Here is a 54,572-nt window from a genome sequence, read left to right as displayed (position 1 = left end):
AACGCGTTCAATTCGTGGATCGACCGCTGGCTGGCGGAACGTGATCTGGTGACGCGCGAGGAATTCGACGCCGTGCGCGATATGGCGATCAAGGCGCGCACCGAGAATGCCGAATTGAAGGCACGCCTTGATGCGCTTGAGGCGGCACAGCGTGGCGGCAGTCAGGGCTGATCCAGTCTGATCTGCTTTTCCAGCGCGCCGTCCCTGCCATATATCAGCAATTCGTCCTTGTCGGTGACGACGATCAGGCGTTCTTCGCTGAAGGTAACAGCGCGCGCAGCACTGCCACTGGGAAGCGCGACCGTATCCGGCAGCTCTGGCAGGACGGGCGAGTTCAGCCTGATCCACAGGATCGCGACAATGGCTGCCAGACCCAGCACCATCGCCACGGCAAGCCCGCCAACCATCAGCTTCAGGAAACGCAGATGCGGAACCGGCTCGCCCTGAACGTCAACATGATCTATCTGGCGCTTCATGAGTGAACTGATCCTGACCATCCCGGAAGGCGTGAACGAGCGCCTTGATAAAGCGCTTGCCGATCTTGCGCCACAAGAAGCCGCATTGTCACGCTCTCGCCTGTCGCGTCTGATCGCCGACGGCGCCGTTTCAGATGAGAATAATGGCCCGGTCACCACCCCGAAGACCCGCGTCAGCCCCGGTCAGGTCTTCAGGATCGTTCTGCCAGCCGCCGCCCCGGTCGATACGCTGCCGCAGAATATCCCTTTGAACGTGGTTTTTGAGGACGATGACCTGATTGTCATCGACAAGCCCGCCGGCATGGTCGTCCATCCCGCGCCGGGCAGCCCCGACGGCACGTTGGTCAACGCGCTTCTGCATCATTGCGCGGGCGATCTTTCCGGCATCGGGGGCGAGGCGCGTCCCGGCATCGTCCACCGCATCGACAAGGACACATCGGGCCTGCTGGTCGCTGCGAAGTCCGATCGCGCACATCACGGCCTTGCTGCGCAGTTCGAGGCGCACAGCGCCGACCGCGCCTATCTTGCGCTTGCCCATGGTGTGATCGACCCGTCCGATCCGCGCCTTCGCGGCACGCGCGGAGTCAGTTTCGAACCGGGGGGTGTGCTGAGAATCAGCTCTCGCCTCGACCGTCATCCTGGCGACAGACAGAAGCAGGCGGTATTCTTCGACGGCGAGCGTGGCCGGCACGCCGTGACCCGCGCCCGGTTGCTGGAGGAATTCGGCGCCCCGCCAAGCGCGATGCTGGTCGAATGCCGGCTGGAAACCGGACGCACGCATCAAATCCGCGTTCACATGGCCCATGCCGGCCTTGGCCTGATTGGCGATCCCGTCTATGGTGGTGCCAGAAAGGCATCGGCCCGCGCCCTTGGCGATGCCGCCCAATCGGTTCAGAACTTCCCGCGCCAGGCCCTTCATGCAGCCCGTCTGGGCTTTGCACATCCCGTCAGCGGTGCCGAACTGGAATTCACGTCCCCATTGCCTGCAGACATGCAGGACCTGCTTGCCAGCCTGCGCGGAACTGGCACATCACAATCGCGTTGATCCGTCGAGAGGACAGCACATGGCAAATTACACGAACCTTCCCGCGCCCAGCCCCGAACAGGGCATGAATCGCTATCTTCAGGAAATCCGCAAGTTCCCGCTGCTGGAACCCGAAGAAGAATACATGCTGGCAAAGGCATGGACCGACCACGAAGACAGCGAGGCTGCGCACAAGCTGGTGACCTCGCACCTGCGTCTGGCCGCCAAGATCGCCATGGGCTATCGCGGCTATGGCCTGCCCCAGGCCGAGGTTATTTCCGAAGCCAATGTCGGGCTCATGCAGGCTGTGAAGCGCTTCGACCCGGAAAAGGGCTTCCGGCTGGCGACCTATGCGATGTGGTGGATCCGCGCCTCGATCCAGGAATATATCCTGCGATCATGGTCGCTTGTGAAGATGGGCACGACCTCGGGCCAGAAGAAGCTGTTCTTCAATCTGCGCAAGGCGAAGAACCGCATCGGCGCGCTGGAGGAAGGCGATCTGCGCCCCGAAAACGTCGCCCGTATCGCCAACGACCTGAATGTGACCGAACAGGAGGTCATCGACATGAACCGCCGCATGGCCGGTTCCGATGCCTCGCTTAACGCGACTGTCGGGTCGGGCGACGGCGAATCGACCGCGCAATGGCAGGACTGGCTGGAGGACGAGGACGCCAATCAGGCCGATGCCTATGCCGAAAGCGAAGAACTCGACACCCGCCGCGAAATGCTGATTAGCGCAATGGATGTGCTGAACGACCGTGAAAAGGACATTCTGATGGAGCGCCGGCTTCGTGACGATCCGCTGACGCTTGAAGACCTTTCGGAGCGTTACGAGGTTTCGCGCGAGCGTATCCGTCAGATCGAGGTGCGCGCCTTCGAAAAGCTGCAAAGCCGTATGCGCGACCTCGCACGCGACAAGGGCATGGCAATCGGCGCCAGTGATTGACGCCGATGCCTGCGCGGCCCATTCTGACGCGACTTTAACGGGCAGATCAGGATGCGTTCCACCGCGCTGAAGCAGTTTCAACGGCTCGAAGCGCCGGGCAGCTGGCGCGCATCGCCAGACGCGCAACTGCGCGAAGTCGTTGTTTCTGTGGGCGAGGCAACGCTTATCATCTCAGATCCGAAATCCGATGCACCGCTCGCGCATTGGTCCTTGCCGGCGGTCAAGCGCGTCAATCCCGGCGTGATGCCCGCCATTTTCGTGCCAGTCGCCGCGCAGGACGACGATTCGCGCGAAGCGCTGGAGATCGACGATCAGTGGATGATCGACGCGATCAGCCGGGTTCAGTCCGCCATTGCCGCACGTCGTGCGCATCCGGGACGGCTGCGCGGTGGCGTGACCCTTGCCGCCGCCGCAGCCATGCTGCTTGCCGCAGTGATCTGGCTGCCCGACGCGCTGCGCGGCCATGCGGCGCGCATCACCCCCGCTGCCGAGCGGGAGGAGATCGGGCTTGGCATCCTCAGCGATATGAGCCGCTCGACCGGGGCGCCATGCAACGATCCGGCAGCGGCCCCTGCCCTGCGCCATCTCGCACAGCGCGTGGGTCTTGCCCCGGATGCCCGCATCGCGGTGCTTCGTGATGGCCTGGAAGGCGCACTGATGCTGCCGGGCAACCTGATGCTGGTCGACAATGCCCTTATCGCGCGCCAGGAAACACCTGACGCGCTTGCCGGTCACATGCTGTCGGCAAGGCTTGGGGCGGAGGCCGCGGATCCCTTGCAGGTCGCGATGGATCATGTCTCGTTTCCGGCGATCCTGATGCTGCTGACGCGCGGAAAGCTTTCCAGCGACGCGCTGCATGGCTTCGGCGAGGAACTGCTGTCTCAGCCTGTAACCCGCCCTTCCGATCAGGTTCTGCTGAGGGGCTTTGCTGCCGCCAAGGTTCCGACAACGCCTTACGCGGAAAGCTTGCCGGGCGGCGTCGCAGCGCCGGTTGCGCTGACCGAATCCGACCCGTTCCGCACCCAGCCCTACCCCCCGACATTGAGCGAACGCGACTGGATTTCGCTTCAGCAGGTCTGCGTGGACCGGGGCTGACAGATTTGTCGCCGGATACGCTGGCGATGCGCATGGATGGTGTGCAGGCTTGCCCTTTTTCGGGTCCGCGTTCACATTTCAAGCGACGGGAAAAACGGGGATAGACGCATGAGACTGGCCGACAAGACCGCGATTGTGACAGGTGCGGGATCTGGCTTCGGGTCCGGCATTGCACGGAAATTCGCGTCCGAGGGGGCACGCGTGATCGTCGCCGACATCAATGCCGAGGCGGCCGCCGCAATTGCCGATGAAATCGACGGAATCGCAGTCTCCGCCAATGTCGCCAGCGAAGACGGCGTGCGCGCGATGGCAGAGGCGGCCCTTGCGGCGCGCGGGCGTATCGACATTCTCGTTAACAATGCCGGTGTGACGCATCTTCCCGCCGCGATGGAAGAGGTATCCGAGGCAGATTTCGACCGCGTCATGGCTGTCAACTGCAAGTCGATCTACCTTGCAGCGCGAATTATCGTGCCGCAGATGAAGGCACAGAAATCAGGCTCCATCGTTAACATCGCCTCGACAGCAGGTGTCTCTCCCCGGCCGCGGCTTAACTGGTATAATGCTTCAAAAGGCTGGGTCATCACGGCAACGCGCGCCATGGCGGTCGAATTGGCACCTTTCGGCGTGCGGGTGAACGCGCTGAACCCCGTCGCTGGCGAGACGCCGCTTCTGAGCAGCTTCATGGGCGAGGATACGCCCGAAATGCGAGCAAAATTTCTGTCCACTATTCCGATGGGGCGCTTTTCCACGCCCGAGGATATGGGCAATGCGGCCTGTTTTCTTGCCTCGGACGAGGCGTCGATGATTACGGGCGTCGCGATGGAGGTCGATGGTGGTCGCTGTATCTGACAGGTTATGGCAATGAAGGCGGGACGAAGGAACCTGATTACCGATGTCGCGGGACTGCGCGTCGGGCATGCCGATGACGCGGCGCTCAGATCCGGGACCACAGTGCTGACGGCCGATTCGCCGTTCGAGGCATCCGTGCATGTGATGGGGGGCGCGCCCGGCACGCGTGATACCGAGTTGCTGGCACCCGACAAGCTGGTGCGGGAAATCGACGCGATCTTCTTGTCCGGCGGCTCGGCATTCGGGCTGGCGGCGGGGGACGGCGTGATGGCGGGGCTGCGCGCCGAAGGGCGGGGGTTTGCGGTCGGCGATGTTCGTGTGCCCATCGTGCCGGGCGCAATTATTTTCGATCTGATGAACGGCGGGCGCAAGGACTGGGATCAGAACCCCTATCCGGGCCTTGGCCGTGCAGCGCTGGAAAGCGCCGCCGCAGATTTCCCGATAGGCACGGCAGGGGCCGGCACGGGCGCGATGACAGGCAAGCTTAAAGGCGGGATCGGCTCTGCCTCGGCGGTGCTTGACTGCGGGGTGACGGTTGGCGCGCTTGTCGTCGTCAATGCGCTCGGCTCTGCGACAGTGGCTGAGGGCCGTCATTTCTGGGCCGCCCCGTGGGAGCTGAATGGCGAATTCGGCGGGCTTGGCCCTGCCCCGCACCACGATCCGGGGCAAGAACCCTTGCCCGCGAAACAACTGGGCGAGGCGACGACCATCGCCATCGTCGCGACGGATGCGTCGCTGACAAAGTCTGGACTGCAAAGACTGGCCACGGCGGCCCATGACGGGATGTCGCGCGCGTTGGTTCCCAGTCATACGCCATACGACGGCGATCTTGTCTTCGCCGTCTCGACCGGAGCAACGGCGCTGCCCGATCCGGCAGTGACGCCCTTTCAGCTTGGGCATGCGGCCGCGGCGACGCTGGCACGCGCGATCGCGCGCGCTGTCTATGCGGCCAGTCCGCGCGAAGGCGATCTGCAGCGCTGCTGGTCTGACTTGGAAAAATGAAAAGGCGGGGCCGAAGCCCCGCCCTCCCTATCGCCAAGAGGGAACTTAGCGGTAGATGTAAACGATCTTGCGGTCGGTTGGGTTCACAAGAACTTCCTGACCGTTGATCGTCACATACTTGTAATCGGGCTGATCGGGGATGTCATACAGGGTGACATTATCCGGCACACCAGCGCCAACCACCACTTCGCCGTCCAGCACGATGGGGTCCTGCGGGTTGGCTTCGACATAGGTGGTCACGGCCTCGGTCGGCTCGGTCGAGGCAGAGCCTGCAACGGTGCCTGCGGTGGCACCGACGATGGCACCCAACGGCCCGCCGATCAGCGCGCCCATCGCAGCACCCGTCCCGGCGCCAACGGCAGCGTTCTGGCCTTCCTCGGCCTCATCCACAACGGGGGTCTTGACCACCGTCACACCGATTTCCTGACGGTTCGGATAGATCGGCATGAACTCCTCGCCGACCTTGGCAGCCAGATAGTCGCCATAGGCCCAGCCGTGCTGATCGCCGTAATTCACCTCGCACCAGTTGGCTTCCTCGATGCAGCCGACGACATTGACTTCGTCGCCGCCCTTGATGGTGCCCGTCACCTCGTGCTGCACGCCGGGGCCGGAACGCAGGTTAAGGTCCGTACCGGCAGTCGCCGCAGTGTCGGCAAAGGCCGACGCGGCAAAGGCCAGAGAGGTCGCGGTGGTAATAGCAAACAGCTTGTACATGTTAATCTCCGTTTTAATGGTGCCGGTTCCTCTGCCCGGCGATCGCTGACAAACGGTGCGGCGTGGCTGTTGGTTGCATCACGATCTGCCCCCGAACGCGTGATAGACCACAGAATCTGCCATTTGTGACGCAGCGTCTTTGACAAGCGCAGCCGCGCGTGGTGAAGCTTTCGCAAAGCCTGTGGAGGACGCCATGCCCAAGGACACAACCGGACTGAAATCGCTTCTGAACGACGAAAGCCTTTTTGAAACCCGCGCCTATGTCGCGGGCGAATGGATAGACGCCGACGACGGCAAGACTTTCGAGGTGACAAACCCGGCGCGCGGTGACGTAATCGCAAAGGTCGCCGACCTGTCCCGCGCCGAGGTCGGGCGCGCGATTGACGCAGCAGCCGCCGCCATGAAGGACTGGGCCGCCCGCCCGGCCAAGGAACGCGCCCAGATCATGCGCCGCTGGTTCGATCTGATGATGGAAAATCAGGACGATCTTGGCACCATCCTGACGGCCGAGATGGGAAAACCGCTGGCCGAGGCCAAGGGCGAGATCGCCTATGGCGCCAGCTTCATCGAATGGTTCGGCGAAGAAGCCAAGCGAATCTATGGCGAAACCATACCGGGCCATCAGGCCGATAAGCGACTTACCGTCATCCGCCAGCCTATCGGGGTCGTTGGCTCGATCACGCCGTGGAATTTCCCGAACGCGATGATTACCCGCAAATGCGGCCCGGCCATTGCGGCGGGTTGCGGCTTCGTGGGCCGTCCTGCCGCCGAAACACCGCTTTCAGCGCTGGCTCTCGCGGTGCTGGCCGAACGCGCCGGCGTGCCGAAGGGGCTGTTCAGTATCGTCACCTCGTCCCGGTCGTCCGATATCGGCAAGGAGTTCTGCGAGAACCCGCTGATCCGCAAGCTGACCTTCACCGGATCGACCGAGGTCGGGCGCATCCTGCTGCGACAGGCCGCCGATCAGGTGCTGAAATGCAGTATGGAACTGGGCGGCAACGCACCGTTTATCGTGTTTGACGACGCCGATCTGGACGCGGCGGTCGAAGGCGCAATGGCATCCAAGTTCCGCAATAACGGCCAGACCTGCGTTTGCGCAAACCGCATCTATGTCCAGTCCGGCGTCTATGATGCATTCGCGGAAAAGCTGGCGGCGGCGGTCGAAAAGCTGCGCGTTGGGGACGGGCTTGACGATGGCATCACGACCGGACCGCTGATAAACGCCGACGCGCTCGATAAGGTCGAGGAGCATATCCAAGACGTGCTGGATGGCGGCGGCAAGGTCGTGACCGGCGGGAAACGCGGTGACGGGCTGTTCTTTCAGCCGACGGTCGTGACAGGCGTGACTGACGACATGAAGGTCGCGACCGAGGAAACCTTCGGCCCGCTGGCACCGCTGTTTCGTTTCGAAACCGAAGCAGAGGCGATCGAAAAGGCAAACGCAACGATCTTCGGTCTGGCGAGCTATTTTTACGCGCGCGACATCGGCCGGATCACCCGTGTTCAGGAAGGTCTGGAATACGGGATCGTCGGCGTGAATACCGGCATCATTTCGACCGAGGTCGCGCCCTTTGGCGGGGTGAAACAGTCGGGGCTCGGTCGTGAAGGATCGCGCCACGGGATCGAGGACTATCTTGAAATGAAGTATATCTGCCTGTCGATCTGAGCAGGCTCGCGCCAAATAACAGTTCCGCGACGAGCGGCCGATTGCCCCTGCGCTTTCGGCCGCATCTGCGTCATAATGACGGCAAGCCGCGTTACAGCGGCAATCGCGAACAAGAACAAGGAAAGAGGCAGATGATGTTCGGCAAGTTGCTTTGCAGTGCCGCTATTGTGGCGGCGCTCTCGTCTCCGGTCTGGGCGGAAAGCACCACGACCCCGATAACCTTCGCCGCAGGCACCACCGGGACCGCCGTGACCGGACAGGTCACCGGCCGGGATACGGCGGATTTTACGGTCGAGGCAAAGGAAGGGCAACGGCTGCGGGTCGAGATGATTTCGAACCACCCGTCGAGCTATTTCAACGTCTATGCGCCCGGCGCGACGCCCGGCAGCTCGCAAGCGCTGTTCATCGGCTCCACTTCGGGGATGACGGCGGATCTGACCCTGCCAGCAGGCGGCACCTATCTGATCCGCACCTATCTGATGCCAAGCGCCGGGCGGCGTGACGAAAGCGCGCGCTTCTCATTGACTGTCGATGTGGCGGGGAATGGTCAGGCGACAAGCCCTGCGGCACCGTCTGCCGCGCCCGTCGCGGCACCAGAGACCGCGAATGCAAGCCCGAAGCCGCAAGGCAATACTGCGGACGGATTAAGCGGGGGCCCGGATTTCTGGCGCGTCACCGGCATTTCAGGCAAGCTGAATATCCGCTCTGACGCATCGACCGATGCATCCGTCGTGGCGACTGCCGCCAACGGAGACTCGTTGCGCAATCAGGGCTGCAAGGTCGTGGGCGTGCGCACCTGGTGCCAGGTCGAAACGACAGGTGCGACAAAGACTGCGGGATGGGCGGTAAACGACTATCTTCACGAGGGAAGCGCGGCACCGGCTACGCCGGAACCTGCATCTCCGCCTGCGCCGGCAAAGCCTGCGACGGCTCCCGGCACCGCGCCGGCGGCGACCTCGGCCGCGGCTGCGCAACTGGCGGGAGAGGCTGGACCGGCGCCCCGCGTCAACGGCACCCGCCCGCCTGCGGCACCGGAATCGAAGATCGGGCTTGGTGGCGTCAGGAAAGCGCCGCCTGACAGCCCTGAAAACGTCTCGACCCCGAAACCCCCGCAGAAGCCGGCAACCAATGATACCGCCAGCGGCACCATTCCCTGCTCGACCGGGCTTGGGGTGCCGACGCGCGATTGCAACTTCTCGGTCACGCGCGAGGGAGAAGGCACGGCTACGCTGCGTGTGGAATGGCAGGGTGGCAGCCGCGATATCCGTTTCGTGAAGGGCGCGCCTGCGCCACAAGACGGCCTGCGCACCGAACGCCGCGGCGATCTGACAGTCGTGAATATCGGAAATGAGCGCTACGAGATCCCCGACGCGGTCGTTTTCGGGGGCTGATCAGCGCGATCCGCACCCGCCGCGCCAGACGAAGCGGTTTTGTCTGGCGCGGCAAGCAGGGGCCGATTAATCTTCGTCCTCGTCGTCGTCATCCGACTCTGGCAGGTTGAAGAAACTGTCGGCGTTCAGATCCTGCTCGGGCTTTTCATCTTCGTCGCGGCTGAGGCTGAAATTCTCCAGCCCGGCAATTGCTGTGGGCAGGCGCGGTTCTTCGCCCATGGACAGCGACGTCTCTGTCGACACCAGCTTGCGGCGCTCGTCATCGCTCATCACGCCGCCATCGGCTGCGCGCTTCTTCGCGGCTTTCTGCACAGCCGAATCCAGCTCGGACTGCTTGGCAAGCCCAAGTGCGACCGGGTCGATCGGCTGGATATTGGCGATGTTCCAGTGGGTCCGCTCGCGGATCGCCTGAATCGTGGGCTTCGTGGTGCCGACCAGTTTCGCGATCTGCGCGTCCGCCAGTTCCGGGTGGAATTTCACCAGCCACAGGATCGCGGCCGGGCGGTCCTGACGTTTCGACAGCGGCGTATAGCGCGGGCCACGGCGCTTTTCCTCGCCTTCGGCGGCGGGGTTGTGCTTCAGCTTCAGCTTGTAGGCGGGATCTTTCTCGCCCTTCTCGATTTCGCCTGCGTCGAGCTGGTGCGAGCCGATCGGATCGAAACCCTTCACGCCGGTCGCCACATCGCCGTCGGCGATGCCCTGAATCTCCAGCTCGTGCATGCCGACGAAATCGGCGATCTGCTTGAAGCTGAGCGTGGTGTTGTCGATCAGCCAGACGGCGGTGGCCTTGGCCATCAATGGTTTGTTCATCGGATCTACTCCTTCGCGCATATCTTTCCCGGCCGGGAAAACGGCGTTTTGGCGAAGCCATCCACGTTTTCGGGAAAATTCGCGCCTTATATACGCTGTCAGAGCCAGAAGGGGAAGGCCAAATCGTGCCGCGCGGGGATGCATCGTCCGGCGAACTGTCCTATGCAGGTGCCGAAACAGCCGCGGAAAATTCCATGCGTCATCTTGTCCTTGCCGCCATTGCCGCGTTCAGTGCGCTGCCGTCTTCGGCCCAGACCCATCGCGCGGGAACGTTCGACTATTACGTCCTCGCACTCAGCTGGTCGCCCAACTGGTGCGCCTCGGCGGGCGACAAACGGGGGACGACGCAATGCGACGCGGGCCGCAAGGTCGATTTCAACCTTCATGGTTTGTGGCCGCAATACGAAGCCGGATGGCCGTCGAATTGCCGCACGGCAGAGCGTGATCCGTCGCGCCGCGAAAGCGAGGGGATGGCCGATATCATGGGTTCGGGCGGGCTGGCCTGGTATCAGTGGCAAAAGCATGGCCGCTGCACGGGCCTTTCGGCTGCGGGCTACTATCAGGCATCGCGCGATGCGTGGAACGCCGTGACCCTGCCCGATTACTTTGTCGATCTGGACAAGGATATTTCGATCCCGCCGGCAGTGATCGAGCAGGCGTTCATGGAATACAATCCCGGCATGTCGCCCGACGGTATCACCGTCACCTGCCGGGGCGAGGATCTGCAGGAAATCCGCATCTGCCTGACCAAGGACCATGAGCCCCGCGACTGCGCGCCCGATGTGCGCGCCGATTGCAGCCGCGAGGCGGTCATCATGGAAAGGGTGCGCTGAGCCGCGGGCTAAAGCCCGCTACCGCCGACCGAGCCGAAATATTCGCCGGTGATATAGCTCGCCTCATCCGAAGCCAGCAGAACATAGATGGGCGCGATCTCGACCGGCTGACCGGGACGTGCCAGCGGTTCCTTCTTGCCATGAACCTCGACCTTTTCGGTGGGCTGACCGCCTGAAACCTGCAGCGCCGTCCAGTACGGCCCCGGGCAGACCGCATTCACGCGGATGCCGCGCGGGGCAAGCTGCTTGGCCAGTGACTGGGCAAACGCCACATTCGCAGCCTTGCTTTGGGCATAGTCGAACAGGATCGCCGAGGGAGAGAAGGCCTGCACCGACGATGTGATGATGATCGACGCACCGTTTTCCAGATGCGGCAGCGCGGCCCTTGTGATCCAGAACGGCGCATAGACATTTGTCTTCATCGTCGCATCAAAGGATTCCGTGGTCAGATCCGTCAGGTCCTCGCAGAACTGTTGGCGACCCGCATTGTTGACCAGCACGTCCAGCCCGCCCAGAGCTGACACCGCCTGCTCGACCAGCGATGCACAGAAGCCTTCGTCGGTAATGTCGCCGGGAATGGCGATTGCCTTGCGACCCTCTGCTTCGATTGCCGCGATGACGCTGTCGGCGTCCTGCTGTTCGTCCGGCAGATAGTTGATCGCCACATCCGCGCCTTCGCGGGCAAAGGCGATCGCAGCCGCGGCACCGATGCCGCTGTCGCCGCCGGTAATAAGTGCACGCTTGCCATTCAGCCTGCCGGTGCCGCGATAGCTTGCCTCGCCATGATCGGGGCGCGGTTCCATCTTCGAGGCGAGGCCGGGAAAAGGCTGCGTCTGCGCAGGAAAGCCAGGGCGCGGCAGTTTGGGATCTTTCAGCGCGCCGCTGCGGAATACCTGATCGGGTGCTTGCTTATCAGCCATGATCGTCTCCTTTAGCAGGGGTAACGATCAGGCAGAAGCAAGGTTGCGAGATTTGCGAAACGTCAGTCGCCCGCCACGTTCAGCACGATCTTTCCGATATGATTGCTGCTTTCCATGCGACGATGCGCCTCGGCGGCCGCGTCGAGCGCGTATTCGCTGTCAATCAGAACCCCGACCTTGCCGGCGCCGATCAGTGGCCACAGCCTGTCGCGCAACGCCTGCGCGATGTGCGCCTTGGCGGCGTCGGATTGCGGGCGCAGGGTCGAGCCGGTGATGGTCAGCCGGCGGGTCATGACCTGAGCGAAATTGATCTCTGCTTTCGGGCCGCCAAGAAAGGCGATCATGACCAGACGCCCGTCCATATCCAGCGATTTCAGATTTTTTGCGATATAATCACCGCCGACCATGTCGAGGATCAGGTCCGCGCCCCCCGCCTCTTGCATGATCTTGACGAAATCCTCGCGTCGATAGTTGATTGGCGTCGCGCCAAGGTCCGCAATCGCCGCGCATTTCTCGTCTGACCCGGCGGTCGCCCAAACCCGCGCACCAAGGGCGCGCGCGACCTGAATCGCCATGGTCCCGATACCCGAGCTGCCGCCATGAACCAGAAATCGCTCTCCGGCCTGCAAGCGCCCACGCATAACGACGTTCGACCAGACGGTGAAGGCCGTTTCCGGCAGCGCCGCCGCCTCTCGCAGGGGCAAGCCATCGGGAACCGGCAACGCATGCGCGGCATTGCAGGCGACATATTCGGCATAGCCGCCGCCCGGCAAAAGCGCGCACACGCGATCACCCGCTTTCCACTGGCTGACGCCTTCGCCCACGGCAACGACTTCGCCAGCCCCTTCAAGACCCGGAAGATCCGATGCGCCGGGCGGTGGTGCGTAGGTTCCCTGCCGCTGCGCCACGTCGGGGCGGTTCACGCCGGCATATGCAAGGCGGATGACGATCTGGTCATGGCCGGGCATCGGCACGGGACGAGAGGTCTCGACCAATGTTTCCGGTGCGCCGGGTTCGGAAATCTCGATGGCGCGCATCGCGTCAGGCAGGGTCATGCGGTATCCTCGGTCGTGGTTGCGGATTTTGGGGCGCGTATCCAGCCGGTCGTCAGATCGCCCAGCATGGCGACCCCCGGAAAGGTGCGCGCCTTCGCCTTGAACTTTTCAAAGCGCATCACGTCTTCGATCCGGCGGTCGATAAAGTCGCGGGTATCGGTATGCGCTTCGGACGTGTCCCCAAGCCAGTAAAGCACCGTAGCGGCATAGACCGCGGACAGGGTTGCGCGCTTGGAATACCAGTTCACATCTTGCGACATATCGCCGATGCCGGACCATATCCTGTCCGCGGTTTCCCACAAAAGGCGCGCGGCCAGCGGCTGATTCTGCGGCAGCGCCAGCACTGACGACGCCGCGCGCACCAGTTCGGCATCCGCGAATTCAAGCCGCTTCGCCAGCGCGGCGGCGATCCGGTCGCGGATCTTGCCGTCTGTTTCATGCGCCATCCACGCTGCCAGCCGCGCATCGCCCTGCCGGTGAACCCATGCCGCCAGATCTGCCCCGCCATTGGGAAAGAATGCGTCTGCGACATCGCTTGCCAGCCCGATGTCACGCGCCCCTGCACGCAGGGCCGCGGCATTCATGCCGTCGAATGGCACATGGGTCAGTGCGGCCTCTGCCAGCCGGTCGCGCGTGTCGGTCATGATTCTCTGGCTCCTGTCAGGGCTGGACAAAGCAGCGTTTGCCACTTATATGGCGGCTTCCTGCAATTTCGATCAACTTTAACCTAGGAAGGTGGTGACAACCACATGCAGGTGAACGTTCGCGACAATAACGTCGAACAAGCGATGCGCGCACTGAAGAAAAAACTTCAGCGCGAGGGCGTGTTCCGTGAGATGAAGCTGAAGCAGCATTTCGAGAAGCCGTCCGTCAAGAAGGCCCGTGAAAAGGCCGAGGCCGTGCGCCGCGCCCGCAAGCTGGCCCGTAAAAAGGCACAGCGCGAAGGCGCTCTGTAAGACGAGCGAACCATGAGGTTCAAAACCCCCGTTGGCCCTGCCTGCGGGGGTTTTCGCTTTTGTGGCAGCGCGTCTTTTGGAACCCTGCCCTTTCGCAAAGGTTTTGCGTCGTCACGAAATGGAAACATGCCCATGAAGCTGCAACCTGCGATCCTCGCACTTCTGCTGCTTGGCGCCTGCGGGTCGCCAGATATCCCCGACAGGCAACGCCTTGACGGGGTCGACTGGAAGCTGATGGAGGTTAATGGCCTGCCCTGGCTGCATGACGTCTCACTTCGCCTCGATGGCGACCGATTGACGGGGATCGGCCCGTGCAATGCCTATTCCGGCCGGCGCGCTGGCACCGCACCCGCATTTGGCGCGCTTGAGCTGAATGCCACCGACATGCCCTGCGCCTCGCCCATCCGCCAGCGTGCAGAGGCGGAATATCTGACCATGCTGCCCCGTGCGACAGAAATCCGGCGCGATCATTCACGCATGGTGCTGCGCGGTCCGGGGCTGATGATGGTGTTCGACCGAAGGGAGGCGCGTGGTGACGAGGTTTTCTAGGGGTGCCGCAATCATATCGCTCGCCTTGCTGAGCGGGTGTGCGGCCGAGGGACCAACGATGACTGATTTCAATGGCAGCTACCGGCTGATCGACATCGACGGCAGCCCGATTCCCGGAACCGCGACGCTGCAGATTTCAGACAGCCGACTTTCCGGCACCGGCCCATGCAACGCCTACACCGCCCAGAACAGCGCCGACTGGCCGGTAGTCGATCTGCCCGCGATCGCCTCGACCCGCCGCGCCTGCCTGATCGAAGGCGGAGAGGCCCGGTTCCTTGACGCACTGGGCCAAGTCACGTCTGCAACGCGGTCGGCCGGAACTCTGACACTTCGCGGGCCGGATCACGTTCTGCGCTTCAGCGACGGGTAAGCCGCGCGACAAGCCTCTCGCGCGCGGCGGGAAGCGGCTTTCCGACATGGTCATGCGCAAGGCGCGTTGTCAGGAAATGGCCGGTCAGCGTCAGGGCGTTCGCAAGTTCGTCATTGCTAGGCGGCCCACCCAGCATCGCAGGCAGTCGCAGCAGACGTGGCGCATATTCGCCAGCAGCCTCTGCCGTCACTGCGCGGCCAGTGTTCGGGCTGACATAGGCCAGACCGTGCGCGACACCGCTGAGCGCGCAGCTTTTCAGATCAAGACCGAAGCCCATCTCATCCAGCAGAAGCAATTCCCACCGGACATATTCGCCGGCCCAGTCCGCGCCGGCATCCATCGCATCCCACAACGCCTCAGTTGCCTGCGATAACCGCGGATGCGGGTCGCGTTCGGCAAGCGCATAGCGCAGCAGCGCGGCGGTCGCGTTCATGCCGTCAAGCGCAGCCGCATTCGCAATCAACCCCGGACGCGCGCGTGCCGGTTCAAGCGTGAAGGTGCCAAGCTGATCTTCCAACCGCGCCCGCCACACCGCTGACACGCGATTGCCAAGTTGCAGCATGGCTGCCTTGCTGCGCCCCGCACCGCCCGGCACGATACCCGCCACGCGCCCGGCATCGGGGCTGAGAATATCGACAAGCGCCGCATGTTCGCCATGCGCGCGGCGAAAGATCACCGTGCCCTCGCCGCGCCATTCCATCAGACGATGAAATCCGCGACCCGCGCGCCGCTGATGCGGACAAGATCGGCAGGCGCGATTGCAAAGACGTGGCGCGGCGTTCCGGCCGCCGCCCAAAGCGTATCGAAATCCATCAGACGGGGGTCCATGAATGCCTCGATCGCGGAGCGATGGCCGACCGGCGCGACGCCGCCGATTGCAAAGCCGGTTTCGGTCCGGATCAGCGCCGCGTCCGCCTTGCCAAGCGGTTGGCCAGCCAATGCCGTCGCTTTCGCGGGATCGACACGGTTGCCGCCGGCGGTCAGGAACAGAACGACATGACCGCTGTCTTCGCCCCGGAAGATGATGGATTTCGCGATCTGGTCGATCTCGCAGCCGACTGCGGCGGCGGCGTCCGCTGCGGTTCTGGTGTCGCCCATCTCGCGGATTTCGGCGTTCAGCCCCGCCTCGCTCAATGCGGCCTCGACCCTTGCCAAACTCTTGCTCATCGCGCACTCCCGTTCTGAGCATTTTTCTAAGGGGGCTGGAATGGCGCAACAAGTCTATACGCTGCTGGTGCAGGTTGGCCGGTCCGAGGGCGACGGATTGCCGGAAGGTGCGACAGGCGCGGGGCTGCTGTGCTATGCCTCCGGCAAGGACGAGGCCGAGGCCGTGCGCGAAACGGTGGCGATCCTGAAGCAGGCGGATATGTCGCCGCTGGATGTGACAGGCTATGGCACGCTTGAGGAGCGAGAGGCCGACGGGCAGGAGATCGGGGCCGAGGACCGCGGCCTGATGCAGCGCGCGCTTGACGAAAATGCCGTGATCGTCGCCCAGATGCAGCCGTTCTTTGGCGACGAGGACGCGGTATCCGGGAACAGTGCGGATTAGCAGATCGCACCCGCTCGCGGTGTCCGCCGCACCGGTGATGCGCGGTTTTCCGCCGATGCTATAGGACGCGAATCACCCGGTTTTCCTTGCCTCTCGGCTACGTTATCGTTGCTGCAAATCACCTCAAAAGGCAGGGACGGAATGAGCAGAGTATCGACAAAACTGATGATCTCGGTGGCCGCGTTGGCGGTTCTGGCGGGATGTGCGGCCCCGGTCGGGTCGGTTTCGACCGGATCGTCGGTGACGCCCGCGCCGATCACCGGCGCATCGCCCGCGTCCGAAGCAGGGCTGCAGGCATGGATTCAGTCCTTCCGACCGCGCGCGATGTCGGCCGGGATCAGCGGCGCGACCTATGACCGCGCCATGCGCATCGCACGTTATAACCCCGAAGTGATCCGCCTCGACCGCAAACAGGCCGAGTTCTCGCGCCCGGTCTGGGAATATCTGGACAGCGCCGCGTCCGACAGCCGCACCACCAAGGGCCGCGGGCTTGCGCGCACCTATGGCGGCACGCTGGCGCAGGTCGAGGGCCGTTACGGCGTCGACCGCAACATCGTCATGGCGATCTGGGGGATGGAATCCAACTTCGGCGGCAACCGCGGCAAGATGCAGATCATCCCGTCGCTGGCAACGCTTGCCTACGATGGCCGCCGGGGCGAGATGTTCCAGAACCAGCTGATCGCGGCGCTGAAAATCCTTCAGGCCGGTGACACCGATCCCGAGCATATGCTGGGAAGCTGGGCCGGCGCGATGGGGCATACGCAATTCATGCCGACCTCGTATCTGGCCTATGCGGTCGATTTCAACGGCGATGGCCGCCGCGATATCTGGTCGGACGATCCGACCGACTCGCTGGCATCGACGGCATCCTATCTGAACCGCTCGGGCTGGGTGCCTGGCCTGCCTGCCGTGGTCGAGGTGCGTCTGCCGCAGGGCTTCAACTATGGCCAGACCGGCCGCGGCAACGTCAAATCCGGCGCGACATGGTCTTCGCAGGGCGTGCGTTCGGTCAGCGGGCAGCAACTGCCCTCGGGCGGGATCATCGCACCGGCGGGCGCGCAGGGTCCGGCCTTCCTGGTCACGAAGAACTTCATGGCGATCCGCGCGTATAACGCGTCCGACAATTATGCGCTTGGCGTGGCAATGCTGGCCAATCGCATCGGGGGCGGTCCGGGCATCGTGGGGTCGTTCCCGCGCGAAGCGGGTGCGCTGACCCATAACGAGAAAGAGGAAGTGCAGCGCCTGCTGAACCGTATGGGATATAACGTGGGCGAGCCGGACGGAGCGATTGGCGAAAAGACCATGGCCGCCATCAAGGCGTTTCAGCAGCGGATCGGCGTGTCGCCCGACGGCTATGCCAACGCGACGCTGCTGCAGCAACTGCGCCGCGCGACCTGACAAAAGAAAAGGCCGGGACGCGAGTCCCGGCCTTCCGGTAAACCTGAAAGGGCGCGGGGCATTGCCGCGCACTTTTCTGATCAGGCATCCTCTTCCTCGTCGACTGCCCGGCCACCCACGACGCCAAGCGATTTCAGCTTGCGGTGCAGGGCGCTGCGCTCCATCCCGACGAATTGCGCGGTGCGGCTGATATTGCCGCCAAAACGGTTGATCTGATTCAGCAGGTATTCGCGCTCGAACAGCTCTCGCGCTTCGCGCAGCGGCAGGGCGGTGATACGCGGACCAAGCGTCAGCGTGTCGGCCCCTTCGCCCTGTGGTCCGCCCTGCCCCTGCAGCTCTGACGGTTTGATCGCACCGCTATCCTCGGCCAGAATCAGCACCCGTTCGATCACATTGCGGAGCTGGCGGATATTGCCCGGCCAGTCCATCGCCTGCAGCGCCGCCTCGGTTTCGCCGGAAAGTTCCCGGACCGGCAGACCCTGCTCCTCATGGACCTGCTGAATGAAATAGGTGGCGAGCATCGGAATATCTTCGCGCCGGTCTGACAAAGACGGCACGGCCAGCGGCACGACATTCAGACGATCGTAAAGCTCCTGCCGGAAGCGGCCGGCCGCAATTTCGGCGGGCAGGTCGCGATTGGTCGAGGAGATGACGCGCAAATCCACCCGCACCCGGTCAGAGCCGCCGGCGCGCGCAAACTGCTGTTCCGTCAGCACACGCAGGATTTTCGGCTGCGTGCCAAGCGGCATGTCAGAGACTTCGTCGAAATAGATCGACCCGCCATGCGCCTGTTCCAGCAAGCCCGGCTCGACCCCACGATCATGGCTTTCGCGGCCAAAAAGGACCTCTTCCATCCGCTCCGGCTCTATCGTGGCGCAGGGAACGATGACGAAGGGCCCCTCGGCGCGGGGGCTGTGCGCGTGGATATAGCGCGCGGCGAGTTCCTTGCCCGCCCCCGGCTCGCCGGTCAGCATGACGCGGCCGTTCGATTTCGCCAGCTTGTCAAGCTGGTCGCGCATCCGCTTGAACGAGGCGGACCCGCCCAGCATTTCAGCAAGCTTGACATCTCCCCGGCGAAGCTGCGCGTTTTCGCGACGAAGGCGGTTGGTTTCCATCGCGCGGTTGATAACGACCATAAGCTGGTCGATGTTGAACGGCTTTTCGATGAAGTCATAGGCGCCTTGCCGGATCGCGGCGACAGCGATCTCGATATTGCCGTGACCAGATATGATGATGACCGGCACATCGGGATTGTTGCGCTTGACCTGCTTCAGGATGTCGATGCCATCCATCCGGCTGTCCTTCAGCCAGATATCAAGGATCATCAGCGCCGGTTCCGCCCCGTTCAGCGCATCCATCGCCTCGTCCGAATTGGCGGCGGTGCGGGTCGAAAAACCCTCGTCCTGAAGGATGTCTGCGATCAGCTCGCGGATGTCCCTTTCATCATCGACGATCAGAATGTCGCTCATGTCACGTCCTGCTCTTTGTTCTTGCGTGCAATGCGCACGGGGTTGCGTTCGCGGGGCAGACGCATCTCTGCCAGCGCACCCGAGCCGGGCGCGTCGGTCAGGATGAATGTGCCGCCGTGTTCTTCGACGATCTTCTTCACAATGGGCAAACCAAGTCCGGTGCCGCCGGGTTTCAGCGTCACATAGGGTTCGAACAGTCGCGATCGGTCTTCGGGCAGGCCCGGACCATTATCAGCGATGGAAATGGTGACCGAATCCGGGCTTTCGCTCAGCTCAACACGGATTTCCGGGCGCCAGTCCGGCGGCGGGTCATCGCGGTTTTCGTCAATCGCTTCCGAGGCGTTCTTCAGAAGGTTCGTGAACACCTGCGCCATCATCGTCGCATCGCAATCTACGCGAACCGGCTCTGCCGGGATGTCGCTGACAATTTCCGCCTTCACCGCATCCTGCTGCAAAAGCACGGTGTCGCGCAGCAATTTGGCGATGTCGGTTTCGCGCCTGTCCGGTTCCGGCATGCGGGCGAAGCGCGAGAATTCATCGACGATCCGGCGCAGGTCATTTGTCTGGCGGATGATGACATCGACATAGGAATCGACCGACTCTCGTTCTTCGGGATCGGCGGTGATCCTGCCGAACTTGCGCCGCAAACGTTCCGCAGAAAGCTGAATGGGGGTCAACGGGTTCTTGATCTCATGCGCCACACGACGCGCGACATCGCCCCACGCAGCCATGCGCTGCGCGCTGACCAGTTCTGTGACGTCATCGAACGCCACGACATAGCCTTCCAGCCCCCCATCGACGCCGTGGCGCACCGCCATGCGCACCAACAGACTTTCCATATGCCCATCGCGCACGAGGCGGATTTCGTCCTGCACCGTTTCGGCCACTGTCGAGGATAAACGCGCGAGAAGCGGCGCAAATTCCGGCACGACATCCGAAAGCGGACGGTCGTGATCGCGTGCCGGGTCAACACCAAGCATCCGCGATGCGGAGCGGTTCATGAAGTCGATATCGCCTTCCTCATCAAGCCCGATCACGCCGGCCGTGACGCTCGACAGGACGGAATCGAACAGGCGACGCTGCTCGTCACTTGCGCGGTGGCTTTCGACAAGCTCCTCTCGCTGCGCCTTCAGCTGACGTGTCATCCGGTTGAAGCTTTGCCCGAGCGTCTGGATTTCGTCGCCGGTATCGGCTTCGGGAATTTGCAGGTCCAGATTGCCTTCGCCAACCTGTTCGGACGCTTCGGCAAGCCGCCCGATGGGACGCGAAAGCCGCTCGGCAAACCACAGCGCCAGCCACATCGCGGCCGCGATCAGCAGCAGCGCGAAGCCAAGATAGACCAGCGAAAATTCCAGCAGGACGCGACCGCGATCACGTTCCAGTTGCTGATATTCGCTTACAGTCTGGCGCGTATCATCCAGCAGGCCAAGCAGCCGCCCATCAACATCGCGCGTGACATACAGGAAGCGGTCGGCCAGCGGCGGCAGCGCTACAAGCGCCCGGAATTCGCTTTGCCGCCAGTCTTCTATCAAGGTGATGCCGTCTGTGCGCGCCGCATCGAAATCCGTATCCGCCGGGCGCTCGAACCAGAAGTCGTATGAACGTTCGCCCCGCGCATGGATCGCGCCTGCCCCGTCTATGACATAGGCCTCGCGTAGCCCGCGTTGGATGCGGGCCTGCTGTTCGGTCAGGATCAGGCGCAAGTCACCGTCGTCGATCAGCGGGTCCGCCATCGCCGCCTGCTGCAGAACGCGGGCAATCGTGGTCGCGTCCTCGGTCAGATCGACGCGGTGCTCCTGCTGATAGGCCACGGCCGCAGATTGCGCGTTGCCGACGACTTCCTTGACGCGGTCGGAAAACCACCCCTCAAGTCCGATATTGATAACCACGCCCGCAAAAAGCGCGACAAGTACAGTCGGAACAAGCGCGATCAGCGCGAAGATGCCAACCAGTCGCGAATGCAACCGAGAGCCAGCGCGCGCGCGGCGTCGCGATGCGATCATCTGCGCAAGACGCATCAGAACCAGCCCAAGCAGCAGCAGCAGATAGACGAAGTCGAGAACCAGAACGAGACTGAGCCAACGCGAGCCGCCCGTGACCCCGACCGTGCCCAGAACAATGACCGTCAGCACCGCCAGAACCGGTGCCGCGACGACAATCGCGAGCGTTCCGAAGGTGCGCCAGCGCCGACGCGCAGCCAGCCGGGCAAGCCGGTCGGCCAGTTTCGCCGCGCGTATGGGTGTCAGGCCCTGTGCTGACATAAACTCGTTCTGCTCGGTCATGCGCCGCTTTAGCGGCGTCTTTGTTGCAACAACGCGACGCTTACCGCCGTCGCTGTGACCGTTTTACATCACCCTGCGGCGTCGTGTCACCTGAATATTCAGGTCGCTGAGCTTCTTCCGCAGCGTATTGCGGTTGATCCCCAGCAATTCCGCGCAACGAAGCTGATTGCCGCCGGTCGCATCAAGAGCGATTTCCAGAAGCGGAACCTCGATCTCGCGCAGGATGCGGTCATACAGACCCGAAGGCGGCAATGCATCGCCATGCAGGTCGAAATAGCGTTGCAGGTGATCGGCGACAGACGCGGAAAGCTGCCCGGCCCCACCGCCAGAGGGGCGGCTTACCGCACGCGGCGCCGCGGCCCCCTGACCGGCGGGCGCGGCCTGCTGACCCGGCATCTCGCGAAGTTCGTCCAACGTCACCGGACCGGAACCCGTCAGGGCAAGCCGGCGCAGCAGGTTTTCCAGCTGCCGAACATTGCCCGGATAGTCCTGCCCGCGCAGCTCGGCCAGCACCTCCTCCGAAAGCGGGCGCTCAGCCAGACCCTGCGCCGCGGCGCGCGCCATGAGGTGTCGGGCAAGCGGCGGAATATCATCGCGACGCGCGGACAAGGGCGGCACAGCAATCGTCGCCCCTGCAAGGCGATAGAACAGGTCAGCGCGAAGCCGCCCCTCATCCATTTCCTGCTGAGGATCGGGGCCGGCGGTCGACACGAGGCGCGGCGCGTCCCCGCTGCTGTCGGTTTGCTCCAGAAGTGCCAGAAGGCGGGTCTGCGCGGCGGGATCGAAGCCCGCAGGGTTTTCGATCAGCAACGTGCCGCCGCGAGCTTCCTGCACCGCGCGGGCCAGCGTGTCCGAGGCACCATCAGCCGGGGTCAGCACAACAAGCGGGCCGCCCGTCCGGTCCGAGAATTCGTGCAGCGCGCGCGCGATGGTGGATTTACCGACACCCGCCTGCCCAGTCACCATCACCGGAAGGTCCGCGTTCAGCACCTTGGCCACCAGACGGAACAGCGCCTGCATGGAACTGGCATGGCCGATCAGCAGCAGCTCTCGATCCGCAACTTCTGCCGCCTCGGCATGCGGGATTGTCTGCACCGGGCGGAATTGCGGCGCGAGGTCAGATTTGCGGGGCCGGCGCGCAAGTGCGTCGCGCGAACGCGACAACAGATCCGGCAGATCGAAGGGTTTGGGAAGATAGTCGAAGGCCTCAGCCTCGGTCGCGCGGATCGCGGTCACGATCGTGTTCTGCGCTGAAATCACGATCACGGGCAGATCAGGGCGCGCGCGCCGGATTGCGGGAATGGTGTCGATGCCGTTCCCGTCGGGCATCATCACGTCGGTTACGACCAGATCGCCGCGACCTTCCTCGACCCATTTCAGCAGTTGTTGCAGGCTGCCGGTCGCATGCACACGGCATCCCGCGCGGCTAAGCGCCTGTGTCAGCACGGTGCGGATGCTGCGGTCGTCATCGGCGATCAATATTGTTCCGTCCATATGTCAGGCCTTTGGTAATGAAATGCGGAATACGGTGCGGCCGGGCCTTGAATCGAGCCTCAGCCAGCCGCCGTGATCGGTCACGATCTTCGACACGAGCGCCAGTCCAAGGCCGGTGCCGTTTTCGCGGCCGGAAACAAACGGCTCGAAAATCTGCGAGGCGATCGTGTCGGGGATGCCGGGGCCGTCATCCTCGATCTCGATCTGAAGCGGCAGCGCCCTGCCCTTCGGCTCAGCCTCGCTGCGATCCACGCGAAGCGCGCCGTCATAGAAGGTCCGGATGCGAATCGTGCGCGCCGAAGCGCCCTCCTGCTTCTGTGCGCCAATCAGGGCCTCCGAGGCGTTCTTCAGCAGGTTCAGCGCCACCTGCATCAACTGATCGTCGTCCCCAAGCGCATCTGGAAGCGACGGATCGTATTCGGTGATCACTTCCAGATTGCGCGCGAAGCCCAGCTCTGCCGAGCGGCGGGCGCGTTCAAGCGTGTCGTGCAGATTGATCGCGCGCAGGTCCGGCGCGGTGGTGTCGCCGAAATGCTCGACCTGATCCAGCAAGGCCACGATGCGGCGCGATTCCTCGACGATCAGGTCGGTGAATTCGCGGTCATCCTCGGCCACGTTCATCGAAAGAAGCTGCGCCGCGCCACGAATACCCGAGAGCGGGTTCTTGATTTCATGGGCCAGCATTTCGGCCATGCCGATGGCCTGCCGCGCGGCCTTGCGCGCGGCGTGCCCCGGCTCCATCCGCTCGGCGGGATCGGTGGGTGCGATCAGCACGGTCACACCCTCGGCCAACGCCTCGGGCGCAGGCCCAAGATGGATGTCGCCATAGCGCGGCTGATGCCCGCCCGAACGGTCGCCAAGATCAAAGCGGACGCGTGGCAGCCCAAGCGGCCCCTGCGCGGCGCGCACCCGTTCAAGCAGCGGGCAGATCGATGGCTCGATGCGCAGCCTGCTCTGGATCAGTTCGTCATCCAGCCTGTGACCGAGCGCGATGCGCCGCGACAGGTTCAGCCAAAGCTCGGCCGCGTCATTGACCCCGACCAGCCGGTTATCCGCGTCAAGCATCAGACCCGGTAGGGGCAGCGCGTCGAAACTGGGGCCGGGCACGAAATTCGTTTCGATCTTCATGCCGCAACCCTCGTGCCCGGGCCCGGCGCATCGGCAAAAACCTGAAGGATAAGGCGCAGCGTCTCGGCCGGGCTTGGGGCGCGGAACAAAAGGGCTTTGCCTTCGGCACCCGCAGCATCGGCATACCAGCCCAAGTGCTTCCTTGCGACACGCAGGCCGGGATCTGCGCCATAGAATGACATCATGTCCTCGTAATGCGTGGCAACCAGATCGGCGAGATCGGCGCCCGTCGGAATAACCGGCGCCGGCGTCCCGCAAAGCTGATGCGCGACAAGCGCGAGCGTCCAGGGCGCACCCTGCGCCCCGCGCCCGATCATCACCGCCTCGGCGCCGGATGCTGCAAGCGCCGCGCGCGCAGTCGCCGCATCGACGATATCGCCATTCGCAACCAGCGGAGGGCGAGAAGGCAGGTTCGCGACGGACCGGATCGCGGCCCAGTCTGCGTGGCCGGTATAGAACTGCGCCCGCGTCCGCCCATGCACGGTCAGCATGCGAATGCCGGCGTCACGCGCCCGCGACGACAGATCCGCAGCGTTCAGGCAGTCGCCGTCCCAGCCGAGCCGCATCTTCAGCGTCACGGGCAGATCCACCGCACGCACGACCGCGTCAATCAGCGACAGAGCATGATCGAGATCGCGCATCAGCGCCGCCCCGGAAAGTCCGCCTGTCACCTTCTTGGCCGGGCAGCCCATATTGATGTCGATGATCCGCGCGCCCATACCCGCCACGATCCGCGCTGTTTCAGCCATTGGCGCAGCCTCGCGCCCGGCAATCTGGACGGATACGGGCACGGTCCCTTCCGTCAGCGCCTTGGCACGAACAGAGGCACGCGGCGAAGGACGATCCGTCACCATTTCCGAGGACGCGACCATCTCGCTGACGACCAGACCTGCCCCGAAACGTGCCACCGCACGCCGAAATGGCAGATCGGTGATCCCCGCCATCGGCGCCAGAAACACAGGCGCACCAAGTTCGACCCCATCCAGACGGATCGCGTTGGGGCGTTCGGAGTTGGTATTTTGCATCTTCGCCATGATCGCCATTTGTCTTCCAGAATGCGCATCTGCGGCTTTCTCAAGCAGAGAGAAACGCTTTTGCGGTCGATTTCGCACCAATATGTCTGCCATTTGTGCATCGCTTCAACAATTGCACATAAAACAGGCAAATTTTATTCCGTCGAGCCGACGACATCGCCGGCGCGGTGCTTGCCGGGTTCGGGGCGATTACGCTATGGCGGTGTCGAATGAAACGGTAACCCGCACTGGCGATCGGGAAAGGCCGACGAACAGAAACCGCCGCGACACAGAATGAAGGACACTCCGATGAAGCTTCGCCTTGCCCTGGTGCTGTTGCCACTTGCGCTCGCCGCCTGCGACGAACAGTCCATGAAGGATTTCCGCATGCCCTGGGACAAACCGCTGGAAGCCGCACCGCCGCCTGCCCCGGTCGATCCCATGCAGACCCCGCTGGTCGATCCCGCCGTCTCGCCCCGCGACGTACCGATCGAGGTCGCCGGCGAACAGGCCGCCGCCGCGACCGCCGAATCCGAAACCCTGAACACAGCCGCCTTCACCGGGCGCGGGAACGAACCCTTCTGGCGCGTCGACGTGTCGGGGACGACGGCGAAATATTCCACGCCCGAAAATCAGTCGGGCCGGAACGTGACGGTCCGCCGCCTCGTCTATGCGGGCGGGGTCGAATATATCGGCACGCTCGACGGCGCACCCTTCTCGGTCAAGTTCAGCGGTGCGGATTGCGTCGACAGCATGTCGGGCGAAAAATTCCCGATGACGGCGGTCTTGCGCGTCGGAACACGCAGCAACATGGGCTGCGCAAGCCCGGCCGCAGCACCGGCAGAGCAAACCGCCGACGCGACGCCTCCGGCCTGATCCGGTCGCACGACCCGATCTTGGAAGCGGGGGCCTGTCGCTTTGGCGTGGGCCCCTTGCCGCAAAGACACCAAAACTGCCTGAAAAGGGCAGTTCCGCAACAGGGCGCGGATTCCCGCCGCCATCCCAGGAACTGTGATTGGCGCGGCCAGCCTGCCTGCCTATAGTCGCCGTGACACGAATTCCCGAGGACCGTTACATGCACCGTCGCTTCCGCCCGTTGCTCCTGACCTCTACCGCGCTGCTGACGGCCTCCGTCTCGGCGCTTGGCGTCGCCTCGCCGACGCAGGGTCAGACACTGAACAGCTATGGCATGCCCGGTGCCATCGACACGCCCACCGCCGTCGCGCCGCCAGAGGGCGAACTTTCTGCGACGGTCAGCTACAGCGATTACGCCACACGCACGACGATCAGCTTTCAGCCGGTGCCGCGCCTGACCGGCGCGCTGCGCTATTCCAAGATCGACGGGCTGGATCCCAATCGCGACACGCTGAGCGATCGCAGCTTTGACGTTCAGTTCCAGTTGCTGAATGAGACGCAGGGCTGGCAGCCTTCCGTTGCCATCGGTCTGCGCGATTTCATGGGCACGGGTGTCTATTCGGGCGAATATCTGGTCGCGACGAAGACGGTCACGCCGCGACTGCGTGTGTCCGGCGGACTTGGCTGGGGGCGTCTTGCGGGCCAATGGCGGCGGACCGATTACAATGATGAGGGTGGCGATTTCAACGTCGGGGACTGGTTCTCGGGCGATGTGAAACCGTTCGCCTCGGTCGAATGGCAGGCAAGCGACAGCCTGTCTGTGCTGGCCGAGTATTCCTATGACGACTACGACCCCGAGGTTGACGATCCAAGCAAGGAACGGCCCGACGGAAAGTTCAATCTCGGCGTCAATTACCGCATCGGCGACACCTATCAGATCGGTGCATATACGATCGGCGGCAACGTCTTCGGCATCAAGGGCAGCGTCGCGCTGAACGCGCGTAAGTCCGCATATCCCTCGGGGCTGGAACCGGCCCCTGCGCCCGTTCGCCCCCGCCCGGCACCCAATGCCGATCCAGATGGCTGGTCCGGCGCATGGTCGGCCGATCCGACGGCGCAGCCCGCGATACAGACCGCGCTTGGCGATGCACTGAGCGGCGAGGGGCAGGTGCTGGAATCGATGGCGCTTTCGGCCAATCGTGCCGAGGTGCGCATCCGTAACAACCGCTATAGCCAGCAGGCCGAGGCGATCGGGCGGACCGCGCGCCTGATGACGCGCGCGCTTCCCCCGTCGGTCGAGACGTTTGTTATCACCTCGATGGAAAAGGGGGTGCCGACCTCATCCGTCGTCCTGCGCCGCTCTGATATCGAGCGTCTGGAAAACACCGCCTCGGCGCATATCGCCCAGCAGGCCCAGATCATCGACGCCGATCCGCGCGTCGCCGGGCTTGTCTATTCACCGGGTATCTATCCGAAATTCACCTGGAACCTTCGGCCCTACGCTTCCTTGGGCCTGTGGGACCCGGACGAGCCCTGGCGGTATGAGGCCGGCCTTCAGGCATCCGCGACCTACGAAATCCGGCCCGGTCTCATCCTGTCGGGGACGGTTCGCCAACGTGCTTTCGGGTCGCTGGACCAGAAAGGTCCGGGCGATCTGACGCCGGACGAATACGAGGCGCTCGGCACGGATATTGACCCGGATACCGGCATTCCGCGCGTTCGGTCCGACAGCCGGATGTATACAGGCAATACCAGTCCAACGGTCCCCGAACTTACATTGGCCTGGTATGCGAAGCCGACCGAAACGACCTATACCCGCGTAACGGCGGGCCTCCTGGAACGCGCCTTTGGTGGTGTTTCGGCCGAGGTGTTGTGGAAACCGGTCAATTCGCGCCTGGCACTGGGGGCAGAAATCAACCGCGTCCGCAAGCGCGATTTCCGCGATGCTTTCAGCTTCCGCGATTACGAAGTAACCAGCGGCCACCTTTCTGCCTATTACGACTTCGGCAACGGGATCTGGGGCCAGGTCGATGTCGGCAAGTATCTGGCGGGTGACAAGGGCGCGACCCTGGCGCTGAATCGCGAATTCGAGAACGGCTGGCGGGTCGGTGCCTGGGCCACCAAAACAGATATGAGCGCTGAAGATTTCGGCGAAGGCTCGTTCGACAAGGGGGTCAGCATCTCGATCCCGGTGACGTGGGCCATCGGAACGCCGACGAAGCGTCGTGTCGGCGGACAGATCCGCTCGATCGCACGGGACGGCGGCGTGCGTCTGCGCGTTAAGGACCGTTTGTACGAAACGGTCCGCGAAAGCCATACCAGCAATCTCTATGACGGATGGGGGAAATTCTGGCGATGACCCGCTTGAAAAGAAATGCCGCAGCATTTGGTGCAGCCGCGCTGATGCTTGCTGCCTGCGGCTCTGCCGGACAGGAAGATCAGGGTTCGCTTTATGGACAGTTGCGCCAGATAGCCGCCCCTGCGGTTGCACGTGCAACCGGTCAGGCGGATCAGGCTGCAGCGCCGGAAGCGCCGTTGAGTGCCGAAGAAATGGCGGCCCGCGCGCTTGCCGCGAACCCTGCCCCGCTGATTCTCGTCGGGCTGGAAAGCTCTGGCTCGATGCAGGTGATGGCGATGGTCGGGCAGAACGGCAATATGCGCACCTACATGACCCCGAACGAGCAGGCACTGATCATCCGGTCGGGCATGCTGACGGGGACGAAAGGATTGGGCCACGACCTGTCCGTCGCCGAGGTCGAGGGAACTGCCGCGCTGATCCGTGCCCGCCGCGCGGGACAGGCGACGCGCACCAACCGCTATATCGGTGGTGACGGCGTCGAGCGCCCGCTGCCGATGAACTGTACGGTGGCACTCGGCGAAGGGAAGAACTTCTCGTTCGCTGGTTCCGGCTGGAATGCAACGCAGGTCGTCGAGACCTGTCAGGGCGGTGGCATGGAAGTCCAGAATTCGTATCTGGTGACCGCATCCGGCCAGATCCCCGTGTCACGGCAATGGATCGGGCCGGATCTGGGCTATGTCACCATCCAGACGATCCGCCCCTGAGGCGGTGGAATTAATGGAACGCCCGGCGATTTTGCCGGGCGTTTTTTATTGCCCAAATGCCTGAGGCTTTGCGAAGTCCGTCGCGATATGGCCCCAAAAACGAAAAGGGCTGACACAAGGTCAGCCCTTCCGAAATCAAGTCCTTGCGGACAATGATTAGTTCGACGAGTCGTCGTCGTCGTCGTCCGAAGCGACTGCGGCGATGACGCCCAGCAGCAGCAGGGCCGGGACAACCAGGCCAGCGTTCGACGAAGCCGGCTTGGCGGCGTCGACGACAACAGGCTCAACTTCCACGACGGGGGCGACGTAGCCGCCAGCCAGAGCCGAAGAAGCGGTCAGGCCGAGGGCCAGGGCGAAGGTAGCAAATTTGGTCATGATCATGCTCCGTTTGGTATTGTGAAGGCTACTGTCTCCAGCAGCATCGGGGCGACAGTCTCACAAACCGCTTGGCTTTGAAAGCCGGATTAATCTTTCGGTTGAGCGGCTTTGCGCTGACTGTTGCATATTTCACAACACCGCCCTTACCGCCAGGTTCCTGCGCCGCAGCGGTGGCCGGCAGGCTCTGTTGCATTTATGCCATTGGCCGACGGAAGGGCAGCATAAACAGGAATATCGCGGCAGCTGCAGCGATGATCGACGGCCCTGCCGGGGTATCCGCGAAAAGACTGGCAGAAAGGCCGCAAGCGACCGAAACCGCCCCGATCAGCGTCGAAAGCAGGGCCATACGCTCGGGGCTGCGGGCGAAACTTCGCGCAGATGCGGCCGGTATCACCAGCAGGGCAGAGACAAGAAGAGCCCCGACGATGCGAATCGCGACCGCGACGATGATCGCCATGGCCAGCGTCAGGATCAGCCTTTCACGCGCCGGATTTATACCTGCAGCCATGGCGAGCTCTTCGTTGACGGTGGCCGTCACCATCCCCTGCCAGCGCCAGACCAGCACCGCTAATACAAGCGTCGCGCCGCCCCAAACCCAGATCAGATCTGCGCGTTGCACCATCAGGATATCGCCGAAAAGCCACGCCTCCAGATTGCTGCGCAGGCCCGGCACGAAGCTGGCAGCAACCAGCCCAACCGCAAGTGCGCCATGCGCAAGAACGCCAAGTGCAGTATCGACCGCCTCGCCCCGCCCCGCCAGATGCGCGACAAGCCAGCCCATCGCAACCGCAACACCGAGCGTCCCCAGATAGACCGGCGCCCCGAAGCCAAGGCTCAGCGCCACGCCGAGAATCGCCGCATGGGCGGTCGCGTCGCCGAAATAGGCCATGCGCCGCCACACAACGAAACAGCCAAGCGGCCCGGTCGCCAGCACAACCGCAAGCCCGGCAAGGCCCGCGCGGATCAGGAAGTCGTCAAGCATGGCCATGCGCCTCGCATTCGTGCTGAGGGCCATGGTCATGCTCGTGGTCGTGGCGGGCGTTCAGCAGCGCGCCGTCATGTGCATGATCGTGATCGTGTCGATAAAGCGCCAGCGTCTCGGCCGAATCGGCACCGAACAACGCCTGATATTCCGGTGCCGCGCTGACCGCCTGCGGCGTGCCGTGACAACAGACATGCCCGTTAAGGCAGATCACGTGGTCGGACGCGCGCATCACAACCAGCAGATCGTGACTGACCATCAGCACCGCAACGCCCGTCTCGCGCCTGATATCCTCGATCAGACGGTAGAACGCGACGATACCCGGCTGGTCCAGTCCCTGTGTCGGCTCGTCCAGCACCAGCAATTGCGGGTCGTTGAGAAGCGCGCGGGCCAGCAGGACGCGCTGAAACTGGCCGCCGGACAGCCGGGCAATCTGCCGGGATTGCAGCCCTTCCGCACCCACACGAGCGAGCGCCGCGGCGGCATCCGCATCACTGACACTGCGTGGCAAAGACAGGAAACGGCGAACGGTCATCGGGATGCGATCATCGACATGAACCCGTTGCGGGACATAGCCGATACGCAGCCCTGCGCGCCGCTCGACCTCGCCGGACTGGGCAGTGACATGCCCGAGGATCGAGCGCACGAGCGTCGATTTGCCAGAGCCGTTCGGCCCGACCACAGTGACGATCTCTGCCGGGCGAATCGCGAGGTTGACGCCCTGAAGGATTGCACGCTCTGCACCCGGCAGATGCACTGTCAGTCCCCGCGCCTCGATCAGCGGTGCCCGATTCGCCAGACTTGCTTTGTCCGCCATGGTCATTCCTCTGCTGCGCAGCCAGCGCAGCGCCCCAGTGCCTCTATCGTCAGCCGTTCGACCTCGAAGCCAAGAGCGTCTGCCTGTGACCCCAGCGCGCTGCGCAGGGTGGCCGCGTCCATCTCTTCTACATTCTGGCAGACCCGGCAGATCAGGAAGGCCGGTGCATGGCCATCGGAATGATCCGACTGGCAGGCCGCAAAGGCGTTCAGGCGCTGCACGCGATGCGCCAGCCCGTTTTCGACCAGGAAATCCAGCGCGCGATAGGCAACCGGGGGCTGCTTTCCCAACCCTTCGGCCGACAGGCGTTCAAGAACCTCATACGCACCAAGGGCGCGATGACGTTCCAGCAGAATTTCCAGCACACGACGCCGCACGGGGGTCAGGCGCAGCCCGCGCGCGGCGGCGAGTTCGTCCGCGCGGACGAGTGCGGCATGTGAACAGGCGCTATGATCGTGACGTTCGAAAGCTGTCGGCATGTTATGATGTAACATTCCCATTGACTTGTTATGTTATTACATACACATTTCTGCCGCATCTACAAGGAAAGACCCCATGCGCGCCCAGATAATTGCCCTCATCTCGCTGCTCGCGACACCCGCGACCGCTCAATCGCTGAATGTGCTTACCGATTTGCCCCTGACCGCCTCGCTTGTGCAGCAGGTTGCGGGCGATTTGGTCGAGGTCGCGCCGCTGCTCGATCAGGGCGCCGATCCACATCATTTTCAGCTTCGCCCCAGTCAGGCGCGTGCCTTGCAGGGCACCGATCTTCTGGTCTGGATCGGCCCGGAACTTACCCCGTCGCTGGCGCGTGCGGCCGAGCAGCTTGAAAGCCCGCATCAGATCGCATTGTTGCATGAACCGTCGACGAAACTTCAGGACTTCGCGGCGAGTGAAGGGCATGAGGGGCATGATCATGACCATGCTGCCGGCGGCACTGACGCACATCTTGACCCGCACGCCTGGCTTGATCCGGATAACGCACTGGCATGGCTGGACGTCATCGCAGCGAAATTCGCCGAGCTTGACCCCGCGAATGCCGAAACCTACCGGGCGAATGCCGAATCCGCGAAGGGTCGTCTGGCCGAAACCGATGCCGCGCTGAAGCAGATGCTCGCCCCCGCGCAGGGCAAGACGTTTGTCACCTTTCACGATGCCTATGGATATTTTACCCGGCACTATGGGCTGCAGGACGCGATCGCCGTGTCACTTGGCGACGCAACGACGCCATCTGCAGCCCGTATCCGCGATGTACAGGCGCGCATCAAGGCATCGGATGCGGTCTGCGCCTTTCCCGAGGCGAATCAATCGCGCGCGGCGATAGAGGCCGTTTCTGTTGGCACGACCCTGCGCATCGGCGAGCCGCTTTCGCCGGAAGGAACAGACATAGACACTAGTCCAGACACTTACAAAGACATTCTCGAAGCGACAGGACGCCGGATCGCCGAATGCTTCACTGGAAATCCGTAATTCCGACAAAAACACTTTACAATTTTCATGGGCTGTCGCAGTCTGACCGCAGATTAGCAAAGAGGATCTGCCATGACCGCGACCCGCCCCGCAGAATTTGATCGCAGCGGCATTACTCCCGTCAACGGGCTGCCCGTCCACGAAGCTGAGGACCTGACGAAGGGTGGAAATCAGGCGCTGATCGCGTTGAACGATCAGGTCTATAACCTGCGCATCACGCGCGCAGGCAAGCTGATCCTGACGAAGTAGTCCAGTTCAGCGCCGGGGCCTCCCCCTTGCCCGGCGCTGACCGATGCTCGCGAAGACTGGGCCTTAGCTGCGCGGTTTTCGCGGGCCTTTTGCGCCCGGGCCGCCGGGCTTCCCGCCGCGCTGCCCCCCCGGCCGCGACGCATTCCCGTCACCAACACGCGACGGCCCGGAACGCGGGCCTTTCCGCTCGGGCCTATCAGCCTCGGAACCGCGACGCTTGGCAGAGAAACCCTGCTTTCCTTCACCGTCTCGTCGCTTCGAGAAGGGCTTGCGGTCACCGTCCTCGCGGCGAGCAAAGGGCTTACGGTCACCATCCTCGCGGCGAGCATAGGGCTTGCGTTCACCATCTTCGCGGCGAGCATAAGGCTTGCGGTCGCCATCCTCGCGGCGGGCGTAGGGTTTGCGGTCGCCGTCCTCACGACGGGCATAGGGCTTGCGGTCACCGTCCTCGCGGCGGACAACGGGTTTGCGGTCGCCGTCTTCACGACGGGCGTAGGGCTTGCGGTCACCATCCTCACGACGGGCAAAGGGCTTACGGTCGCCGTCCTCACGACGGGCGTAGGGTTTGCGGTCGCCGCGCGGCTTGTCGTCGGCACCGCGCGCGCGGAAGGGACGTTCTTTCTCTTCAGTTTCGCCGGTCAACAGGCCGCCCAGTTGGTCACGCATCGTGCGGCGTTTGACTTCGCGGACCTCGTTTTCCTCCATCCCGGTAAGTTTGAAAGGGCCGTAGCCGATGCGGATCAGCCGGTTCACCTGCAATCCGACATGCGCCATTGCGCGTCGGATCTCGCGGTTCTTCCCTTCGCGGATTCCGACGGTCAGCCAGGCATTCGCCCCCTGCTGACTGTCCAGCTTTATTTCCATTGGCGCGAAGTCCTCGCCGTCGATGGTGGCACCACGGCGCAAGGGCGCAAATGTCAGATCGTTGGGCTGGCCGTTCACCCGCACCCGATAGCGCCGCAGCCAGCCGGTTGCAGGAAGCTCCAGCCGCCGCTTCAGATCGCCGTCATTGGTCAGCAGCAGCAGACCTTCGGAGTTCAGATCCAGTCGCCCGACGGACATGACGCGCGGCAGATCGCGGGGCAATGCGTCGAAAACCGTCTGACGCCCCTTCTCGTCCGCTTCCGACGTCACGAGGCCGACCGGCTTGTAATAAAGCCAAAGCCGCGTTTCCTGCGGTTCCTCCAGCATCTTTCCATCGACCGTCACCTTGTCCGATGGCATCACGTCAAGCGCGGGGCTGTCGATCTTCTGACCATTCACCGTCACCCGGCCTTCAAGGATCATCCGCTCGGCATCGCGTCGCGATGCGACGCCTGCGCGCGCGATCACCTTGGCGATACGGTCGGCTGCTGCGGGCTTTTCGGGGGTGTTCTGTGCATCGGTCATAGCGATTCTCCTTGGCGCATCCCTGCGGCGAAAGCCCGGACCTTAGGCCGAAGAGGCCGCAAAGGAAAGAACTCTTGCAGCATTGCCGCGCGCAGGCCAGATACAACGCCATGACCGGCTTCATCTCGCATATGCCGCTGGCGCTTGCCGAAGCACGCGCTGCCGCGTCCCGCGGCGAAGTGCCTGTGGGCGCGGTGATTACCGACGCAGACGGCCAGATCATCGCCAGCGCCGGAAACCGGACGCGGGAACGGCACGATCCCACCGCACATGCCGAGATCGAGGTGATCCGCGCCGCCTGCGCCGCCGCAGGCAGCGAACGCCTGCCGGGCTATCGCCTGTGGGTCACGCTGGAGCCTTGCCCGATGTGCGCCGCCGCCATATCCGCCGCGCGCATTGCCACGCTTTATTACGGGGCCGACGATCCTCGCATGGGCGGCGTGCAGCACGGCGCGCGGGTCTTTGAACACCCGCAATGCCATCACCGCCCCGAAATCCACGACAATATCGCCGCTGCCGAGTCCACAGCACTCCTCAGGGCGTTTTTCCAGTCAAGGCGCTGACCGGCATCGCTTCCTGCCGAGTTGCGCCGACTGTGCTGCGCGCTGCCTATCTAAAGGAAACTCTGCGGATCAATATCGACCGATAGGCGCATGTTTGTGGGCAGTTTTACAGGATCGAGCCAGTCACTGATCGCCTTCTGTATGGCCGCCTGCCGCGGCGCGTGGATCAGCATGCGCATCCGGTGCCGCCCCCTGATCCGGGCAATTGGCGCAGGCGCCGGGCCGTAAAGCTCTGCCCCCGCCTCTCTGATCGGGTCCGCGCGGGCGGCAAGATCGCGGGCAAATGCGTTCAGGACCGCGGAATCGGGATGCGACATGATGATTCCTGCAAGTCGGCCAAAGGGTGGCATGCCGGCCGCACGACGCATCCCGGATTCTGCCTCCCAGAACCCCTCATCATCGCCCGACAGGATCGAGCGGATCACCGGGTGGTCAGGCTGGTGGGTCTGCAACAGCGCGAGGCCCGGCTCTGCCCCCGGTTGCCGGCCGGCGCGTCCGGCAACCTGCCGCATCAGCTGAAAGCTGCGCTCTGCGGCGCGCAGGTCCGCCCCTTGCAGACCAAGATCGGCATCAATCACGCCGACAAGGGTCAGGCGCGGAAAATTATGTCCCTTCGCGACAAGCTGTGTCCCGATGATGATTTCCGTATCGCCCTGCGCAATCTCTGCAATGGCCTGTTTCAGGGCGCGCGCCGAACCGAACAGATCCGACGAAAGCACAGTGGTCTTTGCATCCGGAAAGCGGATGGCAACTTCTTCTGCCAGGCGTTCCACGCCGGGGCCAACCGGGGCAAGCTTGCCTTCGACGCCGCAAGCCGGACACTCGGTCGGGATCGGGCGCGACTCGCCGCATTGGTGGCAGACGAGGCGGTTCTGGAAGCGATGCTCGACCATGCGGGCATCGCATTGCTGGCAGCCGATCTGTTCACCGCAGGCTCGACACACCGTCACCGGCGCATAGCCACGACGGTTCAGAAAAAGCAGCGACTGCTCACCCCGTGCGCGCCGCGTCTCGACGGCATGGGCGAGCGTAGGCGAAATCCAGCTTCCTCCCGGCATATCTTCGGCGCGCAGATCGACCGTCGCCATATCGGGCAGTTCCGCCTGTCCATAGCGCGAGCGCAGATCGAGCCTTTGATATTTGCCGCTTGCGGCATTGACCCAGCTTTCCAGCGACGGCGTGGCCGATGCAAGCACCACCTGTGCCGAGGCCGTGTGGCCGCGCAAAACCGCCATGTCCCTTGCCGAGTAATAGACCGTATCTTCTTGTTTGTAGGACGAATCATGCTCTTCATCGACGACGATCAGTCCCAGATCGCGGAATGGAAGGAACAAGGCGGATCTCGCGCCGACGACCAAACCCACATCGCCAGAGCCTGACATATGCCACAACCGGCGGCGTTCTGTCCGGCTGACACCGGAGTGCCATTCGCCGGGGCGCGCGCCGAAGCGCGCCTCGACCCGGTCGAGAAACGCTGCCGAAAGCGCAATTTCAGGCAACAGAACCAGCGCCTGACGCCCCGCACGCAGGCAGGCGGCGACCGCCTCCAGATAGACCTCGGTCTTGCCGGACCCCGTCACCCCGCGCAGCAGGGTCGTGCCATAGCTGCCCGCCGCGACGGCTGCTGAAAGGGCTTCTGCGGCAATCTCCTGATCGGGGGCGAGCGCCTTGCCGGGCAGTTCCGGGTCAAGGCGCGGATAAGGCAGGTCCTTCGGCGCGCTCATCTCGGCCAGCGTACCTGCCGCGACAAGACCCTTCACCACGCTGCTGCCGACCCCGGCCAGTTGTGCCAACTCTGACGGTGCGAAGCTCGCCCCGCCATGTTCGTCAATCACACGCATGACAGCCTGCCGCGCTTCTGTCATGCGCGATGGCTCTGGCCCCGCGCGCATGATGATGCGCCGCTCTGCCGGGGGCTTGTCCAGATCGGGCGCGCGCATGGCCATACGCAGCATCGTCGGCAAGGGGGTCAGCGTGTACTCGGCCGCCCTGCCAAGGAAATCGCGCAGCTCGGCCGACAACGGGGCAGCATCGACGGCCCGCGCGACAGGACGCAGCTTGGCCAGATCAAAACTGCCTTCGCCGCGGCCCCAGACGACGCCCATCACACGGCGCGGCCCAAGCGGGCAGACCACGATCTGCCCTTCCGCGACGCCGCCCTCGGGCGCGAGATAGTCCAGCAGCCCCACGGGTTCGGTTGTCAGGACGCCGATCCGCGCACCTTGTTGATAGAAACTCACGTCGTCCAGCCTGCTTTCAGCGAAGTCCCGCAGACTTGGCCTGCCGGGACCTGAAAAACAAGCGCCACCCGCTTTCGGCGCATCGGGCAATGCGCTATCACAGGGTCGAACGCATCTGAGGAGAGCGCCATGAAATTCTTCGTCGATACCGCCGATGTCGCGGCCATCAAGGAGCTGAACGATCTGGGTATGGTCGACGGCGTGACCACCAATCCGTCGCTGATCCTGAAATCCGGTCGGGACATCACCGAAGTCACCAAGGAAATCTGTGACATGGTCGAAGGGCCTGTCTCGGCCGAGGTCGTCGCCGAAAAGGCCGATGACATGATCCGCGAAGGCCGCATTCTGGCAGAGATCGCCCCCAATATCGCCATCAAGGTGCCACTGACATGGGACGGGCTGAAAGCCTGCCGCGTCTTTGCGGACGAGGGCCGGATGGTGAACGTGACGCTGTGCTTCTCGCCCGCGCAGGCGATTCTGGCGGCGAAGGCAGGTGCGACCTTTATCAGCCCCTTCATCGGGCGGCTGGACGACATCCATCTGGACGGCATGGACCTGATCGCCGATATCCGCGACATCTACGACAATTACGGCTACGACACGCAGATCCTGGCCGCCTCGATCCGCTCTGTGAACCATATCGTCGAGGCTGCGAAGATCGGTGCAGATGTCATCACCGCGCCGCCCTCGGTCATCAAGTCGATGGCAACCCATCCGCTGACAGACAAAGGGCTGGAACAGTTCAACAAGGACTGGGCTGCCACCGGCCAGAAGATCGGGAAATGACAGATCAGGCGCTGACAGCCGAACAGCGGCAGGCGCTGTTGGATGACCCCAGTTCGATCCTGATGGACCGGGACCTGATGCGCGCCATTGTCGGCGCGCACGAGGAGGGCGTCGGCGCCAATGTGATCGACATACGCGGTCGCGCGATGACGGCGCTGGAGGCGCGGCTCGACCGGCTGGAATCGGCGCATGAGCATGTGATCTCTGCGGCGTATGAAAACCAGTCGGGGATGAACACGGTTCATCGCGCCGTTCTGTCCCTTCTGGAGCCGCTGGATTTCGACGGGTTTCTGGACAACCTGCAAGGCGATCTCGCCGATATCCTGCGCGTCGATACACTGGTTCTGGTCATGGAAACCGGGACCAAGGAAGGTGCACCGGAACTTGGCGGCCCGCTGACCATGGTTCCTGCGGGAACCGTCGCGCGCGCCATTGCGGGCGGGCGACGCGGGCAACCATCAGGAGAGGTCATTCTTCGGCGCGTTGCGTCTGCGACGGCGGCGCTGCATGGCGGGACCGCGGTGTCCGAGGCATTGATACCGCTTGATCTCGGGCCGAACCGGATGCCTGCGCTGCTGCTGATGGGGTCGGACGAGCCCGGCCGCTTCAGCGCCGCGCAGGGCACCGATCTTCTGCGCTTCTTCGGGCAGGCCTTCCGCCTGATCCTGATGCGCTGGCTGGACGAATGAGCCCGCCGCTGGCGCTGACGCCCGCAATGGCGGACGCGCTGGCGCAATGGCTTCAGGGCGAGGCAGCGGTCCGTGACCGCTCGCCCCACACGATAACAGCTTATCGCGACGACACCTTGGCGTTCCTGTCCTTCCTTGGCGGACATTGGGCAGAAGGCGCCACGCCGAAATCCCTTGCAGCGTTGCGACAGACAGATATGCGCGCCTTCGCCGCGTCCGAACGCGCGCGCGGATTGTCGGCACGCTCGCTCGCGCGTCGATTGTCAGCGACCCGCAGCTTCCTGCGCTGGATTTCAGATCGCGAGGGATATGACCTGTCTGCCGCGCTTTCGGCGCGCGGCCCTAAATATCAGCGCTCGCTTCCCCGGCCCCTCGCGCCGGATCAGGCGCGCGAGCTTCTGGAACATGCCGGCCAGCATCACCCGGAGCCGTGGATTGCATCCCGCGACATGGCTGTGCTGACATTGCTTTACGGCTGTGGCCTGCGGATATCAGAGGCCCTCGGTCTGACCGGCGCCGATTGGCCCTTGCGCGAAGCGCTGACCATCCGCGGCAAGGGCGGACGCGAGCGCATGGTGCCCGTCCTGCCCGTCGCCCACAAGGCGATTGCCGAATACCTGCGCCTCTGCCCTTATCCATTGGAACCCGAAGGCCCGCTGTTTCGGGGTGCGCGCGGCGGGCCTTTGCGCGCGGGCGTTCTTGAAAGCGCCGTGGCGCGGATGCGCCAGTCGCTCGGTCTGCCGCCGACGGCGACACCACATGCCCTGCGCCACAGCTTTGCAACGCATCTTCTGTCCGCGGGCGGCGACCTGCGCACCATACAGGAGTTGCTGGGCCACGCGAGCCTCGCGACGACGCAGGTCTATACCGGCGTTGACGATGCCCGGCTGATGGAGGTCTATCGCAAGGCCCATCCGAGACGCTGACGTCACCGATCCGGCATCGCCTTGCGTCAGGCGTCGCGTCCGGAAACTTTCGCTTCGGTGTGGCGGGCAAAATTGTCCAGAATGGCCTGCCAGCCGTCCCGCTGCATCTCGATCGGGTGAGTATCTTCCGCATCGAAGGCCACGCGCACCGTCACCCCGCCATTGCCTGGAACGAAATCAACCTGCGCGTGCCGGCCGCCGAATTCATACTCAATCTCGCTCTCGGGTCGAACCTTGGTATAGGTGCCAGCGAAGTCGAACCCCATTGAGCCGTCCTTTGCCTCCATACGGGACGAAAATGCGCCGCCTTCGCGTAGATCGACCTCTGCGCGCGTGGTGTGCCAGTCATCCGATGCCGCGTTCCACTGCGTAATATCTTCGGGCGTCACATAGGCGTGCCAGACATCGCCCAGGGGGGCCGCAACAAAGGTTTCGACAGTGATCTTTTCGTTCGCCAAATCCGCTCTCCCAGCCAGTGCCAGCGGCGGCGAATCTGCGGTGTTCGGTTGGCCAAGTCAATGACCGCGTGGGCTTATGGATGGGCTCAAAGATAGCGGCGACAGGCGGCGCCGCGAAATTTCATTCGGCTTGCGCGACGCTATGCGGGATGCGACAACGCCGGGATGGATATCCGCCTGAAAGCCCTCTCCGTCCACCTTCTGACCGCCACGGGTGCCGTGTTTTCGATGCTCGCCATGCTTGCGGCGGTGGAAGAGCGGTGGTCGCTCATGTTTTTCTGGCTGATCGTGGCGCTTGTCGTTGACGGGGTCGACGGACCCATGGCGCGGCGCTATCGCGTGAAGGAAAACTGGCCGCTTTACGATGGCGTCCTGATGGACCTGATTATCGACTTTCTGACTTATGTTTTCATCCCGGCCTTCGCATTGTTCGAATCCGGTCTGCTGCCCGGCTGGACGGGATGGTTTGCGATTATCGCGATAACCTACGGGTCGATTCTGTACTTCTCCGATACGCGCATGAAAACGCGTGACAATTCCTTCGCGGGCTTTCCCGCGTGCTGGAATATGGTGGTCCTTGTCCTGTTCGCGCTGAAGCCAAATTTCTGGCTGATCCTGTTGATCGTCGTGGTGCTGACGGTGGCCATGTTCACGAATGTGAAATTCATCCACCCTGTCAGAACAGAGCGCTGGCGCGCGATTTCGCTGCCGATGGCGATGGGCTGGGTGGCCTGCGGGATCTGGGCGATTCTGGTCGATTTCCACCCGTCAAGCTGGGCAAATTGGGGCCTTGTCGTCACCAGCGTTTGGCTTATCACCGCGGGCGGTCTTCAGCAGCTGACCGAGCGTGCCGAAGACGAGCACAAGGTGTGAACCCGCCCTGTCGCGACGATAACCCTTGATCGGACGCGAGATGCTTCCATTATGGCGTGCGAACGTCACCTTTGGGGGAATTTAATGTTCCATCGCTGGACTATCACCGCATCCGTGCTGGCCTTGCTGGCCACGCCGGCGCTTGCCGCGCAGGACACAATCACACTCGGCATGGTGCTGGAGCCGCCGAGCCTTGACCCGACCGGCAACGCCGCGGCCGCAATCGACGAGATTGTCTATTCCAACATCTTTGAGGGCCTCACGAAATTTGGCCCGGATGGCGAGATTCTGCCGGCGCTTGCCGAAAGCTGGGATGTGGCCGAGGATGGCAAGACATACACTTTCCACCTGCACGACGGTGTGACCTTCCACGACGGCGCAGAGTTCAATGCCGATGACGTGGTATTTTCGCTTGATCGCGCGCGGGCGGCGGATTCGACAAATGCGCAGAAGGCTTTGTTCGAAAACATCGCCTCGGTCGAAGCTGTGGACCCGTCAACGGTCAAGATCGCGCTGAACGATCCGGATGGAATGTTCCCCTTCAAGCTTGCTTGGGGCGATGCCGTCATGCTGGACGAGGCATCGGTCGCGGATGAGGCGACGCATCCGGTCGGCACGGGACCGTTCATGTTCGGCGAATGGAAGCAGGGCGACTCGATCCGCCTTGACGCGTTCGACGGTTATTGGGGCGATAAGCCGGCGCTCCGGACCGCGACGTTCCGCTTTATCGGCGATCCGACTGCCGCATTTGCCGCGATGATGGCGGGCGATGTGGACGCCTTCCCGATCTATCCATCCCCCGAGACGCTGGCCCAGCTGGAAGCTGATCCTCGCTTCAAGGTCATTGTCGGCACGACCGAGGGCGAGACGATCCTGACCATGAACAAGGCCGTGCCGCCCCTTGATAACGTCAAGGTCCGCGAGGCGATCGCCCATGCGATCAACCGGCAGGAACTGATCGACGGTGCAATGTTCGGCTATGGCACACCCATCGGCACCCATTTCGCGCCGCATCATCCCGACTATGTCGATCTCACCGAAAAGTCGAATTATGACCCGGAAAAGGCCAAAGCGCTTCTGGCCGAAGCCGGCGTCGAGAACCTGAAGCTGCGTCTCGCTCTGCCGCCCACGCCCTATGCGCGTCGCGGCGGCGAGTTGCTGGCCGCCCAGTTGCGCGCCGTGGGCATCGAGACAGAGGCGACCAATATGGAATGGGCGCAATGGCTGGAGACGGTCTATAAGGGCAAGGATTACGACCTGACCATCATCAGCCATGTGGAGCCGATGGATATCGGCATCTACACGCGCGATGATTACTATTTCAATTACAACAACGAAGACCTGAAGCAGGTCATGGCCGAGGTGAACACCACGACCGACGATTCCCGCCGGTCAGAACTGCTGAAGCAGGCACAGACGATCATCGCTGATGATTTCGCCAACGCCTATCTGTTTCAGCTCGCCAAGACCGGCGTGGCCAACGCCAAGATCGAAGGGTTGTGGGAAAACGCGCCCACTCCGGCGAATGACCTGTCGAAAGTGCATTGGACCGAGTGAACAGAGCAAACCGAGTGAAAAGAGGCCCGTGAAACGGGCCTCTGTCTTCCGGCGAACGCCTGCGCACCGCAGCTTGAAGCGAAGCATTAGGGCCACCGTTCCAGACCGCGCCGAGAGACGTGCATGAACTTGGTGTATCAGTTCTTCAGCACAATGCAGTTCACACCGACCGTGCGGGCTCGCTGGCAGAAGCGGTTCGCCTCGCCCCGCGAATTCCAGCCGATCTGCGCGGTATAGACGCGCGGCGCGCCCTTGCGCAGCGTTCGCCTGACATAGCTGACACGCTTGCCGTTCAGGATAGGGCCAAGCGCGCGATTGAACCGGTTTGCCTGGCTTTGTGCGCCGGCGCGCGTGCGGTGCGACGCCAGAATGACGCCCCATGGCAGAACCGGATCGCTCGCATGAGAGGGCGCGAATTCGCGAAGGCTGCGGTTCCCGGCTAGGGTGGTGCAGGCATCGAGAAATGGCGTGTCACCATCAAGGCGCAGATCTATCTTGTCCGGCTTCGGCGGATCGTCGCGCCAGCGCCATGCATTGAACCCCGTAATCGCCTCGACATAATCCTGCGTCTCGTAAGGCAATGTTCCGCCGTCGCGCAGAAAACGCGCGGCGCGGTTCTCGCCGCCATTATAAGCAACAGCCGCCAGTCCGATGGAGCCATAGAAATCGCGAAGGCGACGAAGATAGTTCGCCGACACCTGAATCGCTTCGGCGGGGTTATAGGGATCGTGCAGACCGACGATTCGCGCGGTGCTGGGAATAAACTGCGCAATCCCCTCTGCGCCTGCATGGGAAACGGCGCTCGGCTCGAACCGGCTCTCTTTCCAGATCAACCGGGCAAGGAAATTCTTGTCCAGACCTTCGCGGGCGGCCGCACGCTCAATGGTGCGGCAGACATCGGCGACATAGGTCTGCAGGCGGATGCAATAGAGGCCGTCGGCTGTGCAGCGACTGTCCTTGTGTTCAACCACCGGCGCACGTCCGTCAACCGCGTCAACGGCAGGGCGCGCGTCAGCGGCACCCGCTGCCAGCGCAAAAGCCGTAATAGCTGCAATTACACGGCGCATCTCACGTCCACCCGCACCAACCCGATCGCTTTCCGATTAGCAAAACGGCGCGGAAGTGGAAACCGCGCCGGATGCAGAAGCCAATGATTTATGCGCGACGTCTCAGCCCAGATCGGCGGCGGCCTTGCGGGCCTGACGGGTCGTCTTGCGCGCTTTGCGCTGCGCCTTTCTGGCCTTCTCATCAGCGTTCTTCGCGACTTTCGCTGCTTTTTTCGTGCCACGCTTGTCAGCCGCGCGTGCTGCCTTATCTGCTTTCTTTCGCGCCTTCTCGGCCTTGACGGCACGGCGTTCGGCCTTTTCGGTCAGCTTCTGAACCAGCGCAGTATCAGCCTGCGCCGCCGCCAATGCGGGAGTCGCGACGCCAGCATCAGCGGGTGTAACCTGCGGTGCAGCGACCGGCGCCGCCTCATCACGCGTTTTGCTGCGGCGCGTGGTCCCCGCGCCGGGCTTGGATTGGAGCGTCTTTGCACTCGCCTTCGTCGGCGCGGCATCCGGTTTCGACGCAGGATTCGCGTCTGCCAGCCGGGCGGGTCTGCCAGGTGCTGGAACCGTGCGAGCGCCAGCGCCGCGGCGGTCACTCCCCTGCCCCGTGGACGTCGCGCGCGCACCGCGCGCAGGTTTCGCCGGACGCGCTGCGGGTTTGCGACGCGATCCAGTGGCCGCGACCGTCTTCGCTGTATTCGGCGATTTTTCCCGCTCTGCAGGGGCGGTTGCAGCCGCTTTTCCGTCCGGGTTTGGCAGCGGCTTCGGCTTGGTCGCGCCGCTTGCGCTGATTTTCAGCCCCCGGCGCCGTCTCTCGTTCGCAGCGCGCTTGAATGCGGCCTCCAGAAACTTCGTCCGTTCAGAGCTTTGGGCATCGGACGCCGCCTTGTCGCGTGCCGCGCCAATGTCTTCGCACAGGCGCAGCAGCGCCTCGTCCGAAAGAGTTGCGATCGCAGGTTTGCGTGACCGTGTCGCGAGGTCGAGTTCATCGCCCGACAGGACGCGGCGTTCTTCGGAAGCAAAGTTTGGCATGACCATCCCTGAGAGCTGCTATCCCATTAGTATCGCAAACCCGACCCATATGAAAAGCATGGCTTTTCGACAGGTCCCGGACAGCAAAAAGCCCCGGCCATTTACAGGCCGGGGCTCATATTCGAACCAGCTGGGTCGCTTAGCGGACGGCGCTTTCGACCGGGCTGGTTGCCGAAACCGGGGTGACTTCCGCAGTCGTCTGGTTCGCCGGCAATGCATAGCCTTCGGGCGATTCCACGACCGGGCCTTCATAGCGGACGCTTTCCGACTGGCTGCGCACGTGAACAGTCGTGCCGGTGGGCACACGGTCGAACAGGTCGATGATGTCCTGGTTGAACATGCGGATACAACCGGCCGAGGTCGCCTTGCCGATGGACGACGGGTCCAGCGTGCCGTGGATGCGGTAATAGGTATCGCGGCCATTCTGATAGAGATACAGCGCGCGCGAACCCAGCGGGTTATCCGGGCCGCCTGCCATGCCGCCTTTCAGCGGGCCGTAAAGTTCCGGCTGGCTGCTGACCATGTTCGAAGTGGGCGTCCAGCTGGGCCATGCGGCCTTGCGCGAGATGGTGCCGTTACCAGCGAAGTTCTTGCCTGCCGCGCCGACGGCCACGCCATAGCGTTCGGCCATGCCGCCCGCCTGCACATAGTAGAGAACGCGCGCGAAGGGATCGACCACGATGGTGCCGGCGGACTCTGGCCCGTTATACGGCACGGTCGTGCGCATCGTGCGTTCGTTCAGATATGCGGTCTTGACGGCCTTGATCTCAATCGGCTCGCCATTGGGGCCGGAATCGGTGCGGGCTTCATAATAAGTGGGGACGGTTTTCGTCGGGGCGTTAACGACAGGCTCGCTAGGGCCACAGGCGGCAAGCCCAAGAACCACCGCGAGTGCGACGGGGAGAATGCGCATTCTGACTTCCTTCCATTGCCACCGGGCAGCACCGGCGGCGCGTAAATACAGGCTGGGCGCAGCGCGCCCTGACTATCGGGCTATCGCCCTGACATGCAGGCAAACGCAAGCGTTCGGCCCGCAAGTTCCCATTGTTTTGAACGAAATGCGGCTTTCACGCCGCATCCGTGTCACTTTTGCCGCAGTACGCGCCTGGATCGTGGCGCAGGCAGCATTGGCGCCAGATAGCGGCCGGTATGGCTTTCGGCGACCTCGACCACATCCTCCGGCGTGCCGGTCGCCACGATCCGGCCACCGCCGTCACCGCCTTCGGGGCCGATGTCGATGATCCAGTCGGCGGTCTTGATGACATCGAGGTTATGTTCGATCACGACCACCGTATTGCCCTGATCGACAAGGTGATGCAGCACTTCCAGCAGCTTGCGCACATCTTCGAAATGCAGGCCCGTGGTTGGTTCATCAAGGATATACAGCGTCTTGCCGGTCGAAGCCCGCGCCAGTTCCTTGGCCAGTTTCACCCGCTGCGCCTCGCCGCCCGAAAGCGTCGTTGCCTGCTGCCCGACCTTCACATAGCCCAGCCCGACCTGCATCAGCGCATCCATCTTGCGCCGGATCGAGGGCACCGCCTTGAAGAACTCCTGCGCCTCTTCAATCGTCATATCCAGCACGTCAGCGATGGATTTGCCCTTGAACAGTACCTCGAGCGTTTCGCGGTTATAACGCTTGCCGTGGCACGTCTCGCACTGGACATAGACATCGGGCAGGAAGTGCATCTCGATCTTGATCAGCCCGTCGCCCTGACAGGCCTCGCAGCGTCCGCCCTTGACGTTGAAGCTGAACCGGCCCGGCTTATAGCCGCGCGCCTTCGATTCCGGCAGGTTGGCGAACCAGTCGCGGATATGGTCGTAAGCGCCGGTATAGGTCGCCGGGTTCGACCGCGGTGTGCGACCGATGGGCCGCTGGTCGATATCGATGACCTTATCGAGATTTTCCAACCCTTTGATCGTCTCGCATGGTGCTGGTGCCTGACGCGCACCGTTCAGCCGTTGCGAGGCGGTCTTGAACAGCGTTTCGATGGTCAGGGTGGACTTGCCACCGCCCGACACGCCCGCGACGCAGACGAAGCGCGCCAATGGGAATTCGGCGGTCACGTCCTTCAGGTTATTGCCCGTCGCGCCGACAACCGTCACGGATTTGCCGTTACCCTTGCGGCGTTCGGACGGCACCGCAATCTCTCGGATGCCTGACAGATACTGCCCGGTCAGGCTGGTCGGGTTGGCGGCGATCTCGTCCGGTGTCCCCTTGGCCACCACCGCCCCGCCGTGAACGCCTGCGCCCGGCCCCATGTCGAAGACGTAATCCGCATTGCGGATCGCATCCTCGTCATGTTCGACGACCAGAACCGAGTTGCCCTGATCGCGCAGACCTTTCAGCGTGCCGATCAGCCGGTCATTGTCGCGCTGATGCAGCCCGATGCTGGGTTCGTCCAGCACATAAAGCACCCCGGTCAGCCCGGACCCGATCTGGCTGGCCAGCCTGATCCGCTGGCTTTCGCCCCCTGACAGGGTGCCAGCAGCGCGGGATAGCGTCAGATAATCGAGGCCCACATTCACAAGGAATCCAAGCCTTTCGCGGATCTCCTTGAAGATCGCGACGGCGATTTCGTTCTTCTGTTTGGACAGGGTTTCAGGTGCGGACTTGATCCAATCCAGCGCCTCGTTGATGGATTTCTCGACCACTTGCCCGACATGGTGGTCGGCGATCTTCACGGACAGCGCTTCGGGCCGCAAGCGATAGCCGTTGCAGGCATGACAGGCGCGATTGTTCTGATACCGCTCCATCTCCTCGCGCACCCAGTTGCTGTCGCTTTCGCGCAACCGGCGCTGCATATTCGGGATGACACCTTCGAACTGGCGCGTGACTTCATAGACCCGGCCGGCATCGTCGAAGCGGAATTTGATCTCGTCCTTGCCAGAGCCATAGAGGAACAGCTTCTTAACACCGTCGGGCAGGTCGCGCCATGCGGTTTTCTTGTCAAAGCCGTAATGCTTTGCCAGCGCGTTGATCGTCTGGGTCAGATAGGCCGATTTCGACTTGGCCCAGGGCGCGATGGCACCGCCCGCGATGGAAAGCGCCTGATCGGGCACGACCAGATGTTCGTCGAAGAACAGTTCAACGCCCAGCCCGTCACATTCCGGGCAGGCCCCCATCGGCGCGTTAAAGGAAAACAGCCGCGGCTCGATTTCAGGCAGGGTAAAGCCGGACACCGGGCAGGCAAATTTCTCGCTGAACGTGATGCGCTCGGGGTCCCCGTCAGACGGCGCGGTTTCCAGAACGGCAATCCCGTCCGCCAGATCCAGCGCCGTGCGCAGCGAATCAGCAAGACGCGTTTCGATGCCCGGCGCTGTCACCAGACGGTCCACCACCACGTCGATGTCGTGGCGGAATTTCTTGTCGAGTTCGGGCGGCGTTTCCAACTCGTAAAACTCGCCATCGACCTTCACCCGCTGAAAACCCTGCTTGCGCAGTTCCAGAAACTCTTTCTTGTATTCACCCTTGCGGTCGCGAACGATGGGGGCCAGCAGATAGCCGCGCGTGCCTTCGGGCATGGCCATGATGCGGTCGACCATGTCCTGCACCTGCTGTGCCTCGATCGGCAGACCGGTCGCGGGGCTGTAGGGGGTGCCGATGCGGGCGAACAGCAGCCGCAGATAGTCGTAGATTTCCGTGACGGTGCCGACGGTTGAACGTGGGTTCTTGCTGGTCGTCTTCTGTTCAATCGAAATCGCAGGCGACAGCCCGCTGATATGGTCCACATCGGGCTTGCCCGCCATGTCCAGAAACTGGCGCGCATAGGCCGACAGACTTTCGACGTAACGCCGCTGCCCCTCGGCATAGATGGTGTCGAAGGCAAGGCTGGACTTGCCGGACCCGGAAAGGCCGGTAATCACCACAAGCTGATCGCGCGGGATGTCCATATCCACGTTTTTCAGATTGTGTTCGCGCGCTCCGCGCACTTCGATGAACTTCTGTTCCATGGACCTGCCCCTACGACGCAAGCGCATCAGATAATCATTGCGCCGGAATGCACAAGTTGCCAGAACATTAACAGAACAAATGGAGGAGTAAAATGGCTGTCGAACATTACAAGGGAAGCTGCCAATGCGGCGCCATCGCGTATGAGGCGGATCTGGATCTGGACCAGGTGAATATCTGCAACTGCTCGCGCTGCGGCAGGCTTGGCAGCGTCTGGAGCTTTGTGCCGGCAGAGGCCGTGAAGATGGTCAAGGACGGGCCGACAACTGAATATCTGTTCAACAAGCGCGCGATTTCACACCGTTTTTGCCCGACCTGCGGGATCGAGGCCTATGCCAAGGGTGAACGCGGTGGGCAGGAAATCTATGGCATCAACGTCAATTGCCTTGAAGGCGTCGACCCGCGCAGCCTGTCGCCGCAAAAGGTCGACGGCGCCAGTTTCTGAAACGAAAAAGGGCGGCGGGTTCCCCCACCGCCCTGACAGACTGACTGTCGCCAGCCCTAGAAGTGGATCGCGCGGCCGTAAGCCGACAGTACCGATTCGTGCATCATTTCCGAAAGCGTCGGATGCGCGAAGACGGTTTCCATAAGTTCCGCCTCGGTCGTTTCCAGCGTCTTGCCGACGACATAGCCCTGAATCAGCTCCGTCACCTCGGCGCCGATCATATGTGCGCCCAGCAACTCGCCGGTCTTGGCGTCGAAGACCGTCTTGATAAGGCCCTCGGGCTCGCCCAGTGCAATCGCCTTGCCGTTACCGATGAAGGGGAAGCGGCCAACCTTGATCTCATACCCCTGTTCCTTCGCCTTGGCTTCGGTCAGCCCGACCGAGGCCACTTGCGGGTTGCAATAGGTGCAGCCGGGGATCGAGGTCGGCTTGATCGGGTGCGGATGTCCGCCCGCGATCAGTTCGGCCACCATCACGCCTTCATGGCTGGCTTTGTGCGCCAGCCATGGTGCGCCCGCAACGTCGCCAATGGCAAACAGGCCTTCAACGCCGGTGCGGCAGAATTCATCGGTCACGACATGGGTGCGGTCGATCTTCACGCCCAGCTTTTCAAGGCCCAGATCCTCGACATTGCCGACGATCCCGACGGCCGAGATCACGGTATCGAATTCGACCTTCTCGGTCTTCCCGCCCGATTCGATCTCGGCAATCACCTTGTCGGCCTTGCGATCCAGCGACTTCACCGTCGCCTTTTCCATGATCTTCATGCCCTGCTTTTCGAATTGCTTCTTCGCAAGGCCGCTGATTTCGGCATCCTCGACCGGCAGAACGCGGTCCATCACTTCGACCACGGTGGTGTCTGCGCCAAGCGTGTTGAAGAAGCTGGCAAATTCGATGCCAATGGCGCCCGAGCCGATGACCAGCAGCTTTTTCGGCATATGCGGCGGCTTCAGCGCGTGCTTGTAGTTCCAGACGCGCTTTCCGTCGGCTTCCAGCCCCGGCAGGTTGCGCGCCCGCGCCCCGGTGGCAAGGATGATCGACTTCGCCGTCAGTTCCTCGGTCCCCTTGTCGGTCTTCACCGTAACCTTGCCGGGCGCGGGAATGGTGGCCGCGCCCATGATGACGGTGACCTTGTTCTTCTTCAGCAAGTGTCCGACACCGCCCGAAAGCTGCTTGGCCACGCCGCGCGAACGGTCCACGACCTTGTCCAGATCATAGTCGGCCTTTTCGACCGACAGGCCGAAATCCTTGGCGCGGTGCATCAGGTGAAACACCTCGGCCGACCGCAGCAGCGCCTTGGTCGGGATGCAGCCCCAGTTCAGGCAAATGCCGCCCAGATGTTCGCGTTCCACGCAGGCGACCTTCAGACCAAGCTGTGCGGCACGGATCGCGGCGACATAGCCGCCGGGGCCGGCACCGATCACGATCACATCGAAATTCTGCGCCATTTTTAACTCCTCGGCTAAGATAGTTCAGCGTTAAATCAATTACCCAGCGTCAGCAAGCGTGACACTGCCCTTGACCAATGCGGCATAACCGCCCGCCTCCAGCAGATTGCGCTCCTGCGGCGTTGTCTCGCGCCCGAGCGCTTCGTTTCGCCAGGGAAAGCGGCCGAACTGACGGATGGTATCGCGATGCAGCTTCGCATGCTGCAGGTTCTCGCCGGGCATGCGTTCCTGAAACAACGATACGGCGCGGTTCTGATCCCCCATATCCTCGGAATGTTCGAAGGGAAGGTAGAAGAACTGTCGCGCAGGTTCGGGTGTTGCCAGATCGTGCCCTTCGGCGATCGCGCGGTCAGCGATGCGCCGGGCAAGCTTGTCGGTGGCGAAGCTGCGCGCATCGCCACGGAACATGTTGCGCGGGAATTGATCCGACAGAATCAGCAAGGCAAGTGACGTCCGGGGGCCGTCGGGCCATTCGGAAACGAGGGTATCAATCCGCTCCCATGCTTCCGAAAAGCGGTCGCGGATCGTCTGGTCAAGATCGGGGCCGGGGTTGTACCAACCCTTTTCGCCCACCTCGTCCAGCCAGAACGAGGTTACGTCATCCGGCGTCATGATCGCTGCTCCCCCCACTTGCGCCCTTATGGTTGCAGCAGCGAGGCGCAGGTGCAAGCAGGTATCGTCGCTACTGAGGATTTGCGTGATCGACATCCTCGGGCGCGCCGGCCTCGTAATCGGCGGCGGCGAGGTCTTCGGTCGCGGGATGCTCTGGCTGTGCGGCGGCATCATCCTGCGCGGCCTCAAGCGCGGTTTCGACCGCGAGCGGGGTCGCGGCAGGGGTGATGACGGCGAAGTTGCCCATCGCCTCTGGCGCAAGTGCCACACGGCGCGTCATGCGCCACCCGGTATAGCCTGCAAGCGCCGACATCAGCAGGCCGATAAAGACCCAGAAAGCGCTCGCCCCGAAAACAGACATCATGCGCCCGACAATCAGCGGCCCGCCGATTGCCCCCAGCCCGTTCAGAAACAGCAACCCTGCCGAGGCCGCCGCCATGTCGTCAGCGTCCAGATAGTCGTTGGTATGTGCCAGCAGCAGCGCATAGACCGGGTTGGCAACGCCACCCGCAATTGCCGCCACGACCAGCGTGCCCCAGATGCCCGGGTCGATCGCCAGTTGAAAGGAAATCGCAGCGATCCCGAGGATCAGAAGCTGCAGCACAAGCACGCGCCGGTCCATGCGGTCCGACAGCCAGCCGATGGGAAACTGCGCGACCAGCCCGCCCAGATAGACGGCGGCGACGATGGCCGAGATGTCACGGACGCTCATCCCCTTGATTGTGCCCCAGACCGAGGTCATGCCGAGCAGCGCAGAAAACACACCGCCCATGACGAAGATGCCGATACAGCCAAGGGGCGAAACGTCGTAGAGCCGCTTGAAGCTCATGCGTTTCAGCGCCCCGAATGCCGGTGCCGGTTGCGCCGACAGCAGAATCGGCGTGAAGGCCAGCGAAACCAGCACGGACGGCACGATGAACAGCATGAAGCCGCCCGGATCGCCGAAGTTTATCAGGAACTGCGCGCTGACCAGACCGATCATCTGCACGATCATATAGGCCGACATGGCCTGGCCGCGATTCTCGTTCGTGGTCGAGGCGTTCAGCCAGCTTTCCGCCGTGATATAGACGCCCGAGAACGAGAAACCGATCAGCACCCGGAGCAACGCCCAGGCAAGCCAGTGCGGCACCGCGGCGTAAAGGATCAGCACCGCTGAAATGAGCGAGCCGAGCGCCGCAAACACCCGCACATGTCCGACCCGCTGGATCATTCCCGGCACAAGTCGGCTGCCCAGCAGGAACCCCGCAAAATAGCCGGACATGACAACTGCCATGTGATCTGTCGAAATCTTTTCGTATCCGCCCCGGATCCCCAGCAGCGTGCCCTGCATCCCGTTGCCGACCAGCAGCAGCATCACGCCCAGAAGCAGCGGCCATGTGGTGCGAAGAACCGTAATCATTCGTCTCTCTCGGGGATCAGCAGCGACGCATCGCCATAGGAAAAGAAGCGGTAGCCGCCTTGGACAGCATGGTCATAGATCTCGCGGATGCGGTCCTGTCCCATCAGCGCCGAAACCAGCATAAGCAGCGTCGATTTCGGCAAATGGAAGTTGGTCATCAGCGCATCGGCCACGCGGAAGCGGTAACCAGGATAGATGAAAATGTCGGTGGCGGCCGCGAATGGGCGAAGGGTGCCATCCGGCTGCGCCGCCGATTCGATCAGCCGCAGCGCCGTGGTGCCGACAGGGATCACGCGGCCTCCGCCAGCCTTGGCATCGTTTATCAGCGAAGCAGCCTCTGGTGTGATTTCGCCCCATTCCGCGTGCATCTTGTGGGTTGTCACGTCGTCAACCTTGACCGGAAGGAAGGTACCCGCCCCGACATGCAGGGTCACATGCGCGAAACGCACGCCTCGCTCGCGCAGCTTCGCAAGCAGGTCCTCATCGAAATGCAGGCTGGCCGTCGGCGCTGCGACCGCACCGGACTTGCGCGCCCAGACTGTCTGATAGTCAGTGCGGTCTGACGCGTCAGGCACGCGCTGCGCAGCGATATAGGGGGGCAAGGGCATCGCCCCTACCTGGTCGAGCGCAGCATCAAGTGCATCGCCCTCGGCATCGAATTCCAGCACCAGATCTGTCTCGGACATTTCGGCGACGCGCGCGGACAGCGCATCGCCGAAGCGAATGATCTCGCCGGACTTGAGCTTCCGCAGCGGTTTCGCAAGCGCGCGCCACCCGGATGACGCGGGCTCAAGCAGCGTTATCTCGATCCGGGCCGAGACTGTTCCCTGCGCCGTCTCGCGCTGCCGATGACCGGTCAGCCGTGCCGGAATGACCTTGGTATCGTTCAGGACCAGAAGATCGCCCGGACGCAGGATTTCGGGCAGGTCGAACACATGCCGGTCTGCGATCCAGCCGCCTTGGGCGAGCAGCAAGCGCGCTGCGCTGCGTGGCTTGGCGGGCCGCGTCGCTATCAGCCCTTCGGGCAGGTCGAAATCGAAATCAGACAGCTTCATGCCGGGCTTCTCTGCCCGCAAAAGCGGCAGGTCAAGCCCCCGATATGATCCTCGCGCAGATGTAAGGCAGGATCGTGCCGCAGCGTCCCGAAGCAACCAAACTGGAAAAGGGGTTCCGGCGACCATGCCAGAACCCCTTCGCCCCCGCGCACCCCAGAGTCACCGCGCGAAATCCTATGGTCCTGACCTTCTGGTCACTCGCCTGATCTATGCTGAAACCTCGATTCGAGGCAACTGCGAAGCACCGCGCATTTTAGTCAAAACTCAGCTCTCGCTCTGCTTCCGTCCGCGGCCCAGGTTCGCGCCATGCGCAAGGCCCCGTCCAGCGGATTGCCAAGTGGCTCGCGCTGCGGCCAGCGGCCTTTCAGCAACGCGGCATAAACGGTGCCCAGACCGCCGGTGAAGGTGACAGGCAGCAACTCATCCTTCTGGATGGCAGCAATCGAAACCGCCACAAGCTCTGCCGCCTCGGACAGGACCCGGATGGCGACTGGATCATCTCGCGCCGCAAGAAGATGCGCGACTTCGGCCCCGAAATCCGACGCACGCGCATCGCGCGCGAAGGCAACGATGCCGTTGCGTCCGCCATGGCGGCTTTCGGTCTGGCGGGTCAGCACCGTCTGGCCGGTCAGGCCGTCGCCGGCGCGCAACACTTCGGACAGGAAGCGCCGGCCCAGCCAGTTCCCCGAACCCTCGTCGCCCAGGATCGGCCCCCAACCGCCTATCGTGGTAATCGCATCACCCAGCTTGCGAATAAAGATAGAGCCAGTCCCCATCGCCGCGACGATCCCGTCACTATCGCCGAGCGCGCCATATGCGGCGGTCATCGCATCCTGAACGACGCGGCTGCGTCCGAAGGGCAGCAATGGTGGCAACCAATCGCCCGCGCCGGACGTATTCACCCCGGCCAGCCCAAGAACCGCAGTCACGCCGGCGGGATCGCGCCCGGCCAGGGTCTCGGCGGCGCATTCGGTCAGGGCAGCGACAGCGCCGTCCCGATCAGACATGATATTGCAAGGCCCACCTGTTCCGCGACCGATGATCTGCCCGCTGTCATCGGTCAGGACGGCCCGACACCCTGTTCCGCCGCCATCGAGCCCGAGATACATGTTCAGCCAAGGTCCGGGAAGAATTTTCCTGCCGGCGAGAGCGTGAATATCTCTGCGCCATCTGAAGTGACGCCGATCGAATGTTCGAATTGCGCCGAAAGCGACTTGTCGCGCGTCACCGCCGTCCAGTCATCGGCGAGCACCTTGGTTTCGGGCCGACCGAGGTTTATCATCGGCTCAATGGTGAAGA

The 54,572-nt window shown here is 63.1% G+C and carries 56 protein-coding genes (2 of these 56 cut by a window edge); 26 read left to right on the top strand and 30 right to left on the bottom strand.

Annotated features, from left to right (window positions below; translation table 11 throughout):
- On the top strand, window positions 1–171 hold the 3' portion of the coding sequence (locus tag FQV27_RS11050; protein ID WP_147098394.1) for an accessory factor UbiK family protein. The gene continues 90 nt to the left of window position 1, outside the view; the window shows 171 of its 261 coding nt (coding positions 91–261); its start codon lies beyond the left edge, outside the window; it ends in the stop codon at window positions 169–171.
- Here the strand turns inward: FQV27_RS11050 and FQV27_RS11045 are convergent.
- Window positions 162–476, bottom strand: coding sequence for a DUF6476 family protein (locus tag FQV27_RS11045; RefSeq protein ID WP_147098392.1), 315 nt, complete (start codon window positions 474–476; stop codon window positions 162–164). The two genes, FQV27_RS11050 and FQV27_RS11045, sit on opposite strands and share 10 nt — an antisense overlap.
- Between FQV27_RS11045 and FQV27_RS11040 the strand changes: the two genes are divergently transcribed.
- The 5 genes from FQV27_RS11040 (at window position 475) to FQV27_RS11020 (ending at window position 5,392) form a co-directional block, all read left to right on the top strand.
- Window positions 475–1,521: an RluA family pseudouridine synthase gene (locus tag FQV27_RS11040; protein WP_147098391.1), complete on the top strand. Its 1,047-nt coding sequence runs from the start codon at window positions 475–477 to the stop codon at window positions 1,519–1,521. The genes FQV27_RS11045 and FQV27_RS11040 overlap by 2 nt on opposite strands.
- A 19-nt stretch (window positions 1,522–1,540) precedes the next feature.
- The gene (rpoH, locus tag FQV27_RS11035; RefSeq protein ID WP_147098388.1) at window positions 1,541–2,446 is read left to right on the top strand and encodes an RNA polymerase sigma factor RpoH; all 906 of its coding nucleotides are present in this window, start codon (window positions 1,541–1,543) and stop codon (window positions 2,444–2,446) included.
- 51 nt (window positions 2,447–2,497) lie between these two features.
- Complete coding sequence (locus FQV27_RS11030; RefSeq protein ID WP_147098386.1) at window positions 2,498–3,541, top strand: hypothetical protein; 1,044 nt, start codon at window positions 2,498–2,500, stop codon at window positions 3,539–3,541.
- A gap of 108 nt (window positions 3,542–3,649) precedes the next feature.
- Window positions 3,650–4,390: a glucose 1-dehydrogenase gene (locus tag FQV27_RS11025; protein ID WP_147098383.1), complete on the top strand. Its 741-nt coding sequence runs from the start codon at window positions 3,650–3,652 to the stop codon at window positions 4,388–4,390.
- Window positions 4,391–4,402: 12 nt separating this feature from the next.
- A complete protein-coding gene (locus tag FQV27_RS11020; protein ID WP_147098382.1) occupies window positions 4,403–5,392 on the top strand; it encodes a P1 family peptidase in 990 nt (329 codons plus the stop codon).
- A 45-nt stretch (window positions 5,393–5,437) separates the two neighbouring features.
- Here FQV27_RS11020 and FQV27_RS11015 read toward each other — a convergent pair whose 3' ends face one another.
- Window positions 5,438–6,106: a DUF1236 domain-containing protein gene (locus FQV27_RS11015; protein WP_147098380.1), complete on the bottom strand. Its 669-nt coding sequence runs from the start codon at window positions 6,104–6,106 to the stop codon at window positions 5,438–5,440.
- A gap of 193 nt (window positions 6,107–6,299) precedes the next feature.
- Between FQV27_RS11015 and FQV27_RS11010 the strand changes: the two genes are divergently transcribed.
- On the top strand, window positions 6,300–7,772 hold the full coding sequence (locus FQV27_RS11010; RefSeq protein WP_147098378.1) for an NAD-dependent succinate-semialdehyde dehydrogenase: 1,473 nt from the start codon (window positions 6,300–6,302) through the stop codon (window positions 7,770–7,772).
- Between the two features lie 134 nt (window positions 7,773–7,906).
- Window positions 7,907–9,163: an SH3 domain-containing protein gene (locus FQV27_RS11005; protein WP_147098376.1), complete on the top strand. Its 1,257-nt coding sequence runs from the start codon at window positions 7,907–7,909 to the stop codon at window positions 9,161–9,163.
- A gap of 66 nt (window positions 9,164–9,229) precedes the next feature.
- Here the strand turns inward: FQV27_RS11005 and FQV27_RS11000 are convergent, their stop codons facing one another.
- Complete coding sequence (locus tag FQV27_RS11000) at window positions 9,230–9,973, bottom strand: DUF1013 domain-containing protein (protein ID WP_147098374.1); 744 nt, start codon at window positions 9,971–9,973, stop codon at window positions 9,230–9,232.
- Between the two features lie 194 nt (window positions 9,974–10,167).
- Between FQV27_RS11000 and FQV27_RS10995 the strand changes: the two genes are divergently transcribed.
- The gene (locus FQV27_RS10995; protein WP_147098372.1) at window positions 10,168–10,806 is read left to right on the top strand and encodes a ribonuclease T2 family protein; all 639 of its coding nucleotides are present in this window, start codon (window positions 10,168–10,170) and stop codon (window positions 10,804–10,806) included.
- Between the two features lie 8 nt (window positions 10,807–10,814).
- Here FQV27_RS10995 and FQV27_RS10990 read toward each other — a convergent pair whose 3' ends face one another.
- The 3 genes from FQV27_RS10990 to FQV27_RS10980 form a co-directional block, all read right to left on the bottom strand.
- A complete protein-coding gene (locus FQV27_RS10990) occupies window positions 10,815–11,726 on the bottom strand; it encodes an SDR family oxidoreductase (protein ID WP_147098370.1) in 912 nt (303 codons plus the stop codon).
- 62 nt (window positions 11,727–11,788) lie between these two features.
- Window positions 11,789–12,781: an NAD(P)H-quinone oxidoreductase gene (locus FQV27_RS10985; RefSeq protein ID WP_147098368.1), complete on the bottom strand. Its 993-nt coding sequence runs from the start codon at window positions 12,779–12,781 to the stop codon at window positions 11,789–11,791.
- Window positions 12,778–13,425: a COQ9 family protein gene (locus tag FQV27_RS10980; protein ID WP_147098365.1), complete on the bottom strand. Its 648-nt coding sequence runs from the start codon at window positions 13,423–13,425 to the stop codon at window positions 12,778–12,780. The genes FQV27_RS10985 and FQV27_RS10980 overlap by 4 nt, the downstream gene beginning before the upstream one ends.
- A 105-nt stretch (window positions 13,426–13,530) precedes the next feature.
- Between FQV27_RS10980 and rpsU the strand changes: the two genes are divergently transcribed.
- From rpsU to FQV27_RS10965, 3 genes are all read left to right on the top strand, one after another.
- Window positions 13,531–13,737 (top strand): 30S ribosomal protein S21, encoded by a 207-nt coding sequence (rpsU, locus tag FQV27_RS10975; RefSeq protein WP_147098363.1) that lies wholly within the window; start codon window positions 13,531–13,533, stop codon window positions 13,735–13,737.
- 132 nt (window positions 13,738–13,869) lie between these two features.
- The gene (locus FQV27_RS10970; protein ID WP_186827283.1) at window positions 13,870–14,286 is read left to right on the top strand and encodes an META domain-containing protein; all 417 of its coding nucleotides are present in this window, start codon (window positions 13,870–13,872) and stop codon (window positions 14,284–14,286) included.
- Between the two features lie 58 nt (window positions 14,287–14,344).
- Window positions 14,345–14,656 (top strand): META domain-containing protein, encoded by a 312-nt coding sequence (locus FQV27_RS10965; RefSeq protein WP_147098358.1) that lies wholly within the window; start codon window positions 14,345–14,347, stop codon window positions 14,654–14,656.
- Here the strand turns inward: FQV27_RS10965 and recO are convergent.
- On the bottom strand, window positions 14,643–15,356 hold the full coding sequence (gene recO, locus FQV27_RS10960; protein WP_147098356.1) for a DNA repair protein RecO: 714 nt from the start codon (window positions 15,354–15,356) through the stop codon (window positions 14,643–14,645). The two genes, FQV27_RS10965 and recO, sit on opposite strands and share 14 nt — an antisense overlap.
- On the bottom strand, window positions 15,356–15,823 hold the full coding sequence (locus FQV27_RS10955) for a YbaK/EbsC family protein (RefSeq protein ID WP_147098354.1): 468 nt from the start codon (window positions 15,821–15,823) through the stop codon (window positions 15,356–15,358). Before FQV27_RS10955 ends, recO begins: the two co-directional genes overlap by 1 nt.
- 40 nt (window positions 15,824–15,863) lie before the next feature.
- Between FQV27_RS10955 and FQV27_RS10950 the strand changes: the two genes are divergently transcribed.
- Window positions 15,864–16,205, top strand: a complete 342-nt coding sequence (locus FQV27_RS10950) for a hypothetical protein (protein ID WP_222611692.1) — start codon at window positions 15,864–15,866, stop codon at window positions 16,203–16,205.
- 141 nt (window positions 16,206–16,346) lie between these two features.
- Window positions 16,347–17,603: a lytic murein transglycosylase gene (locus tag FQV27_RS10945; RefSeq protein ID WP_147098353.1), complete on the top strand. Its 1,257-nt coding sequence runs from the start codon at window positions 16,347–16,349 to the stop codon at window positions 17,601–17,603.
- An 80-nt stretch (window positions 17,604–17,683) separates the two neighbouring features.
- Here FQV27_RS10945 and ntrX read toward each other — a convergent pair whose 3' ends face one another.
- The 5 genes from ntrX to dusB all read right to left on the bottom strand — a co-directional run bounded on the left by ntrX (window position 17,684) and on the right by dusB (window position 25,001).
- Window positions 17,684–19,072: a nitrogen assimilation response regulator NtrX gene (gene ntrX, locus FQV27_RS10940; protein WP_147098351.1), complete on the bottom strand. Its 1,389-nt coding sequence runs from the start codon at window positions 19,070–19,072 to the stop codon at window positions 17,684–17,686.
- Window positions 19,069–21,354 carry a sensor histidine kinase NtrY-like gene (locus tag FQV27_RS10935; protein ID WP_342779886.1) on the bottom strand — a complete coding sequence of 762 codons (2,286 nt, stop codon included), beginning with the start codon at window positions 21,352–21,354 and terminating at the stop codon, window positions 19,069–19,071. Before FQV27_RS10935 ends, ntrX begins: the two co-directional genes overlap by 4 nt.
- A gap of 63 nt (window positions 21,355–21,417) precedes the next feature.
- Window positions 21,418–22,848: a response regulator gene (locus FQV27_RS10930; protein WP_147098349.1), complete on the bottom strand. Its 1,431-nt coding sequence runs from the start codon at window positions 22,846–22,848 to the stop codon at window positions 21,418–21,420.
- A gap of 3 nt (window positions 22,849–22,851) precedes the next feature.
- Complete coding sequence (locus FQV27_RS10925) at window positions 22,852–23,976, bottom strand: two-component system sensor histidine kinase NtrB (RefSeq protein WP_147098347.1); 1,125 nt, start codon at window positions 23,974–23,976, stop codon at window positions 22,852–22,854.
- Window positions 23,973–25,001 (bottom strand): tRNA dihydrouridine synthase DusB, encoded by a 1,029-nt coding sequence (gene dusB, locus FQV27_RS10920; RefSeq protein ID WP_147098971.1) that lies wholly within the window; start codon window positions 24,999–25,001, stop codon window positions 23,973–23,975. Before dusB ends, FQV27_RS10925 begins: the two co-directional genes overlap by 4 nt.
- Before the next feature lie 297 nt (window positions 25,002–25,298).
- Between dusB and FQV27_RS10915 the strand changes: the two genes are divergently transcribed.
- From FQV27_RS10915 to FQV27_RS10905, 3 genes are all read left to right on the top strand, one after another.
- Window positions 25,299–25,865 (top strand): COG3650 family protein, encoded by a 567-nt coding sequence (locus FQV27_RS10915; protein ID WP_147098345.1) that lies wholly within the window; start codon window positions 25,299–25,301, stop codon window positions 25,863–25,865.
- Window positions 25,866–26,064: 199 nt separating this feature from the next.
- Window positions 26,065–28,203, top strand: coding sequence for a YjbH domain-containing protein (locus tag FQV27_RS10910; RefSeq protein ID WP_147098343.1), 2,139 nt, complete (start codon window positions 26,065–26,067; stop codon window positions 28,201–28,203).
- Complete coding sequence (locus tag FQV27_RS10905) at window positions 28,200–28,907, top strand: YjbF family lipoprotein (RefSeq protein ID WP_147098341.1); 708 nt, start codon at window positions 28,200–28,202, stop codon at window positions 28,905–28,907. The genes FQV27_RS10910 and FQV27_RS10905 overlap by 4 nt, the downstream gene beginning before the upstream one ends.
- Window positions 28,908–29,063: 156 nt before the next feature.
- Here the strand turns inward: FQV27_RS10905 and FQV27_RS10900 are convergent, their stop codons facing one another.
- The 4 genes from FQV27_RS10900 to FQV27_RS10885 all read right to left on the bottom strand — a co-directional run bounded on the left by FQV27_RS10900 (window position 29,064) and on the right by FQV27_RS10885 (window position 31,578).
- Window positions 29,064–29,282, bottom strand: coding sequence for a hypothetical protein (locus tag FQV27_RS10900; RefSeq protein WP_377768796.1), 219 nt, complete (start codon window positions 29,280–29,282; stop codon window positions 29,064–29,066).
- Between the two features lie 196 nt (window positions 29,283–29,478).
- The gene (locus tag FQV27_RS10895) at window positions 29,479–30,267 is read right to left on the bottom strand and encodes a metal ABC transporter permease (protein WP_147098969.1); all 789 of its coding nucleotides are present in this window, start codon (window positions 30,265–30,267) and stop codon (window positions 29,479–29,481) included.
- A complete protein-coding gene (locus tag FQV27_RS10890; protein ID WP_147098337.1) occupies window positions 30,260–31,084 on the bottom strand; it encodes an ATP-binding cassette domain-containing protein in 825 nt (274 codons plus the stop codon). Before FQV27_RS10890 ends, FQV27_RS10895 begins: the two co-directional genes overlap by 8 nt.
- Before the next feature lie 2 nt (window positions 31,085–31,086).
- Window positions 31,087–31,578, bottom strand: a complete 492-nt coding sequence (locus tag FQV27_RS10885) for a Fur family transcriptional regulator (RefSeq protein WP_246133077.1) — start codon at window positions 31,576–31,578, stop codon at window positions 31,087–31,089.
- Window positions 31,579–31,639: 61 nt separating this feature from the next.
- Between FQV27_RS10885 and FQV27_RS10880 the strand changes: the two genes are divergently transcribed.
- Together FQV27_RS10880 and hemP are read left to right on the top strand one after the other, a co-directional pair.
- On the top strand, window positions 31,640–32,554 hold the full coding sequence (locus FQV27_RS10880) for a zinc ABC transporter substrate-binding protein (protein ID WP_147098333.1): 915 nt from the start codon (window positions 31,640–31,642) through the stop codon (window positions 32,552–32,554).
- A gap of 72 nt (window positions 32,555–32,626) precedes the next feature.
- Window positions 32,627–32,803 carry a hemin uptake protein HemP gene (hemP, locus tag FQV27_RS10875; protein WP_147098331.1) on the top strand — a complete coding sequence of 59 codons (177 nt, stop codon included), beginning with the start codon at window positions 32,627–32,629 and terminating at the stop codon, window positions 32,801–32,803.
- 63 nt (window positions 32,804–32,866) lie between these two features.
- Here hemP and FQV27_RS10870 read toward each other — a convergent pair whose 3' ends face one another.
- Window positions 32,867–34,192: a pseudouridine synthase gene (locus FQV27_RS10870; RefSeq protein ID WP_147098329.1), complete on the bottom strand. Its 1,326-nt coding sequence runs from the start codon at window positions 34,190–34,192 to the stop codon at window positions 32,867–32,869.
- Between the two features lie 110 nt (window positions 34,193–34,302).
- Here FQV27_RS10870 and FQV27_RS10865 point away from each other — a divergent pair, with 110 nt between their 5' ends.
- The gene (locus FQV27_RS10865; RefSeq protein WP_147098327.1) at window positions 34,303–34,755 is read left to right on the top strand and encodes a nucleoside deaminase; all 453 of its coding nucleotides are present in this window, start codon (window positions 34,303–34,305) and stop codon (window positions 34,753–34,755) included.
- Between the two features lie 50 nt (window positions 34,756–34,805).
- Here the strand turns inward: FQV27_RS10865 and FQV27_RS10860 are convergent, their stop codons facing one another.
- Window positions 34,806–37,004 (bottom strand): primosomal protein N', encoded by a 2,199-nt coding sequence (locus FQV27_RS10860; protein WP_147098967.1) that lies wholly within the window; start codon window positions 37,002–37,004, stop codon window positions 34,806–34,808.
- A gap of 120 nt (window positions 37,005–37,124) precedes the next feature.
- On the opposite strand from FQV27_RS10860, the gene fsa reads away from it, so the two are divergent.
- Genes fsa through FQV27_RS10845 form a run of 3 tightly spaced genes read left to right on the top strand, consistent with a single transcriptional unit; the run spans window position 37,125 to window position 39,396 of the window.
- The gene (gene fsa / locus FQV27_RS10855; RefSeq protein ID WP_147098325.1) at window positions 37,125–37,781 is read left to right on the top strand and encodes a fructose-6-phosphate aldolase; all 657 of its coding nucleotides are present in this window, start codon (window positions 37,125–37,127) and stop codon (window positions 37,779–37,781) included.
- Window positions 37,778–38,470 (top strand): DUF484 family protein, encoded by a 693-nt coding sequence (locus tag FQV27_RS10850; protein WP_147098322.1) that lies wholly within the window; start codon window positions 37,778–37,780, stop codon window positions 38,468–38,470. The genes fsa and FQV27_RS10850 overlap by 4 nt, the downstream gene beginning before the upstream one ends.
- Complete coding sequence (locus FQV27_RS10845; protein WP_147098319.1) at window positions 38,467–39,396, top strand: tyrosine recombinase XerC; 930 nt, start codon at window positions 38,467–38,469, stop codon at window positions 39,394–39,396. Before FQV27_RS10850 ends, FQV27_RS10845 begins: the two co-directional genes overlap by 4 nt.
- A gap of 26 nt (window positions 39,397–39,422) precedes the next feature.
- Here FQV27_RS10845 and FQV27_RS10840 read toward each other — a convergent pair whose 3' ends face one another.
- A complete protein-coding gene (locus FQV27_RS10840) occupies window positions 39,423–39,854 on the bottom strand; it encodes an SRPBCC family protein (RefSeq protein WP_147098316.1) in 432 nt (143 codons plus the stop codon).
- Window positions 39,855–40,019: 165 nt separating this feature from the next.
- On the opposite strand from FQV27_RS10840, the gene FQV27_RS10835 reads away from it, so the two are divergent.
- A complete protein-coding gene (locus FQV27_RS10835) occupies window positions 40,020–40,727 on the top strand; it encodes a CDP-alcohol phosphatidyltransferase family protein (protein WP_147098312.1) in 708 nt (235 codons plus the stop codon).
- Between the two features lie 84 nt (window positions 40,728–40,811).
- Complete coding sequence (locus FQV27_RS10830; protein WP_147098309.1) at window positions 40,812–42,284, top strand: ABC transporter substrate-binding protein; 1,473 nt, start codon at window positions 40,812–40,814, stop codon at window positions 42,282–42,284.
- A gap of 137 nt (window positions 42,285–42,421) precedes the next feature.
- Here the strand turns inward: FQV27_RS10830 and FQV27_RS10825 are convergent, their stop codons facing one another.
- From FQV27_RS10825 to uvrA, 4 genes are all read right to left on the bottom strand, one after another.
- Window positions 42,422–43,351, bottom strand: a complete 930-nt coding sequence (locus FQV27_RS10825; RefSeq protein WP_147098305.1) for a lytic transglycosylase domain-containing protein — start codon at window positions 43,349–43,351, stop codon at window positions 42,422–42,424.
- 102 nt (window positions 43,352–43,453) lie between these two features.
- Window positions 43,454–44,365, bottom strand: coding sequence for a hypothetical protein (locus FQV27_RS10820; RefSeq protein WP_147098300.1), 912 nt, complete (start codon window positions 44,363–44,365; stop codon window positions 43,454–43,456).
- A gap of 139 nt (window positions 44,366–44,504) precedes the next feature.
- Complete coding sequence (locus FQV27_RS10815) at window positions 44,505–45,278, bottom strand: L,D-transpeptidase (protein ID WP_147098298.1); 774 nt, start codon at window positions 45,276–45,278, stop codon at window positions 44,505–44,507.
- 170 nt (window positions 45,279–45,448) lie between these two features.
- Window positions 45,449–48,316, bottom strand: coding sequence for an excinuclease ABC subunit UvrA (uvrA, locus tag FQV27_RS10810; protein ID WP_147098296.1), 2,868 nt, complete (start codon window positions 48,314–48,316; stop codon window positions 45,449–45,451).
- A gap of 92 nt (window positions 48,317–48,408) precedes the next feature.
- On the opposite strand from uvrA, the gene FQV27_RS10805 reads away from it, so the two are divergent.
- On the top strand, window positions 48,409–48,759 hold the full coding sequence (locus FQV27_RS10805) for a GFA family protein (protein ID WP_147098294.1): 351 nt from the start codon (window positions 48,409–48,411) through the stop codon (window positions 48,757–48,759).
- Window positions 48,760–48,815: 56 nt separating this feature from the next.
- On the opposite strand, the gene lpdA is transcribed toward FQV27_RS10805, so the two are convergent.
- The 6 genes from lpdA to map all read right to left on the bottom strand — a co-directional run.
- A complete protein-coding gene (lpdA, locus tag FQV27_RS10800) occupies window positions 48,816–50,207 on the bottom strand; it encodes a dihydrolipoyl dehydrogenase (RefSeq protein WP_147098292.1) in 1,392 nt (463 codons plus the stop codon).
- Window positions 50,208–50,246: 39 nt separating this feature from the next.
- Window positions 50,247–50,819, bottom strand: a complete 573-nt coding sequence (locus FQV27_RS10795) for a DUF924 family protein (RefSeq protein WP_147098290.1) — start codon at window positions 50,817–50,819, stop codon at window positions 50,247–50,249.
- 70 nt (window positions 50,820–50,889) lie between these two features.
- Window positions 50,890–52,218: an MFS transporter gene (locus FQV27_RS10790; protein ID WP_147098288.1), complete on the bottom strand. Its 1,329-nt coding sequence runs from the start codon at window positions 52,216–52,218 to the stop codon at window positions 50,890–50,892.
- Complete coding sequence (gene queA / locus FQV27_RS10785) at window positions 52,215–53,273, bottom strand: tRNA preQ1(34) S-adenosylmethionine ribosyltransferase-isomerase QueA (RefSeq protein WP_147098287.1); 1,059 nt, start codon at window positions 53,271–53,273, stop codon at window positions 52,215–52,217. Before queA ends, FQV27_RS10790 begins: the two co-directional genes overlap by 4 nt.
- Before the next feature lie 257 nt (window positions 53,274–53,530).
- The gene (locus FQV27_RS10780) at window positions 53,531–54,382 is read right to left on the bottom strand and encodes a glucosamine kinase nucleotide-binding domain-containing protein (RefSeq protein WP_246133076.1); all 852 of its coding nucleotides are present in this window, start codon (window positions 54,380–54,382) and stop codon (window positions 53,531–53,533) included.
- Between the two features lie 2 nt (window positions 54,383–54,384).
- On the bottom strand, window positions 54,385–54,572 hold the end of the coding sequence (map, locus tag FQV27_RS10775) for a type I methionyl aminopeptidase (protein WP_186827281.1). The gene runs 616 nt beyond the window's last position; the window shows 188 of its 804 coding nt (coding positions 617–804); the start codon falls outside the window, past its right edge — the gene reads right to left on this strand; the stop codon is at window positions 54,385–54,387.

The sequence above is a fragment of the Paracoccus aurantiacus genome, assembly GCF_007993065.1.
Classification (GTDB): domain Bacteria; phylum Pseudomonadota; class Alphaproteobacteria; order Rhodobacterales; family Rhodobacteraceae; genus Paracoccus; species Paracoccus aurantiacus.
Note: the sequence above shows the minus strand (reverse complement) of the source record. Positions and strands in the feature narration are given on the sequence as shown.

Excerpts from the sequence above, each read along its gene's own strand:
- FQV27_RS10930 (WP_147098349.1), bottom strand. The coding sequence starts at position 22,848 with ATGGACGGAACAATATTGATCGCCGATGACGACCGCAGCATCCGCACC.
- dusB (WP_147098971.1), bottom strand. The coding sequence starts at position 25,001 with ATGCAAAATACCAACTCCGAACGCCCCAACGCGATCCGTCTGGATGGG.
- FQV27_RS10885 (WP_246133077.1), bottom strand. The coding sequence starts at position 31,578 with ATGTTACATCATAACATGCCGACAGCTTTCGAACGTCACGATCATAGC.
- FQV27_RS10820 (WP_147098300.1), bottom strand. The coding sequence starts at position 44,365 with ATGCCAAACTTTGCTTCCGAAGAACGCCGCGTCCTGTCGGGCGATGAA.
- FQV27_RS10805 (WP_147098294.1), top strand. The coding sequence starts at position 48,409 with ATGGCTGTCGAACATTACAAGGGAAGCTGCCAATGCGGCGCCATCGCG.
- FQV27_RS10795 (WP_147098290.1), bottom strand. The coding sequence starts at position 50,819 with ATGACGCCGGATGACGTAACCTCGTTCTGGCTGGACGAGGTGGGCGAA.
- FQV27_RS10955 (WP_147098354.1), bottom strand. The coding sequence starts at position 15,823 with ATGAGCAAGAGTTTGGCAAGGGTCGAGGCCGCATTGAGCGAGGCGGGG.
- FQV27_RS10905 (WP_147098341.1), top strand. The coding sequence starts at position 28,200 with ATGACCCGCTTGAAAAGAAATGCCGCAGCATTTGGTGCAGCCGCGCTG.
- FQV27_RS11045 (WP_147098392.1), bottom strand. The coding sequence starts at position 476 with ATGAAGCGCCAGATAGATCATGTTGACGTTCAGGGCGAGCCGGTTCCG.
- FQV27_RS11030 (WP_147098386.1), top strand. The coding sequence starts at position 2,498 with ATGCGTTCCACCGCGCTGAAGCAGTTTCAACGGCTCGAAGCGCCGGGC.
- FQV27_RS10900 (WP_377768796.1), bottom strand. The coding sequence starts at position 29,282 with ATGACCAAATTTGCTACCTTCGCCCTGGCCCTCGGCCTGACCGCTTCT.
- uvrA (WP_147098296.1), bottom strand. The coding sequence starts at position 48,316 with ATGGAACAGAAGTTCATCGAAGTGCGCGGAGCGCGCGAACACAATCTG.
- hemP (WP_147098331.1), top strand. The coding sequence starts at position 32,627 with ATGACCGCGACCCGCCCCGCAGAATTTGATCGCAGCGGCATTACTCCC.
- FQV27_RS11015 (WP_147098380.1), bottom strand. The coding sequence starts at position 6,106 with ATGTACAAGCTGTTTGCTATTACCACCGCGACCTCTCTGGCCTTTGCC.
- FQV27_RS10865 (WP_147098327.1), top strand. The coding sequence starts at position 34,303 with ATGACCGGCTTCATCTCGCATATGCCGCTGGCGCTTGCCGAAGCACGC.
- FQV27_RS10830 (WP_147098309.1), top strand. The coding sequence starts at position 40,812 with ATGTTCCATCGCTGGACTATCACCGCATCCGTGCTGGCCTTGCTGGCC.
- recO (WP_147098356.1), bottom strand. The coding sequence starts at position 15,356 with ATGGAATGGCGCGGCGAGGGCACGGTGATCTTTCGCCGCGCGCATGGC.
- lpdA (WP_147098292.1), bottom strand. The coding sequence starts at position 50,207 with ATGGCGCAGAATTTCGATGTGATCGTGATCGGTGCCGGCCCCGGCGGC.
- FQV27_RS10925 (WP_147098347.1), bottom strand. The coding sequence starts at position 23,976 with ATGAAGATCGAAACGAATTTCGTGCCCGGCCCCAGTTTCGACGCGCTG.
- FQV27_RS10910 (WP_147098343.1), top strand. The coding sequence starts at position 26,065 with ATGCACCGTCGCTTCCGCCCGTTGCTCCTGACCTCTACCGCGCTGCTG.
- FQV27_RS10835 (WP_147098312.1), top strand. The coding sequence starts at position 40,020 with ATGGATATCCGCCTGAAAGCCCTCTCCGTCCACCTTCTGACCGCCACG.
- FQV27_RS10850 (WP_147098322.1), top strand. The coding sequence starts at position 37,778 with ATGACAGATCAGGCGCTGACAGCCGAACAGCGGCAGGCGCTGTTGGAT.
- FQV27_RS10985 (WP_147098368.1), bottom strand. The coding sequence starts at position 12,781 with ATGACCCTGCCTGACGCGATGCGCGCCATCGAGATTTCCGAACCCGGC.
- FQV27_RS11010 (WP_147098378.1), top strand. The coding sequence starts at position 6,300 with ATGCCCAAGGACACAACCGGACTGAAATCGCTTCTGAACGACGAAAGC.
- FQV27_RS10970 (WP_186827283.1), top strand. The coding sequence starts at position 13,870 with ATGAAGCTGCAACCTGCGATCCTCGCACTTCTGCTGCTTGGCGCCTGC.
- FQV27_RS10995 (WP_147098372.1), top strand. The coding sequence starts at position 10,168 with ATGCGTCATCTTGTCCTTGCCGCCATTGCCGCGTTCAGTGCGCTGCCG.
- FQV27_RS10790 (WP_147098288.1), bottom strand. The coding sequence starts at position 52,218 with ATGATTACGGTTCTTCGCACCACATGGCCGCTGCTTCTGGGCGTGATG.
- FQV27_RS10965 (WP_147098358.1), top strand. The coding sequence starts at position 14,345 with ATGACTGATTTCAATGGCAGCTACCGGCTGATCGACATCGACGGCAGC.
- ntrX (WP_147098351.1), bottom strand. The coding sequence starts at position 19,072 with ATGAGCGACATTCTGATCGTCGATGATGAAAGGGACATCCGCGAGCTG.
- FQV27_RS11000 (WP_147098374.1), bottom strand. The coding sequence starts at position 9,973 with ATGAACAAACCATTGATGGCCAAGGCCACCGCCGTCTGGCTGATCGAC.
- FQV27_RS10990 (WP_147098370.1), bottom strand. The coding sequence starts at position 11,726 with ATGGCTGATAAGCAAGCACCCGATCAGGTATTCCGCAGCGGCGCGCTG.
- FQV27_RS10880 (WP_147098333.1), top strand. The coding sequence starts at position 31,640 with ATGCGCGCCCAGATAATTGCCCTCATCTCGCTGCTCGCGACACCCGCG.
- FQV27_RS10945 (WP_147098353.1), top strand. The coding sequence starts at position 16,347 with ATGAGCAGAGTATCGACAAAACTGATGATCTCGGTGGCCGCGTTGGCG.
- FQV27_RS10950 (WP_222611692.1), top strand. The coding sequence starts at position 15,864 with ATGGCGCAACAAGTCTATACGCTGCTGGTGCAGGTTGGCCGGTCCGAG.
- FQV27_RS11040 (WP_147098391.1), top strand. The coding sequence starts at position 475 with ATGAGTGAACTGATCCTGACCATCCCGGAAGGCGTGAACGAGCGCCTT.
- FQV27_RS10815 (WP_147098298.1), bottom strand. The coding sequence starts at position 45,278 with ATGCGCATTCTCCCCGTCGCACTCGCGGTGGTTCTTGGGCTTGCCGCC.
- FQV27_RS10825 (WP_147098305.1), bottom strand. The coding sequence starts at position 43,351 with ATGCGCCGTGTAATTGCAGCTATTACGGCTTTTGCGCTGGCAGCGGGT.
- FQV27_RS11005 (WP_147098376.1), top strand. The coding sequence starts at position 7,907 with ATGTTCGGCAAGTTGCTTTGCAGTGCCGCTATTGTGGCGGCGCTCTCG.
- FQV27_RS10780 (WP_246133076.1), bottom strand. The coding sequence starts at position 54,382 with ATGTATCTCGGGCTCGATGGCGGCGGAACAGGGTGTCGGGCCGTCCTG.
- FQV27_RS10935 (WP_342779886.1), bottom strand. The coding sequence starts at position 21,354 with ATGACCGAGCAGAACGAGTTTATGTCAGCACAGGGCCTGACACCCATA.
- FQV27_RS10915 (WP_147098345.1), top strand. The coding sequence starts at position 25,299 with ATGAAGCTTCGCCTTGCCCTGGTGCTGTTGCCACTTGCGCTCGCCGCC.
- FQV27_RS11025 (WP_147098383.1), top strand. The coding sequence starts at position 3,650 with ATGAGACTGGCCGACAAGACCGCGATTGTGACAGGTGCGGGATCTGGC.
- FQV27_RS10845 (WP_147098319.1), top strand. The coding sequence starts at position 38,467 with ATGAGCCCGCCGCTGGCGCTGACGCCCGCAATGGCGGACGCGCTGGCG.
- FQV27_RS10890 (WP_147098337.1), bottom strand. The coding sequence starts at position 31,084 with ATGGCGGACAAAGCAAGTCTGGCGAATCGGGCACCGCTGATCGAGGCG.
- rpoH (WP_147098388.1), top strand. The coding sequence starts at position 1,541 with ATGGCAAATTACACGAACCTTCCCGCGCCCAGCCCCGAACAGGGCATG.
- fsa (WP_147098325.1), top strand. The coding sequence starts at position 37,125 with ATGAAATTCTTCGTCGATACCGCCGATGTCGCGGCCATCAAGGAGCTG.
- rpsU (WP_147098363.1), top strand. The coding sequence starts at position 13,531 with ATGCAGGTGAACGTTCGCGACAATAACGTCGAACAAGCGATGCGCGCA.
- FQV27_RS11020 (WP_147098382.1), top strand. The coding sequence starts at position 4,403 with ATGAAGGCGGGACGAAGGAACCTGATTACCGATGTCGCGGGACTGCGC.
- FQV27_RS10870 (WP_147098329.1), bottom strand. The coding sequence starts at position 34,192 with ATGACCGATGCACAGAACACCCCCGAAAAGCCCGCAGCAGCCGACCGT.
- FQV27_RS10980 (WP_147098365.1), bottom strand. The coding sequence starts at position 13,425 with ATGACCGACACGCGCGACCGGCTGGCAGAGGCCGCACTGACCCATGTG.
- queA (WP_147098287.1), bottom strand. The coding sequence starts at position 53,273 with ATGAAGCTGTCTGATTTCGATTTCGACCTGCCCGAAGGGCTGATAGCG.
- FQV27_RS10895 (WP_147098969.1), bottom strand. The coding sequence starts at position 30,267 with ATGCTTGACGACTTCCTGATCCGCGCGGGCCTTGCCGGGCTTGCGGTT.